55 protein-coding genes (2 of these 55 only partly in view) are annotated in these 56,019 nt (G+C 61.6%); 22 read left to right on the top strand and 33 right to left on the bottom strand.

Going from position 1 to position 56,019, the window contains the following annotated elements; all coding sequences use genetic code 11:
- A protein-coding gene (locus AC1M7R_RS11695) for a hypothetical protein (RefSeq protein ID WP_490610417.1) crosses the window boundary here: on the top strand, window positions 1-557 show its 3' portion. Its footprint begins 64 nt before the window's first position; 557 of the gene's 621 nt are visible here — the last part of the coding sequence; its start codon lies off the left edge, out of view; its stop codon occupies window positions 555-557.
- Between the two features lie 318 nt (window positions 558-875).
- Here AC1M7R_RS11695 and AC1M7R_RS11690 read toward each other — a convergent pair whose 3' ends face one another.
- A complete protein-coding gene (locus tag AC1M7R_RS11690) occupies window positions 876-1,715 on the bottom strand; it encodes an SDR family oxidoreductase (protein ID WP_490610416.1) in 840 nt (279 codons plus the stop codon).
- A gap of 86 nt (window positions 1,716-1,801) precedes the next feature.
- Between AC1M7R_RS11690 and AC1M7R_RS11685 the strand changes: the two genes are divergently transcribed.
- Window positions 1,802-2,212 (top strand): winged helix-turn-helix transcriptional regulator, encoded by a 411-nt coding sequence (locus AC1M7R_RS11685; RefSeq protein ID WP_490610415.1) that lies wholly within the window; start codon window positions 1,802-1,804, stop codon window positions 2,210-2,212.
- Between the two features lie 30 nt (window positions 2,213-2,242).
- Here the strand turns inward: AC1M7R_RS11685 and AC1M7R_RS11680 are convergent, their stop codons facing one another.
- The 5 genes from AC1M7R_RS11680 to AC1M7R_RS11660 all read right to left on the bottom strand — a co-directional run bounded on the left by AC1M7R_RS11680 (window position 2,243) and on the right by AC1M7R_RS11660 (window position 6,260).
- Complete coding sequence (locus AC1M7R_RS11680) at window positions 2,243-2,851, bottom strand: alpha/beta fold hydrolase (RefSeq protein WP_490610414.1); 609 nt, start codon at window positions 2,849-2,851, stop codon at window positions 2,243-2,245.
- A 32-nt stretch (window positions 2,852-2,883) separates the two neighbouring features.
- A complete protein-coding gene (locus tag AC1M7R_RS11675; protein ID WP_103894777.1) occupies window positions 2,884-4,047 on the bottom strand; it encodes an ATP-binding protein in 1,164 nt (387 codons plus the stop codon).
- Window positions 4,048-4,244: 197 nt separating this feature from the next.
- Window positions 4,245-4,487, bottom strand: a complete 243-nt coding sequence (locus AC1M7R_RS11670; protein ID WP_092180543.1) for a hypothetical protein — start codon at window positions 4,485-4,487, stop codon at window positions 4,245-4,247.
- Between the two features lie 12 nt (window positions 4,488-4,499).
- Complete coding sequence (locus AC1M7R_RS11665; protein ID WP_092180541.1) at window positions 4,500-4,979, bottom strand: hypothetical protein; 480 nt, start codon at window positions 4,977-4,979, stop codon at window positions 4,500-4,502.
- Window positions 4,980-5,093: 114 nt separating this feature from the next.
- Entirely contained in the window at window positions 5,094-6,260 is a 1,167-nt protein-coding gene (locus AC1M7R_RS11660) for an MFS transporter (protein WP_123595550.1), read from the bottom strand.
- 94 nt (window positions 6,261-6,354) lie between these two features.
- On the opposite strand from AC1M7R_RS11660, the gene AC1M7R_RS11655 reads away from it, so the two are divergent.
- Window positions 6,355-7,248: a LysR family transcriptional regulator gene (locus tag AC1M7R_RS11655; RefSeq protein WP_072432253.1), complete on the top strand. Its 894-nt coding sequence runs from the start codon at window positions 6,355-6,357 to the stop codon at window positions 7,246-7,248.
- Between the two features lie 7 nt (window positions 7,249-7,255).
- Here AC1M7R_RS11655 and AC1M7R_RS11650 read toward each other — a convergent pair whose 3' ends face one another.
- The 6 genes from AC1M7R_RS11650 to AC1M7R_RS11625 form a co-directional block, all read right to left on the bottom strand.
- Window positions 7,256-8,131: a hypothetical protein gene (locus AC1M7R_RS11650; RefSeq protein WP_072398143.1), complete on the bottom strand. Its 876-nt coding sequence runs from the start codon at window positions 8,129-8,131 to the stop codon at window positions 7,256-7,258.
- 284 nt (window positions 8,132-8,415) lie between these two features.
- Window positions 8,416-9,225: an alpha/beta fold hydrolase gene (locus AC1M7R_RS11645; protein WP_072398145.1), complete on the bottom strand. Its 810-nt coding sequence runs from the start codon at window positions 9,223-9,225 to the stop codon at window positions 8,416-8,418.
- Window positions 9,226-9,290: 65 nt separating this feature from the next.
- Entirely contained in the window at window positions 9,291-10,157 is an 867-nt protein-coding gene (locus AC1M7R_RS11640; protein WP_072398150.1) for an alpha/beta fold hydrolase, read from the bottom strand.
- 109 nt (window positions 10,158-10,266) lie between these two features.
- A complete protein-coding gene (locus AC1M7R_RS11635; protein WP_072398151.1) occupies window positions 10,267-10,914 on the bottom strand; it encodes a ferric reductase-like transmembrane domain-containing protein in 648 nt (215 codons plus the stop codon).
- Window positions 10,915-11,124: 210 nt separating this feature from the next.
- On the bottom strand, window positions 11,125-12,438 hold the full coding sequence (locus tag AC1M7R_RS11630; protein ID WP_103894773.1) for an ATP-binding protein: 1,314 nt from the start codon (window positions 12,436-12,438) through the stop codon (window positions 11,125-11,127).
- A complete protein-coding gene (locus tag AC1M7R_RS11625; protein ID WP_072398154.1) occupies window positions 12,435-13,175 on the bottom strand; it encodes a response regulator in 741 nt (246 codons plus the stop codon). The genes AC1M7R_RS11630 and AC1M7R_RS11625 overlap by 4 nt, the downstream gene beginning before the upstream one ends.
- Before the next feature lie 275 nt (window positions 13,176-13,450).
- On the opposite strand from AC1M7R_RS11625, the gene AC1M7R_RS11620 reads away from it, so the two are divergent.
- Complete coding sequence (locus tag AC1M7R_RS11620) at window positions 13,451-13,717, top strand: DUF2790 domain-containing protein (protein ID WP_072398155.1); 267 nt, start codon at window positions 13,451-13,453, stop codon at window positions 13,715-13,717.
- Between the two features lie 9 nt (window positions 13,718-13,726).
- Here the strand turns inward: AC1M7R_RS11620 and AC1M7R_RS11615 are convergent, their stop codons facing one another.
- From AC1M7R_RS11615 to def, 5 genes are all read right to left on the bottom strand, one after another.
- Window positions 13,727-14,038, bottom strand: a complete 312-nt coding sequence (locus AC1M7R_RS11615; protein ID WP_072398157.1) for a tetratricopeptide repeat protein — start codon at window positions 14,036-14,038, stop codon at window positions 13,727-13,729.
- 175 nt (window positions 14,039-14,213) lie between these two features.
- Entirely contained in the window at window positions 14,214-15,587 is a 1,374-nt protein-coding gene (gene trkA, locus AC1M7R_RS11610; RefSeq protein ID WP_072398176.1) for a Trk system potassium transporter TrkA, read from the bottom strand.
- 24 nt (window positions 15,588-15,611) lie between these two features.
- On the bottom strand, window positions 15,612-16,922 hold the full coding sequence (rsmB, locus tag AC1M7R_RS11605; protein ID WP_072459515.1) for a 16S rRNA (cytosine(967)-C(5))-methyltransferase RsmB: 1,311 nt from the start codon (window positions 16,920-16,922) through the stop codon (window positions 15,612-15,614).
- Window positions 16,919-17,878 (bottom strand): methionyl-tRNA formyltransferase, encoded by a 960-nt coding sequence (gene fmt, locus AC1M7R_RS11600; protein WP_165888018.1) that lies wholly within the window; start codon window positions 17,876-17,878, stop codon window positions 16,919-16,921. Before fmt ends, rsmB begins: the two co-directional genes overlap by 4 nt.
- Window positions 17,879-17,949: 71 nt before the next feature.
- Window positions 17,950-18,456, bottom strand: a complete 507-nt coding sequence (def, locus tag AC1M7R_RS11595; protein WP_072398190.1) for a peptide deformylase — start codon at window positions 18,454-18,456, stop codon at window positions 17,950-17,952.
- 178 nt (window positions 18,457-18,634) lie between these two features.
- Here def and AC1M7R_RS11590 point away from each other — a divergent pair, with 178 nt between their 5' ends.
- The 3 genes from AC1M7R_RS11590 (at window position 18,635) to tsaC (ending at window position 21,473) form a co-directional block, all read left to right on the top strand.
- Window positions 18,635-19,660 carry a LysM peptidoglycan-binding domain-containing protein gene (locus tag AC1M7R_RS11590; RefSeq protein ID WP_072398192.1) on the top strand — a complete coding sequence of 342 codons (1,026 nt, stop codon included), beginning with the start codon at window positions 18,635-18,637 and terminating at the stop codon, window positions 19,658-19,660.
- 80 nt (window positions 19,661-19,740) lie between these two features.
- Window positions 19,741-20,841 (top strand): DNA-processing protein DprA, encoded by a 1,101-nt coding sequence (dprA, locus tag AC1M7R_RS11585; RefSeq protein ID WP_165888019.1) that lies wholly within the window; start codon window positions 19,741-19,743, stop codon window positions 20,839-20,841.
- A 74-nt stretch (window positions 20,842-20,915) separates the two neighbouring features.
- Window positions 20,916-21,473: an L-threonylcarbamoyladenylate synthase type 1 TsaC gene (gene tsaC, locus AC1M7R_RS11580; protein WP_014335849.1), complete on the top strand. Its 558-nt coding sequence runs from the start codon at window positions 20,916-20,918 to the stop codon at window positions 21,471-21,473.
- 156 nt (window positions 21,474-21,629) lie between these two features.
- Here tsaC and AC1M7R_RS11575 read toward each other — a convergent pair whose 3' ends face one another.
- Entirely contained in the window at window positions 21,630-22,607 is a 978-nt protein-coding gene (locus tag AC1M7R_RS11575; protein WP_072398196.1) for an NADPH:quinone reductase, read from the bottom strand.
- 164 nt (window positions 22,608-22,771) lie between these two features.
- On the opposite strand from AC1M7R_RS11575, the gene hemF reads away from it, so the two are divergent.
- Both hemF and aroE read left to right on the top strand, forming a co-directional pair.
- Entirely contained in the window at window positions 22,772-23,686 is a 915-nt protein-coding gene (gene hemF, locus AC1M7R_RS11570) for an oxygen-dependent coproporphyrinogen oxidase (protein ID WP_072398198.1), read from the top strand.
- A gap of 13 nt (window positions 23,687-23,699) precedes the next feature.
- The gene (aroE, locus tag AC1M7R_RS11565; protein ID WP_076405844.1) at window positions 23,700-24,521 is read left to right on the top strand and encodes a shikimate dehydrogenase; all 822 of its coding nucleotides are present in this window, start codon (window positions 23,700-23,702) and stop codon (window positions 24,519-24,521) included.
- Window positions 24,522-24,649: 128 nt separating this feature from the next.
- On the opposite strand, the gene AC1M7R_RS11560 is transcribed toward aroE, so the two are convergent.
- The 3 genes from AC1M7R_RS11560 to betC all read right to left on the bottom strand — a co-directional run bounded on the left by AC1M7R_RS11560 (window position 24,650) and on the right by betC (window position 28,869).
- Window positions 24,650-26,218: a SulP family inorganic anion transporter gene (locus tag AC1M7R_RS11560; protein WP_490610413.1), complete on the bottom strand. Its 1,569-nt coding sequence runs from the start codon at window positions 26,216-26,218 to the stop codon at window positions 24,650-24,652.
- Window positions 26,219-26,418: 200 nt separating this feature from the next.
- Window positions 26,419-27,339, bottom strand: coding sequence for a choline ABC transporter substrate-binding protein (gene choX, locus AC1M7R_RS11555; RefSeq protein WP_072398204.1), 921 nt, complete (start codon window positions 27,337-27,339; stop codon window positions 26,419-26,421).
- Between the two features lie 15 nt (window positions 27,340-27,354).
- The gene (betC, locus tag AC1M7R_RS11550; RefSeq protein WP_072398229.1) at window positions 27,355-28,869 is read right to left on the bottom strand and encodes a choline-sulfatase; all 1,515 of its coding nucleotides are present in this window, start codon (window positions 28,867-28,869) and stop codon (window positions 27,355-27,357) included.
- Between the two features lie 114 nt (window positions 28,870-28,983).
- On the opposite strand from betC, the gene AC1M7R_RS11545 reads away from it, so the two are divergent.
- On the top strand, window positions 28,984-29,934 hold the full coding sequence (locus AC1M7R_RS11545; RefSeq protein WP_072431298.1) for a choline sulfate utilization transcriptional regulator: 951 nt from the start codon (window positions 28,984-28,986) through the stop codon (window positions 29,932-29,934).
- Window positions 29,935-29,967: 33 nt separating this feature from the next.
- Here the strand turns inward: AC1M7R_RS11545 and AC1M7R_RS11540 are convergent, their stop codons facing one another.
- The gene (locus AC1M7R_RS11540; protein ID WP_072398232.1) at window positions 29,968-30,627 is read right to left on the bottom strand and encodes an NAD(P)-dependent oxidoreductase; all 660 of its coding nucleotides are present in this window, start codon (window positions 30,625-30,627) and stop codon (window positions 29,968-29,970) included.
- Between the two features lie 84 nt (window positions 30,628-30,711).
- On the opposite strand from AC1M7R_RS11540, the gene AC1M7R_RS11535 reads away from it, so the two are divergent.
- From AC1M7R_RS11535 to AC1M7R_RS11525, 3 genes are all read left to right on the top strand, one after another.
- A complete protein-coding gene (locus AC1M7R_RS11535) occupies window positions 30,712-31,050 on the top strand; it encodes a DOPA 4,5-dioxygenase family protein (RefSeq protein WP_072398234.1) in 339 nt (112 codons plus the stop codon).
- 427 nt (window positions 31,051-31,477) lie between these two features.
- The gene (locus AC1M7R_RS11530; protein WP_072398236.1) at window positions 31,478-32,785 is read left to right on the top strand and encodes a CitMHS family transporter; all 1,308 of its coding nucleotides are present in this window, start codon (window positions 31,478-31,480) and stop codon (window positions 32,783-32,785) included.
- A gap of 75 nt (window positions 32,786-32,860) precedes the next feature.
- Complete coding sequence (locus tag AC1M7R_RS11525) at window positions 32,861-33,628, top strand: TerC family protein (RefSeq protein WP_072398238.1); 768 nt, start codon at window positions 32,861-32,863, stop codon at window positions 33,626-33,628.
- 115 nt (window positions 33,629-33,743) lie between these two features.
- Here the strand turns inward: AC1M7R_RS11525 and AC1M7R_RS11520 are convergent, their stop codons facing one another.
- Both AC1M7R_RS11520 and AC1M7R_RS11515 read right to left on the bottom strand, forming a co-directional pair.
- A complete protein-coding gene (locus AC1M7R_RS11520; RefSeq protein ID WP_076405277.1) occupies window positions 33,744-34,580 on the bottom strand; it encodes an IS3 family transposase in 837 nt (278 codons plus the stop codon).
- Window positions 34,577-34,879 (bottom strand): transposase, encoded by a 303-nt coding sequence (locus tag AC1M7R_RS11515; RefSeq protein ID WP_076405275.1) that lies wholly within the window; start codon window positions 34,877-34,879, stop codon window positions 34,577-34,579. The genes AC1M7R_RS11520 and AC1M7R_RS11515 overlap by 4 nt, the downstream gene beginning before the upstream one ends.
- Before the next feature lie 307 nt (window positions 34,880-35,186).
- Between AC1M7R_RS11515 and AC1M7R_RS11510 the strand changes: the two genes are divergently transcribed.
- The 7 genes from AC1M7R_RS11510 (at window position 35,187) to AC1M7R_RS11480 (ending at window position 43,036) form a co-directional block, all read left to right on the top strand.
- Window positions 35,187-36,845, top strand: coding sequence for a Na/Pi cotransporter family protein (locus AC1M7R_RS11510; protein ID WP_490610412.1), 1,659 nt, complete (start codon window positions 35,187-35,189; stop codon window positions 36,843-36,845).
- Between the two features lie 60 nt (window positions 36,846-36,905).
- On the top strand, window positions 36,906-38,282 hold the full coding sequence (locus AC1M7R_RS11505) for a M16 family metallopeptidase (protein WP_076405848.1): 1,377 nt from the start codon (window positions 36,906-36,908) through the stop codon (window positions 38,280-38,282).
- A 158-nt stretch (window positions 38,283-38,440) separates the two neighbouring features.
- Window positions 38,441-39,466: a DUF5924 family protein gene (locus AC1M7R_RS11500; RefSeq protein WP_072398260.1), complete on the top strand. Its 1,026-nt coding sequence runs from the start codon at window positions 38,441-38,443 to the stop codon at window positions 39,464-39,466.
- A 52-nt stretch (window positions 39,467-39,518) separates the two neighbouring features.
- Window positions 39,519-40,667, top strand: coding sequence for an ABC transporter permease (locus AC1M7R_RS11495; RefSeq protein ID WP_490610411.1), 1,149 nt, complete (start codon window positions 39,519-39,521; stop codon window positions 40,665-40,667).
- Window positions 40,664-41,467, top strand: coding sequence for an ABC transporter ATP-binding protein (locus AC1M7R_RS11490; protein WP_072398264.1), 804 nt, complete (start codon window positions 40,664-40,666; stop codon window positions 41,465-41,467). The genes AC1M7R_RS11495 and AC1M7R_RS11490 overlap by 4 nt, the downstream gene beginning before the upstream one ends.
- A gap of 1 nt (window position 41,468) precedes the next feature.
- Complete coding sequence (locus AC1M7R_RS11485; protein WP_123595156.1) at window positions 41,469-42,407, top strand: MlaD family protein; 939 nt, start codon at window positions 41,469-41,471, stop codon at window positions 42,405-42,407.
- Window positions 42,404-43,036, top strand: coding sequence for an ABC-type transport auxiliary lipoprotein family protein (locus AC1M7R_RS11480; RefSeq protein ID WP_072431300.1), 633 nt, complete (start codon window positions 42,404-42,406; stop codon window positions 43,034-43,036). The genes AC1M7R_RS11485 and AC1M7R_RS11480 overlap by 4 nt, the downstream gene beginning before the upstream one ends.
- Before the next feature lie 3 nt (window positions 43,037-43,039).
- Here the strand turns inward: AC1M7R_RS11480 and AC1M7R_RS11475 are convergent, their stop codons facing one another.
- From AC1M7R_RS11475 to AC1M7R_RS11455, 5 genes are all read right to left on the bottom strand, one after another.
- Window positions 43,040-44,269, bottom strand: a complete 1,230-nt coding sequence (locus AC1M7R_RS11475; protein ID WP_165888022.1) for a nucleoside recognition domain-containing protein — start codon at window positions 44,267-44,269, stop codon at window positions 43,040-43,042.
- A 285-nt stretch (window positions 44,270-44,554) separates the two neighbouring features.
- Window positions 44,555-45,886, bottom strand: a complete 1,332-nt coding sequence (gene gltP / locus AC1M7R_RS11470) for a glutamate/aspartate:proton symporter GltP (protein WP_072398271.1) — start codon at window positions 45,884-45,886, stop codon at window positions 44,555-44,557.
- 704 nt (window positions 45,887-46,590) lie between these two features.
- Complete coding sequence (locus tag AC1M7R_RS11465) at window positions 46,591-47,055, bottom strand: inhibitor of vertebrate lysozyme family protein (protein WP_165888023.1); 465 nt, start codon at window positions 47,053-47,055, stop codon at window positions 46,591-46,593.
- Window positions 47,056-47,057: 2 nt separating this feature from the next.
- A complete protein-coding gene (locus AC1M7R_RS11460) occupies window positions 47,058-47,222 on the bottom strand; it encodes a DUF1328 domain-containing protein (RefSeq protein WP_003177151.1) in 165 nt (54 codons plus the stop codon).
- 81 nt (window positions 47,223-47,303) lie between these two features.
- Complete coding sequence (locus AC1M7R_RS11455) at window positions 47,304-47,591, bottom strand: hypothetical protein (protein ID WP_165888024.1); 288 nt, start codon at window positions 47,589-47,591, stop codon at window positions 47,304-47,306.
- Between the two features lie 471 nt (window positions 47,592-48,062).
- Between AC1M7R_RS11455 and algB the strand changes: the two genes are divergently transcribed.
- Both algB and AC1M7R_RS11445 read left to right on the top strand, forming a co-directional pair.
- On the top strand, window positions 48,063-49,409 hold the full coding sequence (algB, locus tag AC1M7R_RS11450) for a sigma-54-dependent response regulator transcription factor AlgB (RefSeq protein ID WP_072398276.1): 1,347 nt from the start codon (window positions 48,063-48,065) through the stop codon (window positions 49,407-49,409).
- Between the two features lie 10 nt (window positions 49,410-49,419).
- Window positions 49,420-51,210 carry an ATP-binding protein gene (locus AC1M7R_RS11445; RefSeq protein WP_092180527.1) on the top strand — a complete coding sequence of 597 codons (1,791 nt, stop codon included), beginning with the start codon at window positions 49,420-49,422 and terminating at the stop codon, window positions 51,208-51,210.
- A 38-nt stretch (window positions 51,211-51,248) separates the two neighbouring features.
- Here the strand turns inward: AC1M7R_RS11445 and AC1M7R_RS11440 are convergent, their stop codons facing one another.
- The 4 genes from AC1M7R_RS11440 to AC1M7R_RS11425 form a co-directional block, all read right to left on the bottom strand.
- On the bottom strand, window positions 51,249-52,862 hold the full coding sequence (locus tag AC1M7R_RS11440; protein WP_072398311.1) for an EAL domain-containing protein: 1,614 nt from the start codon (window positions 52,860-52,862) through the stop codon (window positions 51,249-51,251).
- A gap of 75 nt (window positions 52,863-52,937) precedes the next feature.
- Window positions 52,938-53,717 (bottom strand): N-acetylmuramoyl-L-alanine amidase, encoded by a 780-nt coding sequence (locus tag AC1M7R_RS11435; protein WP_072459525.1) that lies wholly within the window; start codon window positions 53,715-53,717, stop codon window positions 52,938-52,940.
- A 102-nt stretch (window positions 53,718-53,819) separates the two neighbouring features.
- On the bottom strand, window positions 53,820-55,823 hold the full coding sequence (locus tag AC1M7R_RS11430) for a diguanylate cyclase (RefSeq protein WP_490610410.1): 2,004 nt from the start codon (window positions 55,821-55,823) through the stop codon (window positions 53,820-53,822).
- A protein-coding gene (locus tag AC1M7R_RS11425) for an endonuclease/exonuclease/phosphatase family protein (protein ID WP_072398286.1) crosses the window boundary here: on the bottom strand, window positions 55,820-56,019 show its 3' end. It continues 679 nt past the right edge of the window; 200 of the gene's 879 nt are visible here — the last part of the coding sequence; the start codon falls outside the window, past its right edge; it ends in the stop codon at window positions 55,820-55,822. Before AC1M7R_RS11425 ends, AC1M7R_RS11430 begins: the two co-directional genes overlap by 4 nt.

Genomic DNA, 56,019 nt, shown 5'->3' with positions numbered 1-56,019 from the left:
AGCTTCTCGACAATGCTATTTTTGAAAGAATCCAAAAGTGGCGAATGTTTCCTGCGCTATGGGAGCTAGAAACAGAAGATTTCTATGGAAAGAAAATATCGTACAGAGGTATAAAATATTCCGGCTCTCCTGAAATGGTATTCTGGGGTTATTTTCAGCCATTTTTTAACCATGAAATACCAAAGATACTTTCCGAGATAGAGAAAGAGTGTGCTAATAAAAACCTTCCCCCTGAAGAATTTTTAACGGAAGCCGCTGACCTTCTAAAAATTATGGTTAGCCGTTTATGGAAAGAAATAGCTATAACGCATCAAGTTCTAAAAGGGGACGGACTCCCTAAAGATGAAGATTTACGTGACATGTCTGACATGATCAGCGCAGCTAAAGAAAAAATTGACTCTGAGGTAGCAGCGCTACTCCTCAGAGGTACACCAGCACATCAAGAAAAACACTCAGCTCCAGATGACATACTAGAAATAAAACCTAACTTTATGGGCGTCGGCATTAATTTTAATGCGTTAGCTCGCTGGGCAAGACGTAAGTGGAGAGGAATATAACAAATTGGTTCAAGTCGCTCGCTTCGCTCAATCGGGACCGGTTAATGCCGGCCCCTTAACCAAACCTTAGATTTAATCATGGGTACGAAGAAAGGAATACGACAAGAATAAGGAGACGGATTTAATTTCGGCTTTCGGGCCGCAGCGGGCCTCTTTATGAGTGCTTCGCACTCAAGCGGGAGCAAGCTCCCTCGCCACGGGAGTTCGAGCTGCTGTCGGGGGCTCAGGCCGTTTGTGTCCGGGGGTCTCATCACCCGCTGCGTGCCGGTTTATCTCTACCGGCACGCAAGTCCATTTTCCTGCCCTTGGTTCGGCTACTTAACCCAAAGACTCCGCAACCGACGTAGTCCCCCGCCCAATCAACCGCCCCAACACCCCACTCTCATCAAACAACGCCCCTTTTGCCGCTGCCGCATCAGAATCCGCCAGCAACGCCGCCAACCCCGCCGGCAACCCGACACTGACCAACACCGCCTCAAACTCAGCCTGCGGCAAATTCTGATAAACCACCGGCTTACCGGTTTTCTGACTGATCAACGCAGCCAGCTCGGTCAGTGTGTAGCTGCTATCCCCCGCCAGTTCATAGACCTTGCCCGCCTGCCCTTCAGTGGTCAGCACCACCGCTGCGGCTTGGGCGTAGTCGGCACGGGGCGCGGAGCTGATGCGGCCCTCGCCGGCGCTGCCGAGCAGGACGCCATGTTCCACGGCGCTCGGTACGTTCGCCAGGTAGTTTTCGCTGTACCAGCCGTTGCGCAGCAATACGTAGGGTACGCCCGAGGCTTTCAAGGCGGCTTCGGTATCGCGGTGTTCAGCGGCCAAGCCCAGGGTGGAGGTGTCGGCGTGCAGGACGCTGGTGTAGGCCAGGAGCGAGACACCCGCGGCCTTGGCGGCATCGATCACGGCGCGGTGTTGGGCGGCGCGGTTGCCCAGTTCATTGGAGGAGATCAACAGCAGTTTATCGACGCCGTTGAGCGCGGCAGTCAATGTGGCCGGCTGGTTGTAGTCGGCGGTGCGGACCACCACGCCCCGTGCGGCCAGGTCCTGGACTTTGCCGGGGTCTCGGACCAGGGCGACGATTTGCTCGGCGGGCACGCGTTCAAGCAGGGACTGGATAACGAGACGGCCCAGTTGGCCGGAGGCTCCGGTGATGGCGATCATGACAAATACCTTGATGGGGAAAGGACGAAAAGCCATCCTAGGGACCAAGGTAACTTTTTGTAAGTACGTACATAAAGGTAAGTATCGTGGACACAGCCACCGAAAATTCCGAGTCGTTCAGCGCCGCTGTTCGACGCGGCGATGTACTGAGCGCCGACTGCCCTTCTCGGGAGGTCCTCAAGCACATGACCAGCCGCTGGGGCGTGCTGGTGCTGGTCATTTTGCTGGGCGGAATGCACCGCTTCAGCGAGCTGCGCCGCAAGATTGGCGGGGTCAGTGAGAAGATGCTGTCGCAGACGTTGCAGGAGCTTGAGGCGGATGGGTTGGTCAACCGCAAGTCGCTGCCGGTGGTGCCACCGCATGTGGAGTACCGCTTGACGCCGTTGGGGCGGGAGGCGGCGGAGCATCTTGAGGTGATGGTGAATTGGATCGAGGAGAAGATTCCGCAGATTATGGCGGTGCGGCGGGGTCGGTTGGAGGGTGGAGCGCGGGAGTGATTGGGCTGCTCGACGGGGCCCCGTTCACTCTCAGGCCAGATGCCTGTCGATCAGCCTCGCCACTTCATCGGCGTGGGTAAAGCCCAGGCTGTGATCGGCGCCAGGGAACACATGCAGCTCCGCGTGGGGCAGCAGTCGAGCAAGGCGCTTGCCGACGCGAACGGGGCTGATCGAGTCCGCATCGCCCCACAGGAGCAGAACCGGCATGCGCAACTCGGCCAACCGCAGCGTGAGGTCGGTGCGGTCGTCGAGAAACCACCTCGGCAGCGTGGGGTTGGCGGCGGCAAATTCCGAGCGCCAGTCCTGCGCGTCCAGGTCGGACATATCCACACCGCCGGAGGTAACGGTCAGCGTCAGATGTGTGATCAGCTCCGGGCGTTCAAGCGCTGCCAGCACCGCGACGATACCGCCCATGGATTGCGCCACCAACGCGGTGGGCTGGTCGATTTCGGTCAGCACGCGGGTCGCCAGGTCTTGCATGCCGGCGATGTCAGGCGAGGGTGGCGTGTCGCCAAAGCCGGGCCAGCCGATATGGCGTTGCTGTGCTGGGTGGGTCAGGCGTTGGGCGACTGGATGCCAGAATTGGGTGTTGCCTGAGGCTCCGGGGAGGAAGAGGAGTTTGGTGGGGGAAGGGGGCATGGGCTGGCGCTTGCTCGGGAACATTGCAGGTTTCACACCTGACGCCGCATATATTCCGCGAAAAGTGGAACCGTGAAATTCAGGTAACCGTGATCGGTGCTGTAGATCATACCCTTGGAAATGATGTTGGCCCGAGTCGGTCCAAGTGATGATTGGGAACGTCCCATCGCCTTCGCAATATCAGCGATGGCATAAGGGCCGTCACCCAGCTCGGACATGGTCTTCACAAACTGCACTTCCGAAGGTGTAAGCCGATCAATGCGGACCCTGAAGAAACCCGCGTCAAGAGAGGCCAATGTCTCGGCATAAGAGTGCTCGACATCGTCAACAGTAATTTCAGGCCCCTCGGCGTTGTTCCATGCCGTGGAAGCCCACTCTTGAAGGAAGAAAGGATAGCCCTGCGTCCGATCAACGATACTGTCCAGAGCTGCAGTGTCTATAGAGGCTTCCTCCTCCACGATCGGCTTTTGAACAGCTTGAACAGCAGACGCTTGATCAAGCGCCCCCACCTCCGGATAAAGGAAAAGCCGCTCGGCATATGACTTCGCTTCACCCGCCAGCCGGGCGACTTGCGGAAGACCAGCACCGACCAGCAATACCGGAAGCCCTTCTTGCGACATGTGATGGACAGAGACAATCAGCGCCGATAGATCTGCTTCGGTGAGGTATTGCACTTCATCGATGAGCAGAATCCAGCCTTTGCCGGCGGCCTGTGCCGCTTCACCTATTACAGTAAAAAGATCTGGAAGATCGTATTGAAGATTTCCGCTATCCGCGAGGCCGGGCTCAGGCTCGACACCGATCTCGATGCCGCCGATATCAATCTTGAAAATGGATGCAAAACTGCGAAGCCCTTTCAGCCCACGATTGGCGATTTGCTTGGCAGCCTCAACGCTGGATAGCGCGCGCATGACCTTTCGCATTTCAGGGTAAAGAAGACGCGCAAGGCTTTCACGTTCTGGCGACTCGACCTTGGAGACGAGAAGGCCTTCTTGCTTTGCAATTTTTCCTATCTCATTCAACAGGACTGTCTTACCCGTGCCCCTCAACCCAAGGAGCATGATGGAACGCGCACTTCGCCCATTGATGGCCCGTCCACAGGCAATTCTTGCTGCCTCAAGAATCTGGTCGCGCCCCGCCAATTCAGGGGGCCTGCTGCCCGCGCCGGGCGCAAACGGATTACGGTAGGGATCCATGTCGACCTCACAAAATAGCAAAATCTATAGAAAGATAGCCAAAGCTAGCCTAACAAGCTAGCTTTGGCTATACATTGCTAGCATCCAATAGATGTGAATTTATTTCTGATGTTTTCCATGCGTGCTGCGCACTGGAACGCCAGTCCGGTCAAGCGGGAGCAAACTCCCTCGCCACAGGGCAAATCTGCCCCCTTGTTTCAGCCAACCTGCTCAAACCGCCGCCGCCTCATGAACAACCCCATCCCAATCGCCACGGCAAAAGCCGCCCACAACCCCAGATCAAACCCCAACAAGCGGCTCTGACCTGCGCCAAAGGAACCAACCGCACCCGCCGCCACCAACGCCACTCCCAGCCACTTGCGCAGCAGATACGGCTTGAGAAACCGATCGAGCAGAAAGGACACCAGCAAGGCAATGACCAATTGAGTAATGTCGGACATGTACGTCTCCAGTCAGGTCTTGATGATTAACGTCGAAAGGGTGCGTTGCGGGCCGATACCGCCGTTGACCTGCGCCTCGATGCTGACCAGCACATCGCCCGCATGGTAGGTGGGTAGGGTTTCATTGACATACCTGCGCACACCGGCCCCTACAGTTGCCGCCACGGAGGAGGGGGCCACAGCCTTGGCGGCGGCAGCGAAAGCAGTGGTGGCAAGATTGGCGATCGTGGTGCGTTGGGCATTGAGGGCATCGCCCTGTTGCCGGGTCAACGGCTTGGAGATGCCGATCATCATCAAGCACGGCAGGTTCTTGGCCTGCATCTTGTCGTATACCTCGACGACCTTGCTGTTGACGTCATAGTGGGCGCTTTTCGCTTCGCCAAAATGCAGCTCGCGCAGACGTCCGCGTTCACTGTCGGTGAGGGTGATCTGCGAGACGTTGAAGACGATCCCGTGATTGCCCATGTATTGGAAAGTCCCTTCGAACTTCATCGCCCGTATCCTTTCGAGACAAAAGGGGGCGATTTTCTATAAGGTGCAGATTGGATTCAAATCATTTCATCAAAGGGACAGATTTGCCTTCAAGCAAACCCATCCCCCTCCCTATCACACCACCGAAGCCTCAACCCCTCTGGAACGCCAGGCAAAACCCAGCACCATCAGCAGCCCCACCCCCGCCATCGCCGCGCCGGCCAGGGGGATCGCCGGGTAGCCCAGCCCGGCGTTGATCACCGCGCCACCCAGGGCCGCGCCGATGGCGTTGCCGAAATTGAAGGCCCCGATATTCACCGCCGAGGCCAGGTTGGGAGCGTCCTTGGCGGCTTCCATCACGCGCATCTGCAAGGGCGGTACCAGGGCGAAGCTGGCGATGCCCCAGACCAGGATGGCCACGCTGGTCGGCAGCGACCAGCGCATCAGCACCGTGAACGCCAGCAAGACGACGATGAGCACGCTCAGGGAAACGATCAGGGTGCGGTCTATCGAACGATCGGCCGCCCTGCCGCCCCACATGTTGCCCAGTGTCAGCCCCACGCCAAACAGCACCAGCATGACGGTGATGAAGGGGGTGGATGCGTGGGTTTCGCTGCTCAGGATCGGCGCAATGTAAGTGAAGACGGTGAACATCGCCCCCGAGCCGACCACGGTGAGGGCCAGCGCGGCCAGTACCGGGCCACGGCCAAGCACGCGGATTTCCGCCGCTGCGCCGCCGCTTTTCGGCAAGGGTACATCGGGCAGGGCGAACCACAATGCGACCATGGCCAGCACGCCGAGACCGGTGATGCCCCAGAAGGCCGTGCGCCAGCCGAACAGATCGCCAAACCAGGCGGCCAGCGGCACGCCGCCGATGGTCGCCAGGGTCAGACCCATGAACATGGCAGCGACCGCTCCTGCGCGTTTTTCCGGGGCGACCACGCTGGCGGCGACGATGGAGCCGACGCCAAAGAACGCGCCGTGGTTCAGCGAGGTCACCACCCTGGCCGCCAGCAGGCTGTAGTAGTCGGTCGCCAGCGCCGACATCAGGTTGCCCAAGGTGAATATGGCCATCAACCCGATCAGCAGATAGCGCCGGGGGACCCTGCCGGTGGTCAGGGTCATCAGCGGCGCGCCCAGCAGCACGCCCATGGCGTAAGCACTGACGAGCAAGCCTGCCGCCGGAATGGAAACGCCGAGGTCCGCCGCGATGCCGGGCAACATGCCCATAGGGGCGAACTCGGTGACGCCGATGCCAAAGGCACCGATAGCGAGTGCGACGAGTGGAGGATTGATCTGCATGGAAGACTCCTTATCTGTGCCGCAGATGCTACGATCCTGGATTTCCTGGCGGTAGATCGCTTTTTCTACAAACACTTATGCGCAAGGAGCACAAATGGACATTCAGGGCCGGTCAGGTGAAATGACGGTGTTCGCCACGGTGGCCCAGGAAGGCAGCCTCTCGGCGGCCGCGCGAGCGCTGGGGCTGACCCCCTCGGCGGTCAGCCGGATCATCGCGCGCACCGAGCAACGGCTTGGCACTCGCCTGCTGTTGCGCACGACCCGGGCGATCACGTTCACCATCGAGGGCGAGGCTTACCTGCGCGCCGCCCGGCGGATCCTGGCCGACATGGCCGAGGTCGAAGAAGCCATTGCCGACCAGGGCGTACCCAAGGGCCGTCTGCGGGTCAGTGCGGCCCTCGGCCACGGGCGGCAGACCATCGTTCCACTGGTGGCGGCGTTCAGTGCCCGCTATCCGAATATCGTCATCGATCTCAACCTGGGGGACGAAGTGGTGGATATTCTCGCCGGTCAGGCCGACGTGGCGGTGCGCTTCGGCCATCTGCCCGACAGCCCGCTGACGGCACGCAAGATCGGTGAAACCGGCCAGGTGGTGGTGGCCTCGCCGCAGTACCTGGAGCGCCATGGCACACCTCAGGAGCCGGAAGAGTTGTTGAGCCACAACTGCCTGCGCTTCAACTTCCGCCGCGCCGAACCCAACTGGCCATTCATCCGCAACGGGAAAGCGTTTTCTCTGAAGGTCAGCGGCAACATCGAATGCAGCAGTGGCGAGGCGCTCGCCCGACTGGCACGGGTAGGCGCCGGCATTGCTCGTATCGGCGAGTTCAGCGTGGCCGAGGATCTGCGGCGCGGCGATCTGGTACCGCTGCTGGAGCCTTGGAACCCCGGCGATAGGGAACCGATCCATGCCGTGTTCGTGGGCGGTGCGGCGATGCCGGCGCGGGTGCGGGTGTTCGTGGATTTCCTGGTGGAGCATCATCGGATGTGATGCTGAACTAGACGCCCCCAGGGTCATCCCCGGCTTGGCGCTTGCGTTTGACACCCCTTTTCGGCGGCTCCTCAGGTGCCCTTGTGTAGTGATATTTGACCCAGTCCCTCGCCCTCAATGCCCAGGGGTACTCCTGCCCCACAATGTCTTCACGATGTGACACTTCGGAATAGTTCTTTGCATATTTTCCCGTAATGGAGCCAAGGTTCGGTTTGAGGTTCTCTTCAAAATACTCAAATCTACTTGATCGGGTGTGCTCCAGTGCGTCGGTGCCTTTCCCCTTCCCCTGGGCGATGATGTACCACTGGAAGTCCGCCAGCTCCGGGTACAAAAAATAATGAACAAAGCGACAAACCCGAGGCTTGAGTGGCCAGGCATCCACCACAACCCACTCATCGGGTTTTTGTGTGCCCCCCACGCCAATCTTATCCGTGCTGGACATCGGGCCGATGATCGCGAAGGTATGTTCCACGGTCGTTGGAGACACCCATGCGGCGAAATATCGATCAGACAATATTTCCCTGGAGAGGGCGTAGGCAATTGCGCCCAACTGATCACAATTGCCTCCCCCCGTGATGCGTACTACATCCAGCGCACGTTTCGGTCGGGTGGTGGGATGGTCGTAACGTTTAAAACCTATTTCGCTCGGGACGTGCTCACGGCCTTGGTATTTTTCGTTATCGAGCTCGGCCAGCCAACGCGGTTCGTGTTTTTTGCGCTCCAGGTACTCATAAGTCGCTTGTGTTCGCACATGAGCTTCCCGAGTCAATGTCTGATTACCGGACCCATATTTGCGCAGTTCCAGAATGTGTCGCATGACCTTGTAAGACACACACATCAAATACCAGCGTGATCGGGAGTGGACTACCTCTTCAATGATCATAAATGCTCCATGGTCAACCCATCGTCATCCTTGCATGGAGCATAGGAGGATCGAAACGATTCGCCACTCAGGCGACCATGGGATGCAGTGCATCCACGTCCAACCAGACCAAAGCACTCTGACGCCGGACCAGGCCTGTAAGGTTTGTAAGGGACCAACCGTATTCGCGCTACCAGTACCGTCCCGAGTCAATTGCGCAGCAGATCCAAGTTTTGGGTGCTTCTCGAAACAACAGACGGATAAGCGAACCGGGCCTTTGGCGCCCAAGACCCGGTTCAGTGGAGTCAGCCCTTGGAACTGGCTTGGGCCGCTTCGATGATCAGCTCCGCGACTTTATCCGGGTTGGACGTCATCACCACGTGGGAGGCGCCCTGGACGGTGACGGTCTTTTTCGAGCCCGCACGGTCGGCCATGAACTTAAGGGCCGCTTCGGGGATGTTTTTATCCGCCGAACCGTAGATGAACCAGGACGGCGTTTTTTTCCAGGCCGGTTCGCCAGACGCTTCCTTCAAGGCCGCCTCGCTGATGGGCCGTTGGGTGGCGGCCATCAATGCGGACTCGGCCACCGGCACGTCGGCGGCAAACTGTTGGCCGAATTTGTCCTGCTGGATGTAGAGATCCTTGTTGCCGTCGTCCAACTGCACCGGAGCGGCCAGGGTCGGTCCGAGGGTACCGCCAGGGTAGCGGCCGGACAGCTCGATGGCGGTTTCGCCTTTGTCCGGCGCGAAAGCCGCGACATAGACAAGCGCCTTGACCCGTGGGTTGCCGTGCACCGCGTTGGTGATCACGGCGCCACCGTAGGAGTGACCCACCAGGATTACCGGGCCGGGGGTCTGCTCGACGATGTCGGCGACGTAGTCGGCGTCCTGCTTCACACCACGCAGCGGGTTGGCGGCGGCCACCACCGGGTAACCCTGGTTCAGCAACCGGGCGGCGACGCCATTCCAGCTGGACGACTCGGCGAACGCGCCATGCACCAGCACGACGGTAGGCTTGGTGGCATCGGGTTGCGCGGCGGTGCTGTGGAGCGATGTCAGAGCCAATGCGGCGGTGACGGTGACGGCCAAGAGCGATTTGAGCTTGAACATGATCATTCCTTTTCTGTTATGGCTATTGTTGTGCTCATGTCCCGGGCGGCACATGAGCGGATGCGATGGGCTTACTTGCCCAGGAAGTCCAGCAGATCCTGGTTGAGGCGGTCCTTGTGGGTGTCGGTCAGGCCGTGCGGCGCGCCCGGATAGACGATCAACTCGGCGTTGCGCACCAGCCTGGCGGCGGCATGGGCGGAGGCGTCGATCGGGACGATCTGATCATCGTCGCCGTGCACGATCAGTGTCGGGACGTCGAACGTGGCCAGGTCGGCGCGAAAGTCCGTCGCCGAGAACGCCGCGATGCAGTCATAGGTGTTTTTGTGGCCCGCTTGCATGCCCTGCACCCAGAACGAATCGATCAGCCCCTGGGAGACTTTCGCCCCGTCGCGGTTGAAGCCGAAGAACGGACCCGACGCGATGTCGCGATACAGCTGCGAGCGGTTGTCCAGCGAGGCCTGGCGCAGGCCGTCGAACACTTCGATCGGCAGGCCGCCTGGGTAGTCTTCGGTCTTGAGCATCATCGGCGGAACGGCGCTGATCAGTGCGGCCTTCTTCACTCGGTCGGTACCGTGGCGGCCGATATAGCGGGTGATTTCGCCGCCACCGGTGGAGAACCCCACCAGGGTGATGTCGTTGAGGTCCAGGGTGTCGATCACGGTGGCCAGGTCATCGGCGTAGTGATCCATGTCGTTACCTTCCCACGGCTGGCTGGAGCGGCCATGGCCGCGACGGTCGTGGGCGATCACCCGATAGCCTTTGTCAGCCAGGAACAGCATCTGGGATTCCCAGCTGTCGGAATTCAGCGGCCAGCCGTGGCTGAAGGTGACGACTGGCCCATCTTTCGGGCCCCAGTCTTTGTAGTAGAGCTGTACGCCGTCCTGAGTGGTGATATAGCTGCCGGCCTGGGCCTGAGGAGTCTGGGTGCGAGTGCTCATTTTTGTTTCCTTGTTTTTAGGCAGTCGGAATGACTGCTTCCGAGAAATCTATCGAAGCGATATGTCGTGTCTGAGAAGGCGGCTTCGTTTGCTGTGGATCGCAGGTCTATCAGGAGGCGACCGCCCCTCGGCGCATCGACGCCTGCCTGGCTTGGCTGCGTTTGTTGGCCATGGCCAGCTTGCCCACCAGGCGGATCGCCACGGCGGCGCAGGTGATGCCGAAGGGCAGCACGTACCAGTCGCTCATCGGGATGCGTTTGAAGTTGGAGAAGGCAAACACAGCGGCGATGATCCACATGCCGGTGACGTGCAATGTCTTCCATGCCTTGGGTCCCAGCAGTCGGGCTGGCCCTTTGAATGACGTCAGTGCCATCAGCAGGATGAAGGCGTAGGCGGTGCCGCCCGGGATGTTGTTGGCAACGGTGCGGGCCGGCCAGAACTCGGTGTTGAGCTGCCCATACCCGTAGATCAGTACGGCATGTATCAGGTGGGAGAAGGCAAAGGCGAGGCCGATGAAGCGCCTCTCACGAACCAGTGCCTTGGAAAGTGGTGAAGGCACCAGTACGGCGAAGGCCGATGCGGTGAACGCGATCAGGAACAGTACGAAGGAAGAACGGGCGGTGGCGCGGATGGCGCTGCGCAGTCCCTCCACCAGGTCAGGTTGCACCGCCACGGTCGCGATGCTCATCGCCACCACCAGGGCGGCGATCAGGCCGAACAGTTGCCAGCCCTGGGGGCGGTAGGATTGGGTATTCATCGCAAGTTCTCCTGTCGTGAGGGCTCGCCATTCGGGGATCCGGTGGCGAGTCGATGGGGAGAATTCTTGCAGCGGCATGTATACCGGCTATGTTCGACAACCGGCGGTTATACGTTCTTATGAGTATGTGAATGGGCTGGATACAGTGGCTTACAAATGGCCCCTGGATCCGGCCGGTAGAGGCTGCACACAAGGTGCAGCCAGCACGGCCTACCGATCGACGCTGAAGTCGAGGGTCACGCAAAGACCACCGCCGTCGCGGTTGCGCAGGCTCAGCGAGCCGCCAATCGCGTTGGCCAACTGCTGAGCGATGGCAAGGCCCAGGCCGGTGCCGCCAGTGCTGCGGTTGCGTGAGCTTTCCACCCGGTAGAACGGCTTGACCACCTCGGCCAGGATCTCCTCGGGAATCCCCGGCCCTCGGTCAAGCACCTTGATGGAAACGCCTGTGCTGGCGTTGCCGCAGATTTCCACTTCGGCGGTGCCGGCGTACTTCAGCGCGTTATCCACCAGGTTCACCAGGATACGACGCAGGGCATGGGGTCTTGTCTCGATGACCGCGCCGTTCTTGCCGATCAGGCTGACCTCTCGACCGGTGTCCTGGTAGTCGCACACCAGGCTGTCGAGAAAGGAGTCCAGGCTGATACGGCAACTGGTTTCAGTCGCGCCATGGACGCTGCGCGCATAAGCGACACCTTCACGCACCAGGTGCTCGATTTCGTCCAGGTCGTTGCCCAGTTTGTCTTTCTCGACCGAGTCATCCATGAACTCGGCGCGCAGCTTCATGCGCGTAATGGGCGTCTGCAGGTCATGGGAAATGGCCGCGAGCAATTGCATGCGTTCTTTCAGGTACGCGGCGATACGCGCCTGCATGCTGTTGAAGGCCCGGGCGGCATACGCCACTTCCCGGGGGCCGTTTTCATCCAACTGCACCGGGTGTGCGTTCGGGTCGAGGTTCTCGACCGCCTCGGCGAGGCGGCTGAGGGGGCGGATCGCGATCCGCACGGCAAGCCAGGTGCAGCCGATCATCAACACCAACTGACCGAACAGGACAAAGGGCAACCAGGGCGACAACGGCCTGACCGAAGGGCGCACATCGATGGTGACCGGACTGCCGTCAGCCAGTCGCACCTGGGCCTGGAAATGCTGGCGAGGGCCGGGGATCTCGACGAAGGTCAGGTCATAGTTGCGGCCCAGGGAGGCCTGCAGTGACTGCGCCGCAGTCGCAGCGAGATCGTTCGAAGCAAGTGGAATGCCAGGGTCGTGCTCGCGCAGCAGATAGTCATAGTTGCGACGCTGCAGGCGTTTGGTCCACTCCAGGCGCTCGGCGGCCGGCAGACGGTCGAGAATGGCGATGGACGTCGCTGTGTCGTGTTCGAAGTTGCCCAGCATCGCCGTCTTGGTGCTCTGGTAGCGTTCGTAGTACTGGGCTGCGAACGTCAGGGATTGGGCGAGGATCAGACCGACAAGGAACACCAGCCACAGCCGCGAGGCCAGCGTGCGGGGCCATTGCAAGGCGAGCTTCATGCCTGTTCCCCAAGCACTTCCACCGCAAAGGTAAAGACGTAGCCTTCGTTGCGCACAGTCTTGAGGTAGAGGGGTTCGCGCGCGTCATCCATCAAACGCTGCCGCACGCGGCTGACCAGCAGGTCAATGGAGCGATCGAAGATGTCCGCGTCACGGCCCTGGGTCAGGTTGAGCAGTTGGTCGCGACTCAGTACCCGCTGGGGATGATCGAGAAATACCCGCAGCAGCCTGTACTCGGCGCCGCTCAGGGAGACGAGCGTGTCGTCTTCATCGAGCAGATGGCGGGCGGTGGTGTCCAGGCGCCACCGGCCGAACTTGAGCAGGCGGCCGCTTTCGGTGACGACGAAGTTGGGCGGCAGCATGCGGGTACGCCGAAGCACGGCATTGATCCGCGCCAGCAGCTCCCGGGCAGCGAAGGGTTTGGCCAGGTAGTCGTCGGCCCCCATCTCCAGGCCAATGATGCGGTCGGTCTCGTCGGTGCGAGCCGTCAGCATCAGCACGGGGGTCGCCTTGTGTTTTCCGGCGCGCAGTTCGCGACACAGCAGCAGCCCGTCATCCCCCGGCATCATGATGTCGAGCACGATCAGATCCACCTGGTTGGTTTCGAGAAAGGCCCGCATCTGGCGCCCATCGGCAACCACGGTGGTGCGCAGACCGTTTTTCTTCAGGTAGTTGCCGACCAGCTCCCTGATTTCCCGATCATCATCCACGATCAATACGTGATCGACATGTTCCATGCCCTGCTCTCCGAAATGCGCGCATCAGTTGCGCAGTATGGCGATGCTTTGCTGCCGGATGGCAGGGCACCGCAGTTCAGCCTGTCCAGACCGAGGCCAAGCAAAAACAGTGGCGATTGTATCGCTCTGTATCGCAACCCACCTCAGATACGTAACCCATCCAACCGAGGTATTTCTCGACACAGCCGAGATACCTCCCAGGCCTTTAATGAGCTCCATCGAGACAACATGAATCGCCTCGATGACGCCATCGAACTCATTGAAGGAAAACGACCATGAACCTGAAAACCATTGCCACTGCTTGCCTGATGACCGCCCTGAGCGCCGGCGCATTACCCGCCATGGCCCAAGCCAACGCAGCAAGCGAAACCTACTCCTACGGCACCCACCTGGACATTGCGAAAGTGGTTTCGCTGACCGAAGACGCTGGCCAGACCTGCGGGTTGGTGAATGCGCACATCACCTACCTCGACTCCATGGGCGAACAGCGAGCCCTGACATACCTCAAGCAGGCAGCCGATTGCAACAATCAAGGGGGCTGAGGTGGGAGCTCAGGGATGGCGATCCAGTTTCCTGAGGAACACCGCCATCTCTTTTTCCGCCTGTTTGTCGCCATGGGCGCGGGCGGCCTCAAGGCCTTGTTCCCAGGCACGACGTGCTGCCGCCAGGTCGCCTTGCCCTTGATGAGCCTTGCCCAGCAGTTTCCATGCGGCTGAATATTTGGGATCGAATTCGACGCAGCGCTGCAGGTGTTCGGCGGCGCGGGTGAATTCGCCGAGGTCCAGGTACCCCTTGCCCAGGCCGAAGCGCAGCAGTGCGTTATCCACGCCCTTGGCGAGCATTTTTTCCAGGGAGTCGAGCATGGCGGCGTCCTTATCGGTTGTGTCAGGGTTGATCCGTTGGCTGCTAGATAGCTATCGCAAGCAGTCTCGCTCCCACAGGGGTCGGCGTTGTTCACAACATTTGTGAGCAATGAAGATCCTCTGTGGGAGCGAGCCTGCTCGCGATGAGGCCCTTTGCGTCACTGCGCATCCCGGATCAGAAGAAACTCAACCCCACGTGGAACAGCTTCTCGACGTCGCGAATGTGCTTCTTGTCCACCAGGAACAGGATCACATGGTCGCCGGCCTGGATCATGGTGTCGTCATGGGCGATCAGCACTTCTTCATCGCGGATGATCGCGCCGATGGTGGTGCCCGGTGGCAGGCCGATGTCGCGGATGGCCTTGCCGATGACCTTGCTGGACTTGGCGTCGCCGTGGGCGATCGCCTCGATGGCCTCGGCCGCGCCACGACGCAGGGAGTGCACACTGACAATGTCGCCACGCCGCACGTGGGCCAGCAGGGTGCCGATGGTTGCCAGCTGCGGGCTGATGGCGATGTCGATCTCGCCGCCCTGGATCAGGTCGACATAGGCCGGGTTGTTGATGATGGTCATCACCTTCCGCGCCCCCAGGCGCTTGGCCAGCAGCGACGACATGATGTTGGCTTCGTCGTCGTTGGTCAGGGCCAGGAAGATGTCGGCGTCGGCGATGTTTTCTTCCAGCAGCAGGTCACGGTCCGAGGCGCTGCCTTGCAATACCACGGTGCTGTCGAGGGTGTCCGAGAGATAACGGCAGCGCGCCGGGTTCATCTCGATGATCTTCACCTGGTAACGGCTTTCGATGGCTTCGGCCAGACGCTCGCCGATTTGCCCGCCACCGGCGATCACGATGCGCTTGTTTTTCTCGTCGAGGCGACGCATCTCACTCATTACCGCACGGATATTGGCCTTGGCGGCGATGAAGAACACTTCGTCGTCGGCTTCGATCACCGTGTCGCCCTGGGGCAGGATCGGCCGGTCACGTCGGAAAATCGCCGCGACCCGCGTTTCCACATTGGGCATGTGCTGGCGCAGCTGGCGCAACTGCTGCCCTACCAACGGGCCGCCGTAGTAGGCCTTGACCGCCACCAGTTGCGCCTTGCCTTCGGCAAAGTCGATTACCTGCAAGGCGCCGGGGTGCTCGATCAGGCGCTTGATGTAGTTGGTCACCACCTGCTCGGGGCTGATCAACACATCCACCGGAATCGCTTCGTTGTCGAACAGGTCGGCGCGGGTCAGGTAGGCCGCTTCCCGCACCCGGGCGATCTTGGTCGGGGTGTGGAACAGGGTGTGGGCCACCTGGCAGGCCACCATGTTGGTTTCATCGCTGTTGGTCACGGCCACCAGCATGTCGGCATCGTCGGCGCCGGCCTGGCGCAGCACTGTCGGCAGGGAACCGCGTCCTTGCACGGTACGGATATCGAGACGATCGCCCAGGTCCCGCAGGCGCTCGCCGTTCGTGTCGACCACGGTGATGTCATTGGCCTCGCTGGCCAGATGCTCAGCCAGCGAACCCCCCACCTGCCCTGCACCGAGGATGATGATTTTCATCCGGTCACTCCTATCGAATCGGTCTTAACCGCGTGTGGCGGCGATCTTGATCAGCTTGGCGTAATAAAACCCATCATGGCCGCCCTCCTGGGCCAGCAACTGGCGGCCGTGTGGCTGCTTCAGGCCGGCCTGGCTGGCGATGTCCAGCTCCCGGGCGCCCGGAGTCCGGGCGAGGAAGGCGTCGATCACCTCGGTGTTCTCGGTCGGCAACGTCGAACAGGTGGCATAGAGCAGGATGCCGCCCACCTCGAGGGTCAACCACAGGGCATCGAGCAATTCGCCCTGCAGAACCGCCAACGCGGCGATGTCGTCCGACTGGCGGGTGAGCTTGATGTCAGGGTGGCGACGGATCACGCCGGTGGCCGAACACGGTGCATCCAGCAAGATCCGCTGGAACGGCTTGCCGTCCCACCAAGAAGCGGTGTCGCGGCCATCGGCAGTGATCAGCTCGGCTGCCAGGCCCAGGCGTTCTAGGTTCTCCTTCACCCGCACCAGGCGCTTGGCTTCCAGGTCCACGGCCACCACACCGGCCAACCCAGGCTCGGCTTCGAGGATGTGGCAGGTCTTGCCCCCCGGGGCGCAGCAGGCGTCCAGCACCCGGTGGCCTGGCGCCAGGTCCAGCAGGTCGGCGGCCAGTTGCGCGGCTTCGTCCTGGACGCTGATCCAGCCCTCGGCGAACCCCGGCAGCGTGCGTACGTCCCCCGGAGTTTCCAGCAGGATGCCGTCGCGGCTATAGACGCAGGGCCTGGCCGGGATGCCCGCCTCGCCCAGCAAAGCCAGGTAGGCATCGCGGGTGTGATGGCGGCGGTTGACCCGCAGGATCATCGGCGGATGGGCATTGTTGGCGGCGCAGATGGCCTCCCATTGCTCGGGCCAGAAGGCCTTCAGGGACTTCTGCAGCCACCGCGGATGGGCGGTGCGCACCACCGGGTCATGTTCCAGCTCGGCCAGCAGGCTTTCGCTTTCGCGCTGGGCGCGGCGCAGCACGGCATTGAGCAGGGCCTTGGCCCACGGCTTCTTCAACTTGTCGGCGCAGCCTACGGTCTCGCCGATGGCGGCGTGGGCCGGAACGCGGGTGTAGAGCAACTGATAGAGCCCCACCAGCAGCAGGGCTTCGACGTCGGCATCGGCAGCCTTGAACGGTTTCTGCAAGAGCCTGGCGGCCAGCGCTGACAACCTCGGCTGCCAGCGGGCGGTGCCGAAGGCCAGGTCCTGGGTGAAACCGCGGTCGCGGTCTTCGACCTTGTCCAGCTGGGTCGGCAGGGAACTGTTGAGCGAGGCTTTGCCACTGAGGACCGCGGCAAGCGCCCTGGCGGCGGCCAGACGCGGGTTCATGAGGCGTCCGCCACGTGGCCCAGCACGGTGCCGACGGCAAATTTCTCACGGCGACTGTTGTACAAATCGCTGAAATTCAGCGCCTTGCCGCCGGGCAATTGCAGACGCGTCAGACACAAGGCCTGCTCGCCGCACGCGACAACCAGACCGTCCTTGCTGGCATCGAGGATCTGCCCGGGGGAGCCCGCACCTTCGGCGAGGCGGGCGGCCAGCACCTTCAGCGTCTCGCCGCCCAGCGTGCTGTGGCAGATCGGCCAGGGATTGAAGGCGCGCACCAATCGCTCCAGCTCGATGGCCGGACGGCTCCAGTCGATGCGGGCCTCATCCTTGTTCAACTTGTGGGCGTAGGTGGCAAGGCTGTCATCCTGCACTTCGCCGGCCAGCGTACCGGCAGCCAGGCCGGCGATGGCCTGGACCACGGCCGGCGGGCCGATGAGCGCGAGACGGTCATGCAGGCTGCCGCCGGTATCGTCGGCGCCGATGGGGGTCGTCACCTTGAGCAGCATCGGCCCGGTGTCCAGGCCGGCTTCCATGCGCATCACGGTCACGCCACTCTCGGCATCGCCCGCTTCCACGGCGCGCTGGATCGGCGCCGCACCGCGCCAGCGCGGCAACAGTGAAGCGTGGCTGTTGATGCAACCCAGGCGCGGAATGTCCAGCACCACCTGAGGCAGGATCAGGCCATAGGCGACCACCACCATCAGGTCCGGCTTCAGCGCGGCCAGTTCAGCCTGGGCCTGTGGGTCACGCAGGGTCGGCGGCTGCAAGACGGGCAGGCCATTTTCCAGGGCCAGTTGCTTGACCGGGCTGGTCATCAGTTTCTGCCCGCGACCGGCGGGCCGATCCGGCTGGGTGTAGACCGCAACGATGTCATGGGGGCTGGCCAGCAGGGCCTTGAGGTGTTCGGCGGCGAACTCGGGCGTGCCGGCAAAGACGATGCGCAGTGGCTCAGTCATGGGAAGCTCTCGATTACAAAGCGGTCGCATAAAGAAAAAGGCTTGCCGCGGCAAGCCTTTGAAGGGGGGCATCAAGCATTCTGGCGATGGATCTTTTCCAGTTTTTTCTTGATCCGGTCACGCTTGAGCGTAGACAGATAATCCACGAACAGCTTGCCGTTGAGATGGTCGCATTCGTGCTGGATGCACACCGCCAGCAAGCCTTCGGCGATCAGTTCGTACGGCTTGCCGTCACGGTCCAGGGCCTTGATCCTGACCTTCTGCGGGCGGTCGACGTTTTCGTAGAAGCCTGGGACCGAGAGGCAACCTTCCTGGTACTGCTCCATCTCGTCGGTGAGGGTTTCGAACTCCGGATTGATGAACACCCGCGGCTCGCTGCGGTCTTCGGAGAGGTCCATCACCACGATACGCTTGTGTACGTTGACCTGGGTCGCGGCGAGGCCGATGCCTGGCGCTTCATACATTGTTTCAAACATGTCATCGACCAACTGGCGCACTTCGTCGTCCACTACGGCCACCGGTTTGGCGATAGTGCGCAGGCGCGGATCGGGAAACTCGAGAATGTTCAAAATGGCCATAAGCTTGATAAATGCACGTGTGAGGTAAAGTCGGGTGGCTGGCCTGGCGTGTCTTGGGATGCAGGCTACCGTTGTAAAACGTCGCTCTTGGAGCTGCCCTGAAACGCAGCAGCCCACGGAGCGAGCCATGGGGGCTCTGGCGTTTTACGCGAACGCACATGATAAAGGGATTCACCGCATGAGGAAATCACTACTCGCCCTGCTCCTTCTGGCCTCGGCCGGCATCGCGCACGGGCAAGTGCAACTTAGGGAAGGTTTTCCGCAGCAATACACAGTGGTGCCGGGGGACACGCTGTGGGACATTTCCGGCAAATACCTGCGCGAGCCCTGGAAATGGCCCGAGCTCTGGCAGGCCAACCCGCAGGTCGAAAACCCGAACCTGATCTACCCCGGCGACACCCTGTCGCTGGTCTACGTCAACGGCCAGCCCCGATTGACCCTCAGCCGCGGCGCCTCGCGGGGCACCATCAAGCTGTCGCCGCGCGTGCGCAGCTCGCCGGTGGCCGATGCCATCCCCAGCATACCGCTGCAAGCCATCAACAGCTTCCTGCTGAGCAACCGCATCGTCGACAGCGCCGAGGACTTCGACAAGGCCCCCTACGTGGTCGCCGGCGACGCCGAACGGGTCCTCAGCGGCATGGGCGACCGGATCTTCGCCCGCGGCACGTTCGATGCAAACCAGTCGGCGTACGGCATCTTCCGTCAGGGCAAGGTCTACACCGATCCCGAAACCAAGGAATTCCTGGGCATCAATGCCGACGACATCGGCGGCGGTGAAGTGGTCGCCACCGAAGGCGACGTCACCACCCTGGCCCTGCAACGCACCACCCAGGAAGTTCGTCTCGGCGATCGTCTGTTCAGCGGCGAAGAACGGGCCATCAACTCCACCTTCATGCCCAGCGCACCGAAGTCGCAGATCGACGGACTGATCCTCGACGTGCCCCGGGGCGTGACCCAGATCGGCGCCCTGGATGTGGTGACCCTGAACAAGGGTCGCCGCGACGGCCTGGCCGAAGGCAACGTCCTGGCGGTGATGAAGACCGGGGAAACCGTACGCGACCGCATCACCGGCGAACCGGTGAAGATCCCCGACGAAAGGGCCGGCCTGCTGATGGTTTTCCGCACCTACGACAAGCTCAGCTATGGCCTGGTGCTGTATGCCTCGCGGTCGCTGGCGATCCTCGACAAGGTGCGCAATCCATAACGGGTCTCACAAGTTACCAACAGAGTTATCCACAGCTTGTTCCCGTTTGTTCGGGGCTAATAACGATCAAGGATGATCCGATGTCATTGCCTGAATTCGCTTCGGTTTCCCCGGCGGAACTGGAAGCTCGCCTACGCCTGCACCGCTTGCCGGAGCTTGGGCCCAGACGTTTCATGACCCTGATGGAGGCCTTCGGTTCGGCCTCCAGCGCCGTCAGCGCGCCGGCCAGCGCGTGGCGTGCGCTGGGGTTGCCCATGGCCTGTGCCGAGGCGCGCCGCAACCCGGATGTACGCGATGGCGCCGCCCATGCATTGGCCTGGCTGGAGCGCGCGGGCCAGCATTTATTGATGTGGGACCAGCCTGAGTACCCGGCAATGCTGGCGCAGATCAGCGATGCGCCACCGCTGCTCTTCGCCGCCGGCGACCCCGGGATCCTGGAAAAACCGCAACTGGCCATGGTCGGCAGTCGTCGCGCCTCGCGGCCGGGCATGGATACCGCGGCGGCCTTTTCCCGGAGCCTGGCCAGCGCCGGCTTCGTCATTACCAGCGGGCTGGCCCTGGGTATCGATGCGGCGGCCCATCAAGCGGCGCTGGACGTCGGAGGGCAGACCGTCGGCGTGCTGGGCACCGGGCTGGAAAATTTTTATCCACAGCGCAATCGTCGGCTGGCCGACGCCATGATTGCCCAAGGCAGCGCAGTGCTTTCGGAATTCCCACTGGACGCGCCACCCCATGCCGGCAACTTTCCACGTCGCAACCGGATCATCAGCGGCCTGTCCCTCGGGGTACTGGTGGTGGAGGCCAGTGTCGCCAGCGGTTCACTGATCACCGCACGGCTCGCCGCGGAACAGGGCCGCGAGGTCTACGCCATTCCGGGGTCGATCCATCACCCGGGCGCGCGGGGCTGTCACCAATTGATCCGCGACGGAGCGGCGCTGGTGGAAACCGTCGAGCATATCCTCGAAGCGTTGCGGGGCTGGCAGCGTCTCCCGTCGACCTGGGAGCCGGTCGCCTCGGCGCACCCGCTGTTGCGCCTGCTCCACGCCGCGCCGCTTACCAGCGAGGCCCTGGCCGATGCCAGCGGCTGGGCATTGCCCAAAGTGCTGGCGGCACTGACCGAACTGGAGATGCAAGGGCTGGCCGTGTGTGACAACGGACGCTGGCTTGCGCGGGCCGGTTAGGTTTACCTGCTGGGTTTTATGGGGAAGATCGGTAAACTGCACGCAGCCTTAATTGTGTGTTGCGGAGAACTTTCATGGTCAACAGTTGGCGTGTGCAACAAGCCGCGCGAGAAATTCGCGCCGGGGCGGTGATTGCCTATCCAACCGAAGCGGTCTGGGGCCTGGGCTGCGATCCGTGGAACGAGGAGGCGGTGGAGCGCCTGCTGGCGATCAAGTCGCGGCTGCCCGACAAGGGCCTGATCCTGGTGGCCGATAACATCCACCAGTTCGATTTCCTGTTCGAAGACTTCCCCGAAACCTGGATGGACCGCATGGCCAGCACCTGGCCGGGGCCCAATACGTGGCTAGTACCTCACCAGAACCTGCTGCCGGAATGGATTACCGGCGTGCACGACACGGTTGCCCTGCGGGTCAGCGATCACCCCACCGTACGAGACCTGTGCTCGCTGGTCGGGCCGCTGGTGTCCACCTCGGCCAACCCTCAGGGTCGCCCGGCGGCGCGCACGCGGATTCGTGTCGAGCAGTACTTCCGTGGGCAGATCGACCTGGTACTCGGCGGCAACCTGGGCGGGCGCAAGAACCCCAGCGTGATTCGCGACCTGGCGACAGGGAAGGTCGTGCGCCCGGACTGAGGCGGGATACAAATTCTGCATCCTGCACAGAACCCCTTTGGGAGCGAGCTTGCACGCAATAGCGTCAGGCCAGCCAGCATTGATGTCGACTGACACACCGCCATCGCGAGCAGGCTCGCTCCCACAGGTTCTGCAGGACACCTTCGTCCGTGTAGCTCAAGGCAGGAGGATGGTCGACCCCGTCGTCCGCCGCGCCGACAGTTCGGTCTGGGCCTTGGCCGCTTCCGCCAGCGGATACCGCTGGTTGATATCCACCGTGAGCTTGCCGCTGCTGATCATCCCGAACAGTTCGTCGGCCATGCGCTGCAGGTTTTCGGCGTTGTTGGCGTAGGTTGCCAGGGTCGGGCGGGTGACATACAGCGAGCCTTTGGCCGAGAGGATCCCCAGGTTCACACCGTCCACCGCACCCGAAGCGTTGCCGAAGCTCACCACCAGGCCACGGGGAGCGACGCAGTCCAGGGAGGTCAGCCAGGTGTCCTTGCCCACCCCGTCGTACACCACCGGGACTTTCTTGCCGTCAGTCAATTCCAGCACACGCTGTACGACGTTTTCCTTGCTGTAGTCGATGGTTTCCCAGGCGCCATGGGCCTTGGCGACAGCGGCTTTTTCCGGCGAGCTGACGGTACCGATCAACTTCACGCCCAGGGCCTTGGCCCATTGGCAGGCCAGGGACCCCACGCCCCCGGCGGCGGCATGGAACAGGATGGTTTCGCCCGCCTTGATTTCATAGGTCTGGCGCAGCAGGTACTGCACGGTCAGGCCCTTGAGCATCACGCCGGCGGCCTGTTCGAAACCGATGGATTCGGGCAGATGCACCAGGTTGGCTTCGGGCAATACATGCACATCGCTGTAGGCGCCCAGCGGACCGCTGCCATAGGCCACCCGGTCGCCCACCTTGAATCGCGTGACAGCACTGCCGACCGCTTCCACCACACCCGCCCCTTCGGAACCCAACCCCGAAGGCAACGCCGGTGGTGGGTAGAGGCCGCTGCGGTAGTAGGTGTCGATGAAATTCAGGCCGATCGCCCGATTGCTGACGCGCACCTGCTGCGGCCCCGGCTCGGCAGGCTGGTAGTCCACGTACTCGAGTACCTCGGGACCGCCGTGGGAACTGAACTGGATACGTTTGGCCATCTTCACTTTCTCCTTGTCGCGGGCTTTTTACCAAGCCTGCTATCGGACTCCTAAGCCTGGCCTTCGTCAACTGTGGCGTTGCCGAACGCGATGTTATCCTGTGCGCCCATTTGCCACCCGGCCCGTCGTACGCCGCGTAGCCCAGCCCTGATCAAGGTGATGTCATGACCACTCGCACCGAGGCCGTGAAAGCCTATCTGCTCGACCTGCAAGACCGTATCTGTGCCGCCCTGGAGACCGAGGACGGCGGCACTCGTTTCGTCGAAGACGCCTGGGCCCGGCCTGCCGGTGGTGGCGGTCGTACGCGGGTGATTGAAAACGGTACGGTGATCGAAAAGGGCGGCGTCAACTTTTCCCACGTCTTTGGCAGCGGCCTCCCACCGTCGGCCAGCGCCCACCGGCCGGAACTGGCCGGGCGCGGTTTCGAGGCACTGGGGGTGTCGCTGGTCATCCACCCCCACAACCCCCATGTACCGACCTCCCACGCCAACGTGCGTTTCTTCATCGCCGAAAAGGAAGGCGAAGAGCCGGTCTGGTGGTTCGGCGGCGGCTTCGACCTGACGCCTTACTACGGTGTGGAAGAAGACTGCGTGCATTGGCACCGTGTGGCCGAGCAAGCCTGCGCCCCGTTCGGCCCGGAGGTCTATCCGCGCTACAAGGCCTGGTGCGATAGCTATTTCCACCTCAAGCACCGGAACGAACCCCGGGGCATCGGCGGCCTGTTCTTCGACGACCTCAACGAGTGGGATTTCGACACCTGCTTCGCGTTCATCCGCGCCATCGGCGACGCCTACATCGATGCCTACCTGCCCATCGTGCGCCGCCGCAAACATGATCCCTTCACTGCCAAGCAGCGCGAATTTCAGGAGTTCCGCCGTGGACGCTACGTGGAATTCAACCTGGTCTACGACCGCGGCACCCTGTTCGGGCTGCAATCGGGCGGCCGGACCGAATCGATCCTGATGTCCCTGCCACCACAGGTGCGCTGGGGCTACGACTGGAAAGCCGAACCGGGCAGCGAAGAGGCGCGGCTGACCGAGTACTTCCTGCAGGATCGTGATTGGCTGGCGACAGCCTGAACGGGGAACGACCATGGACCGCTACGTTGTAATGGGTAACCCGATCGGCCACAGCAAGTCGCCGTTGATCCATCGCCTGTTTGCCGAGCAGACCGGACAGACGCTGGACTACAGCACCCTTCTGGCCCCCCTGGACGATTTTGCCGGTTGCGCACGGGAATTTTTTCGCGAAGGTCGCGGGGCGAATGTCACGGTACCGTTCAAGGAAGACGCCTTCCGACTGGCCGACAGCCTGACCGAGCGGGCGCAGCGGGCCGGGGCGGTCAACACCCTGAGCAAGCTGGACGACGGCCGCCTGCTGGGCGACAACACCGATGGTGCCGGGCTGGTGCGGGACCTCACCGTCAACGCCGGCTTCAGCCTCAAGGGCAAGCGCATCCTGTTGCTGGGCGCGGGCGGGGCCGTGCGTGGTGCCCTGGAACCGCTGCTGGCCGAAGCGCCGGCCTCGGTGATCATCGCCAACCGCACGGTGGAAAAAGCCGAATTGCTGGCGGAGCTGTTCGCTGACCTGGGCCCCGTCTCGGCCAGTGGCTTCGATTGGCTGCGAGAGCCGGTGGACCTGATCATCAATGCGACGTCTGCAAGCCTGTCCGGAGACGTACCGCCGATTGCCGCAAGCCTGATCGAACCCGGCAAGACCTTCTGCTACGACATGATGTATGGCAAGGAGCCGACTTCGTTCTGCCGTTGGGCCCGTGAGCAAGGCGCGGCGGTGGCGATGGATGGCCTGGGGATGCTGGCCGAACAGGCCGGCGAAGCGTTTTTTCTGTGGCGCGGGATACGCCCGGACACGGCGCCGGTACTGGCGGAGCTGCGCCGCCAGTTGGCCCTGTAGGCTTTTGGCTTGTGGCGAGGGGATTTATCCCCGTTGGAGTGCGAAACAGTCCAAAAAAAGCGGAGCGATGCGACGTTCCGCTAAATCCCCTTCCACAGGCGTATGGGCCTTGAGCTCTCTGCGCGCCTTCAGTCTTCGAAGAGAATCGGGCAGTGCTGCGGCCCCTCCAGCTTCATCAACTCCTCCACCACATGGGGCCTGGCCTTGCGCAAGGTCAGGCGGCGTCCCTGGGTGCGCAGCCGGCGGGCTTCCTGATGGAGCATTTCCACCCCGGAATAATCGATGAAGTTGATCTGCTGGGCATCGATCACCACCTGTTGCGCCTGCAAACGTTGCAGGCGTACCTGCAGGTAATGGCTGGCCCCGAAAAAGATCGAACCACCGACCCGCAGGATATCGGCGTCCCCTTCGCGGGAATGCTGCACTCGGGGCTGCGAGGTGCGCTTGAGGTAAAAAAACAGCGAGGCCAACACACCGGCATAGATGGCGGTCTGCAGCTCCAGCAGCAAGGTGGCCAGGCACGTCAGGCCCATCACCATGAATTCGGAGCGGCTTACCCGGTACAACGCCCGGATGCCACGATGGTCCACCAATCCCCAGGCAATCAGCAGAATGCTGCCGGCCATGGCCGGAATAGGGATGTGCGAGATCAGCTTCGCACCGGCCACCGCGAACAAGGCCACCCACAATGCCGAGAACACCCCGGCCAGGGGCGAACAGGCCCCCGTTTCATAACTGAGGCCGGAGCGAGTGAAGGAACCGGCCGACAACGAGCCGGAAAAGAAACCTCCCACGATATTGGAAAGGCCCTGGGCCCTGACTTCCTGGTTCGCATCGAGCAATTGCCCGGAGCGTACCGACAGCGAACGGGCAATGGACAAACTGGTCACCAACCCCAGCATGCCCACCGCAACGGCCCCGGGTAGCAGACGCAGTATCAGCTCCAGGTCCAGCGGCAGCGGCGTGAAGGGCGGCAGGCGCCCGACAAAGGCACTGACCAGCGCCACATGCCCGAACATCGTCGGCCACAGCCAGACCACCAGACTGCTGATGACCAGGGTTATCAACAGGCTCGGCCAGCGCGGCAGCAGCCGCTTGAGCACCACACCCAGCACCAGTGTTCCCAAGCCCAGCAGCAAGGAAGGTTTATCCACAGCCTGGATATGGCTGAGCAACATCAACAGGCCCTTCAGCGCCGTGGCTTCGTTCGGCAGGTCCAGGCCCAGCAGGTTGGGCAATTGCCCAAGGGCGATGACCACCGCCGCGCCCAGGGTGAAACCCAGCACCACCGAGTGCGAAACGAAATTCACCAGGGCGCCGAAACGCAACAGCCCCAGCAACCATTGGAAAATGCCCGCCAGTACCGTCAGCAGCAGGATCAGGGTGATGTAGTCCTGGGAAGCCGGCACGGCCAGAGGGCTGACGCTGGCGTACAAGACGATGGAGATCGCCGCCGTAGGCCCGCAGATCAGGTGCCACGACGATCCCCACAGGCAGGCGATCAGCACCGGCACGATGGCCGCGTACAAACCGTACTCCGGGGGCAAGCCGGCAATCAGGGCGTAGGCGATGGATTGCGGCAACGCGAGAATCGCACCGCTCAGGCCGACGATCAGGTCGCGGCCGACACTCTGGCGGGTCTGCCGGGGCAGCCAGCTCAGGAAGGGAAAGAGTGAATGGCGCGTGGGGATTGCCATGGGGCCTCAGGGATGGGGTTTGGCGAAAGAGTAACAGGACAGCGCGCCGCTCTCTCTGTGAAGGTCATATCTGTGGCGAGAGGATTTAACCCGCTGGGTTGCGAAACCTCCCCGATCGGTTGGCGCCATCCCTGGCACGCTGGGGGGCTTCAGGGCTGCTTCGCAGTCCAACGGTGATAAACCCCCGCCACAGGCCGGCCTTACAGCTTGGCTTTCACCGCCGCCAGCGCATCCTTGCCATCCAGGGTCTTCACGCCGTCCAGCCATTTGTCCAGCACCGCCGGGTTGGCCTTGATCCAGGCCTTGGCCGCTTCGGCGTTGCTGACCTTGTTGTTCACCACGTCGGCCATGATGCTGTTTTCCATTTCCTGGGTGAAACTCAGGTTGGTCAACAGCTTGCCAACGTTCGGGCAGGCCTGTGCATAACCCTTGCGGGTCAGGGTATAGACACTGCCTGTCTCGCCGAAATATTTCTCGCCACCCTTGAGGTAATGCATCTTGAGCTGCACGTTCATGGGGTGCGGCGTCCAGCCGAGGAAAGTCACGAATTTCTGTTTCTTCACGGCCCGGGACACTTCCGCCAGCATCGCCTGTTCGCTGGACTCCACCAGTTTCCACTCGCCCATGCCGAAATCATTGGTCTTGATGATTTCCTTCAAGGACAGGTTGGCCGGGGCGCCAGAACCGATGCCGTAGATTTTTTTGTCGAACTTGTCGGCAAATTTGTTCAGGTCGGCAAAGTTATGCACACCTGCATCCCACACGTAATCCGGAACCGCCAGGGTGAACTCGGTGCCGTCCAGGTTCTTGGCCAACTGCGTGACATCGCCCGTGGCCACGAACTTGTCATAGAAGCCCTGCTGCGCCGGCATCCAGTTACCCAGGAAGACGTCGACCTGACCGTCCTTGAGGCCGCCGAAGGTGATCGGCACCGCCAGGGTATCCACTCTGGGCTTGTATCCCATGCCGTCCAGCAGCAAACCGGTAATGGCGTTGGTCGCCGCAATATCGCTCCAGCCCGGGTCGGCCATCTTCACCGTTTCGCAGCTCTGCTCGGCCCACGCCGAAGCACTGCTCAACGCCAACAGCCCGGCGGTCAGTACTGTGGATAACTTTTGCATGTGCTTCCCCTTACGTTATTGGTTTTGGCAGGGTTGTGGATAACGGGCCTTGCGCTCCAGATCGTCGAGGTCGATGTGATTGCGCATGTACTGCTGGCTGGCGTCCACCAGCGGCTGGTGATCCCAGCTCTTGAGTTTGCCCAGGGTCAGCGCCTGGGCGACGAAACGACGGCGCCGCTGACTGGCGAGCACCTGTCGATGAATGCCTGGGATGTCCCACTTGGCTCGCGCTTCGGCGAGAAAATCGGCGAATAGCTGCTGGTGATCCGGCGATTGGCTGAGATCCTCCAGTTCCCTGGGATCGTTTCGAACATTGAACAGCAGGCACGGGTCGTCTTCGCTGTAGATGAATTTCCACGGACCACGACGGATCATCATCAAGGGACTGATGGTGCCTTCGGCCATGTATTCACCGAACACTTCATCGTGCCCGCCCTGCCCTTGCAGGTGCGGCACCAGCGACCGGCCATCCAGGGGCAGGCCCGGCTCCAGGGTGCCGCCGGCCAGTTCCACCAGGGTCGGCAGCAGATCGGCAGTGGACACCGCCGCGCCGACGCGGCCGCTGGCGAATTGGCCAGGCGCACTGATCAGCAGCGGCACACGAGCGGCCATCTCGAACCAGTGCATTTTGTACCAGAGGCCTTTCTCACCGAGCATGTCCCCGTGATCGCCGGAGAAGATGATGATGGTGTCGTCCATCAGGCCGGTATCCTCCAGGGTCTGCAGCAGCTTGCCGATGTTGCTGTCGATGTAGCTGCACGCACCGAAGTAGGCACGACGGGCATCGCGAATCTTATCCACAGGCAGGGGCTTGTCCCACAGATCATAGACTTTCAACAGGCGCTGGGAATGCGGGTCGAGCTCGCTTTGCGCCGGCGTGTGGGGCAGCGGGATGTCCTTGTCTTCATACAGGTCCCAGAAGGTCTTGGGAATCGTGTACGGGTCATGGGGGTGGGTCATCGACACGGTCAGGCAGAACGGCTGGTCGCCGTCCTCGCGGATGTGGTCGAACAGATACTGCTGGGCCTTGAAGACCACCTCTTCATCGAAGTCCAGCTGATTGGTTCGTACGCAAGGCCCGGCCTGCAACACCGAAGACATGTTGTGGTACCAGCTCGGCCGCACGTCCGGTTCGTCCCAGTTCACGGCCCAGCCGTAGTCGGCGGGGTAGATATCACTGGTCAGGCGTTCTTCGTAGCCGTGCAACTGGTCGGGTCCGCAAAAGTGCATCTTGCCGGACAGCGCCGTGCGATAGCCCAGGCGTCGCAGGTAATGGGCATAAGTCGGGACATCAGCGGGAAAATCCGCCGCGTTGTCGTAGGCGCCGATCTTGCTGGGTAACTGGCCGCTCACCAGGGTAAAGCGCGACGGTGCACACAGCGGGCTGTTGCAATACGCGGCGTCGAATACCACGCCCTGGTCGGCCAGGCGTGACAGGTTTGGCAGCTTGATCGGCGAAGAGCCATAGATCGGCAACATTGGCGCGGCCATCTGATCGGCCATGATGAAAAGAATGTTCTTGCGCTTCATGTGTTCGCGGCATTCCATAGTGAGCGGTTATGGGAAATTGCTGCGATCGAGCATGTGCCCCGTGTCTGTTGCGGTAAAGCCCATGCAGAACAATAACTAGGATAAGCACAGCTTATGTATGACGCCTTGGGTGACCTGTCCCTGGACCTGTTCCGTGCCTTTGAAGCCGCGGCTCGCCAACGCAGCTTCACGGCGGCGGCCGTCGAGCTGGGGACCACGCAGCCGGCCATCAGCCAGCAGATCAAGCGCCTTGAAGAACAACTGGGCACGCGCCTGTTCGACCGGATCTATCGCGGGATCGAGCTGACCGAGGCCGGCACGATCCTGTTCGAACAAGTGCAGGCGGGGCTGCAGAACATCGACGAGGGACTCAACGCCATCACCGCTCAACGCCAGCACGAAGTGTTGCAGGTGGCCACGGACTTCGCTTTCGCGGCCTATTGGCTGATGCCGCGCCTGCACCGTTTCCATGCGGCCAACCCACAGGTGGATGTCAGCCTGGTGACCAGCGAGCGTAACCACAACATGCTGCGTACCGATATCGACGTTGCTGTGCTGTTTGGCGACGGTCGCTTCAAACAAGGCGAAAGTCGCTGGTTGTTCAGCGAAGAAGTATTTCCGGTGTGCAGCCCGCTGCTGCTCAAGGAACGTCCCCTGCCCTTGTCCGCCCAGGCGTTGTCCGAGCTGCCCTTGCTGCATTTGCGAGGCAGTAACAGCAGCAACTGGTTCGACTGGAGCGGCGTGTTCCGGGAACTGGGCATCACCTCGCCACCGGCCCCCGGGCAACTGCGTTTCGACAACTACACCCTGCTGATCCAGGCGGCGATTGGCGGCCAGGGCGTCGCCATTGGCTGGCGGCACCTTGTGGATAACTTATTGGCCCAAGGCCTGCTCTGTCGTCCGATTACCGAGACGGTGCTGTCGCGGCTGGGGTACTACGTCGTCTTGCCCCAGCGCAAAAGACGCGGCGTCCTGATCAAGCAGTTCGTGGACTGGCTGATGGAAGAACAGGCCAACAGTGGCGAGTCGCTTACCGGCTTGCCATTACCGTCGATTGCCGTCTGAGTGGCCAGGGCGCTCGCTCGTCGGGGCTGGGGATCAGGTGGCAGCCACGAAATTCACATGTTCGCCCACATGCAGGTTCAGGCGCAGCTCATCGGCAATGCCGACCGCCACACGGTTGAGCCTTTCGAGGGACTCGGCCACGCCGGGTTCCAGGCTGGTGCTGACCTGGCTGAAATGCTCGATACTCAACCCGGCGGCGGCATAGGGTGAGTTGACGAGGGTCCATTGCAGCGAGCTGTGTCGCAGGGCATCGAGGATCTCCTCGGCGGCATGACGCTGCAGGTCGTCTTCGACCTGTTCCTCGTCCAGCACAGCGAAATCCCCCACCAGGAACAACCGGGAAACCTTGACCGCCTGCATCCCGGCAATCAAGGCATCCACCGCCAGCACCTGTTCCACCGGGCCCGGAATGAGCGTGCGCTCCACCTGTTCGCTGTTCATCGGCAAACCCGGAGCGTTCAGCAGACACACCACCGCGTCGGTACCGGCGACGCTCTGCTTGACCCGTTCGGGATCATAGAGATCCCCCGTCTTGGCCCGCAGGCCCGGACGCGGCGCCAGCGCCGTGAGATCATCGAGAATGGCAATGACTTCATGCTGGCGCCGCAGCATCTCAGCCATCAACGCACTGCCGAGGCTGCTCATGGCACCATAGAGCACCACTTTGATGACCGGGGTTTCGGCGTTCTTCATGGCTGTTTTCCTTTTTTACCGCATGTAAGCCTCTGACCCGTGGAAAACCCGGAGGGTTCGGCCTTGCAGGACAAGGAGTGAAAGATGCAACGGATCAAGGGCTATCATGCCCACGTCTATTTCGATGCCAGCACCCTGGACCAGGCCCGGGCACTGTGTGAGGAAGCGGCGCAGCTGTTTGCGCTGAAGATGGGCCGGGTCCACCAGCGTCCGGTCGGCCCTCATCCGGACTGGAGTTGCCAGCTGGCGTTCGACCCGCAGTACATCGGCGTAGTCCTGCCGTGGCTCGCGCTCAATCGCAATGGCCTGGTGATCTTCCTGCACCCGGACACCGGCGATGACCTGAAGGACCACACCGACCATGCGATCTGGATGGGCGCGATGCGGCCGTTGAATCTTTCGGTGTTTGCCGCAAGAACTTGATTGCTACTGTGGCGAGGGGATTTATCCCCGCTGGACTGCGCAGCAGGCCCAAAAGGGCAGAGTGCATTCTCCGGGTATTACACGATGACAGGTTTCAGGGCCGCTTCGCGCCCCAGCGGGGATAAATCCCCTCGCCACAGCAGTGCTGCCTAACAAGGTCATCATCTGCGGCTCGTCCCCATTTACCCTGCGAAAGCTTGATGAAAGCTAGCGCGATTAGGATCGCCCCCACTCCCGGCAAAAGACCGGCGGCCCGAGACGCAGCTCGAATGCGCGTCTGGCCTTTTTAACAACAACAATGGTGACCCTGATGTCCTCTGCTATTCATCCCGTCGTACCCACTCCATCCGTCCGTTCCGTGCCTCTCGTTCTGCGCTGACCTCTGCGGTTCGCCTTTACCCGCCACGCCACGCCTGGAGTATTCCCCATGCTGACTTTCCTTGGCTTCGCCATGGTCATCACCTTCATGTTCCTGATCATGACCAAGCGCCTGTCCGCGCTGATCGCCCTGATCATCATTCCGATCCTGTTCGCCCTGTTCGGTGGTTTTGCGCCGAAAATCGGCCCGATGATGCTCGAAGGCATCACCAAGCTCGCCCCGACCGGGGTGATGCTGATGTTCGCGATTCTGTATTTTGCGCTGATGATCGATTCCGGCCTGTTCGACCCGGCCGTGCGCAAGATTCTCAAGCTGGTCAAGGGCGACCCGCTGAAAGTTTCGGTCGGTACCGCCGTTCTGGCGCTCGTCGTCTCCCTCGATGGCGACGGCGCGACCACTTATATGATCTGCGTGGCCGCGATGCTGCCGCTCTACAGCCGCATCGGCATGAGCCCACGGATCATGGCCGGCCTGATCATCCTCGCCGGCGGCGTGATGAACATGACCCCTTGGGGCGGCCCGACGGCGCGTGCGGCCAGTGCGTTGCATGTCGACCCGTCCGACATCTTCGTTCCGATGATCCCGGCGATGGCCTTCGGTGTCGTGGCGATCCTGGTGATTGCCTATATGTACGGCAAGCGCGAGCGTGCGCGCCTGGGTGAACTGCACCTGGTGGGCGAGGAAATGGATCACAGCGAGATCAGCGTTTCCCAGTTCCCGGACGCCCGCCGTCCGAAGCTGATCTGGTTCAACGGCGCGCTGACCCTGGGCCTGATGTGCACCTTGATCGCTGGCCTGCTGCCGCTGCCGGTGCTGTTCATGGTGGCCTTCAGCATCGCGATGATCGTCAACTACCCTTGCCTGCAGCAGCAGAAAGACCGAGTTGCGGCGCATGCCGGTAGCGTACTAGCGGTGGTCGGGCTGATTTTCGCGGCGGGTATCTTCACCGGCATCCTGTCCGGTACCGGTATGGTCGACGCCATGTCCAAGAGCCTGTTGGCCGTGATCCCGGATTTCCTCGGCCCGTACCTGGCCGTGATTACCGCGCTGGCCAGCATGCCGTTCACTTTCTTCATGTCCAACGACGCATTTTATTACGGGGTGTTACCGGTGCTGGCCGAAGCAGCTAGTCATTACGGTATCTCGCCGGTTGAAATGGCACGTGCCTCCATCGTTGGCCAGCCCGTGCACCTGCTGAGCCCGCTGGTTCCGTCCACCTACCTGCTGGTAGCCTTGGCCGGGATCGAGTTCGGCGACCACCAGCGCTTCACGCTGAAGTGGGCAGTACTGGTTTGCCTGTGCATAATGTTCGCCGCCTTGCTGATGGGGATTTTTCCGCTGTTCAGCACTCTATAAAAGCAACATATGACGCTGCGTCGCTCTCCTACGAACCGAAGCGACGCGGCCTAACAAACGCTCAAAGGAACTCACATGGAATGGCTGACCAACCCGGAAATCTGGGTTGCCTTCTTTACCCTGACGGCCCTGGAAATTGTCCTGGGCATCGATAACATCATCATGATTTCGATCCTGGTCAGCCGCATGCCCAAGCACATGCAGGCGCGCACCCGGATTTTCGGTCTGGCCCTGGCCATGATCACGCGGATCCTGCTGCTGTTGTCCATCACCTGGGTCATGCGCCTGACCACCGATTTGTTCGAAGTGTTCGGCAAGGGTATCTCCGGTCGTGACCTGATCCTGTTCTTCGGTGGCCTGTTCCTGCTGTGGAAAAGCTCCCAGGAGATGTACCACGCCCTGGAAGGTGAAGACGAAAGCAACGAGGCGCCTGCGGGCAAGGGCGGCAGCTTCATCTACACCATCATCCAGATCGCGATCATCGACATCGTGTTCTCCCTGGACTCGGTCATCACCGCCGTGGGCATGGTCTCCCATGTACCGGTCATGGTGGCGGCGATCATCGTGGCGGTCCTGGTGATGATGCTGGCCTCGGGCACCATCAGCCAGTTCATCGACAAGCACCCGTCGCTGAAAATGCTGGCGCTGTCGTTCCTGCTGGTGGTCGGTACCGTGCTGATCGCCGAGTCCCTCGATGTGCATGTACCTAAGGGCTACGTCTACTTCGCCATGGCGTTCTCCCTGGCGGTGGAAGCCATCAACATCAAGATGCGCACCGCGATGGCCCGCAAGCGCAAGCAGCAGGATCCAGTGAAACTGCGCAAGGATGTTCCCGGTCAGTAACGATACGGGGCAATGAACGAAGGGGCTCTCTGGAGCCCCTTTTTCATGCCCGGAGAAAGGCCCCTGTGGGAGCGAGCTTGAACTGGTCAAGTAATTCTGGACACCAGTTAAGGTTTCACGCCGCCAGTTTCTCCATAGCTACCGGCGACCGGTAGTCGTTGTAGCTATGGAGCCTGACGTTGTTGTAACGCATCACATAACGTTGTATATCCACACGAGCTTCGTGCTCCGAGTTGTAACCATTCTCTGGCACCCACTCCGACTTCAAGCTTCCAAAAAAACGCTCCATTGGGGCGTTGTCCCAGCATTCACCTTTACGACTCATGCTGTGCACAAGCCCGTGCCTATTTATTTCATTCCTGAATTTATGGCTGGTGTACTGGCAGCCTTGATCAGAATGAAACAGCACTCCCTTTGGGCGGCCTCGCAACTCGACCGCCATCCGCAGTGCCTCGCAAGTCAGCGCGGCGTCAGAAATCAACGAGAAAGACCAGCCCACGATCCGGCGAGCGTACAAATCCAGAACAGCCGCAAAATACAGCCACCGATTGCCGACCTTGATGTACGTCACATCGCCACACCACACCTGGTTGATCGCCGTGACATCAAACTTGCGTTTGAGCAGGTGCGGCGTCACCAGGGCTTCCACACCGGAAGATTTGTACTTGTGCCGTCGACGCTGCCGACTCGCAACACCGGCTTCACGCATCAAACTGCGAGCCATATGTCGCCCGACACGATGCCCCTTTGCTTGCAGCTCCTTGGAAAGGGTGCGAGCCCCCGCGGATGCTCTGGATTCCTTGTGATGCTCGACCAGCACGGCTTTAAGTTTCTCCCGCTCAGGCTTCACCTTGCCTTGGCGCTGCCGCCAAGCGTAAAAGCTGCTGCGGTTGACTCCAAACGCCCGACAGCAATTGTTAACGCCGTACTGCTCGTCCAGCTCATCGATCAACGAGAATGATCTTTGGAGTCCAAAAGCAGGAGAGCACTGGCCTTTTTTAGGATTTCAATGTCCAGGTCTTTTTGCCTGAGCAACGCTTTGAGCTGCTGAATCTCTCGCTGATCGGCGGTAATCGCCTTGGCCCCTTGCGGGGTTGAGCCCAAGCGTTCTTGACGCACCTGATCGACCCAACGGCGCAAGGCCGTTGGGCCAATATCCAAACTGGCACAGACCTCTGGGACCGACTGGCCCTCGTCCAGCACCAAGCTGGCAGCCTTGAGCTTGAATTCCCTGGAATAAGATTTACGCATAGCCAAACACCTCAGATTTGAGCGCCATCATAGCGCCCGATTGAAGTGTCCAAAATCATTAGGCCAGTTCAGCTTGCTCGCGATAGCGGTCTGTGGGCAATGAAGAGGTTGAATGTCGGGGCCCCATCGCGAGCACGCTCGCTCTCACTGGAGCTGAGGGGGTATTTTTATGACAGTTTTGTTTCAAACGATTCTTTAGCTGTGCAATGCTGGCGTCCGAACCGTTCGCCAACTACAGCTTAAATACAAGAACGAAGAATGTGGCACCGTCAATTTGTCCCTTTGGGACGCTAACAGGGGGCTTCTCATGCTGACCCTGCTCAACTTGCTCTCCGCCGTGGCCCTGCTGATCTGGGGCACGCACATTGTCCGTACCGGCATCCTGCGGGTCTACGGCTCGAACCTGCGGCACGTCATCAGCCAGAACATGTCCAGGCGCTGGCTGGCTTTCATCGCCGGTATCATGGTCACGGCCATGGTCCAGAGCAGCAATGCCACCGCCATGCTGGTCACCTCCTTCGTCGGCCAGGGCCTGATGGCATTGACTCCTGCCCTGGCGACCATGCTGGGCGCCGACGTCGGCACGGCACTGATGGCCCGGGTGCTGACCCTGGACCTGTCCTGGCTGTCGCCCTTGCTGATTTTCCTCGGGGTGATTTTCTTCCTGTCGCGCAAGCAGACGCGCGTCGGGCAGATGGGGCGGGTGGGCATCGGCCTGGGCCTGATCATCCTGGCGCTGCAATTGATCGTCGAGGCCGCCGCGCCCATCACCCACGCCCAGGGCGTGAAAGTGATCTTCGCTTCGTTGACCGGTGACATCCTCCTCGACGCCCTGGTCGGTGCGGTCTTTGCCATGGTGTCCTACTCCAGCCTGGCCGCCGTGCTGTTGACCGCCACCCTGGCCGGCGCGGCGGTGATCAGCCTGCCGGTCGCCATTGGTCTGGTGATCGGCGCCAACATCGGCAGCGGTGTGCTGGCCTTCCTGGGTACCAGCATGCAGAACGCCGCCGGCCGCCAGGTGGCACTGGGCAGCTTGCTGTACAAGCTGATCGGGCTGTTGCTGATCATCCCGGTGCTCGATCCGCTGGTAGGCTGGCTCGACAGCCTGGACTTCAGCCCCCAGGAAACGGTCATCGGCTTCCATCTGCTCTACAACGCCGTTCGTTGCCTGGTCCTGCTGCCCAGCGTCGCCCCCATGGCGAAACTCTGCGCCTGGCTGCTGCCAGACCGTCCAGACACCAATGGCACGGCCAAGCCACGCCACCTGGACCCGGCCGCCCTCGCCACCCCAAGCCTGGCCCTGGCGAACGCGGCCAGGGAAACCTTGCGCATCGGCGACCAGATCGAAAACATGCTCGAAGCCATGCTCGACGTGCTGCGCGGCCAGCAGACGACCGTCACCCAGGAGGTCCGGCGTGTCAGCGACGACGTCGAAGCCTTGTGCAGCGCCATCAAGCTGTACATGGCCCAGATGCCCCGCGAGGACCTCAGTGAACAGGACAGCCGCCGCTGGGCGGAGATCATCGAGCTGGCCATCAACCTGAAGCTGGCCAGCGACCTTATCGAACGCATGCTGCGCAAGGTCCAGCAGCAGAAGACCTCGCAGCGGCGGTCCTTTTCCGAGGTGGGCCTGGAGGAGTTGGCGGGGCTGCACAGCCATCTGATCGCCAACCTGCGCCTGGGGCTGTCGGTGTTTCTCAGTGGCGACCGGGAAAGCGCCCGTCAATTGCTGCGTGAGAAACGGCGTTTTCGCGCCCAGGAAAGGCGCATGGCCCATGCTCACGTCAGTCGTTTGCAGCGCAAGGTCATACAAAGCCTGGAGACCAGTTCCCTGCACCTGGATCTGATTGCCGACATGAGGCGTCTCAACTCGCTGTTCTGCGGCAGTGCCTATGTGGTGCTGGAAAGTGCCGAGATCGGCGCCCTGGCGGCCGATGAAATCTCGGACATCACCCATTCGCCTTGAACATCTGGCGCGTTGTCCAGTCAACAAGGTTGGACTGTCAGTCGCCAGGATGCTCATTTTATGCGTGGTCTGTTACTCGCCCTCCTCTTGCTAGGCTCGTTGCCCGTGGCGGCCCTGGATCGGTTCCAGGTCGAAGGGTATACGCTGCCCAACGGCATGCAGCTATTGCTCAAGCCCGGCAGCGAACGCGGGCATGTCGCGATCCGGCTGGTGATTGGCGTGGGCCTGGACGATTTCAGTTGCGCCGACAAGGAGCTGCCGCACCTGCTCGAGCATGCGCTGTTCAGCGGGATCGACGAGGGTGGCGAGGGCGCGCTGGAAGAGCGCATGCAGGCATTGGGCGGCGAGTGGAACGCCTTCACCAGTAACGCCGACACCACTTTTGTCATCGAAGCGCCGGCGAGCAACCAGCGCAAGGTGCTGGACCTGCTGCTGGCGGTGCTGACCCGCACCCGCATCGACGACAAGGCCCTGGAAGCGGCCAAGCGGGTGGTCGAACGCGAGGATGGCGGCCACTACACCCACCTGCAACGCTGGCTCGACCGTCAGGACCTGGGCCACAGGGCCAGCAATCAGCTGGCGGTGGAACTGGGCCTGCGCTGCGCGGAGCGGGCCGAGGTGGGGCAACACTCCCTCGCCCGCCTCGAACAGGTTCGCAAAAGCTGGTACGCACCGAACAACATGACGCTGATTGTCGTCGGCGATCTCGACCGGGTGCTGCCGGCCTATCTGGAACGCACCTTTGGCGCGCTCGAACCGGTCGAGCCCAGCGCCCACAAACCGCTGCCGCAGATTCGCTACAGCGCGGTCACCAAGCGCAACCTGATCCGCGGCCTGTCAGGGGATGGCGCCAAGCTGCACTGGCTGTTCCCGGAGCCGGTGCTGGACCAGCAGCACGACGAAACCTTCGATCTGCTCAAGGACTACCTGGACTGGGCGCTCTATCGCCAACTGCGCCTGGCCAGTGGCCTGTCCTACGGCCCCTGGGTGGAGCGGGAAGTGTTTGGTGGCGTCGGTTTCTTCAGCCTGAACGCAGACCTGGCCCGCGAGGACCTGCCAGAAGCCGAGGCGGCGCTCGAGGCGCTGCGCAACACGTTGCTCAAGGACGGACTGGATCCCGACACGTTCATGCGCATCAAGCGCGCGGCCATCGCCCATCAGTCCTGGGCGGTACAAGGCAACAGCGCACTGGCCGATTACTACTGGGGCGCCCTGGGCGACTACGAGGACGGTCGCTTCGCCAACCCCGCCGTGCGCCTGCAGGCGGTGAGCCTGGAACAGGCCAACCAGGCCCTGGACGAACTGCTCAAGGATCCGGGTTACCTGCGCATCGAAAAGCCGCTGCTCAGCGACGATGAACTGGTATGGACCCTGGTCGCCTTGATGGGGCTGCTGCTGGCCTGGGTGGCGTGGCGCCTGCGCCGACGCAGGGCCTGACCCGCCCGGCCGGTATCATGGGTAGCGAACGGGTTTATCCCGATCGGCTGCCGGGCGGAACACTTCCCGCGTCACAAGTGATCACGAGCCTCGCCATGCCGATGCCCGGACGATACTCTATCGGGGATATTTCCTACGTCTTGATGTGAAACCGCCGAATGCAAAACCTGACTCACTATATCCAGCGCCTTCTTGAACTGATGAAGCGCTACCCGGGGGTCATCGCGCTGGGCGGTTTCGTGTCCGGGATCGGCAGTTTCATGCTGGTGGACCGCCAGCAGGGCCTGGCGAGCTGGATCGCCATCGTGATGTTGGTGAGTTGGCTCTGGCTGATGCTGGAAAACAGCCTGACCCGCCTGTTCACGCGGGTTTTCAAACGGGAAATTCCCCAGCCGCTGTTGCGTTACGCCACGCAGATGATCCACCAGGAAAGCCTGTTCTTCGTCCTGCCGTTTTTCTTCGTCACCACCACCTGGAACAGCAGCCAACTGCTTTTCACCGGCCTGCTCACCGCGGCAGCACTGATTTCCATCATCGACCCGCTGTACTACAAATGGCTGGCGCCCCGGCGCTGGGCCTTCCTGGCGTTGCACACCCTGACGCTGTTCGCCGCCCTGCTCACCGCATTGCCGGTCATCTTGCACCTGACCACCGACCAGAGCTTCAAGCTGGCCCTGGGCACGGCCATGCTGCTGTCGTTTCCCAGCCTCGCTTCGATCTTCCCGATCCGCACCGTGCGCAACGCCCTGGCGATCCTGTGCATCACCCTGGGCATTGGCGCTGCCGGCTGGGTGCTGCGTTCCTGGGTACCGCCCGCGACATTGTGGATGACCGAAGTGGCGATCAGCACTCAGCTGGAAGACCGCACACCCGGCGCCAGCCTCAAGGAAGTCAGCGCCGCCCAGATCCGTGGCAACGGCCTGTACGCCTACACGGCGATCAACGCACCACGCGGGCTCGACGAGCGGATCTATCACGTCTGGCAATTCAACGGCAAGGAAGTCGATCGCATCGCCCTGGACATCCACGGTGGGCGCAAGGAAGGCTATCGCGCCTGGACCCACAAGCAGAACTTCCCGGATGACCCGGCAGGCAAATGGCAGGTGCGGGTGCTCACGGAAAATGGCCAGGTGATCGGTGTGCTGCGTTTCAATGTGAGCGCCGCTGCGCCCGCAGCAAAATAATGACAGTCATGCTATTAGGTAGCGCTGTTCAAACCGAACGAGCATGGAGCTTATGACCCCCAGCCCCTCTATGGGCAGTGCCCGACTCGACACGTCCGGCTCGCCGGCGCAACTGTGGATCAGTGGCGACTGGACCCTGGCCCATTACGCCCAGCTCAAGCGCTTGAGCGAATCGCTGCGCGGCCAGTACGACGAAAACGCCTGGATCGATCTCAACGGCCTCGGCGCCCTCGACACCGCCGGAGCCTCGCTATTGGTGGAGCTGCTGGGTTCGGAAAGGCTGGGCAAGACCGCCGAACACCCGGACTGCAGCCTGCCGGCAGCCGAGCGCGCCCTGCTGCAGACCGTGTATTGCTCGCTGACGGATTTCTGCGTACCGGACAAAGAGCCGAAAGTCAGCGTCGTGACCCAATTGCTGACACGCATCGGACGGGCCGTGGAGAAGGTCTGGCAGGACACCCTGCAGTTGCTCGGCTTTGTCGGCCTGATCCTGGAAACCCTGGCCCGCGGCCTGTTCCACCCACGGCGCTGGCGGATTACCCCAATGGTGGTTCACATCGAGCAGACCGGCCTGGACGCGGCCCCCATCGTGGCCTTGCTGACGTTCCTGGTGGGAGCGGTGGTGGCCTTCCTCGGGGCGACGGTGCTGGCGGATTTCGGCGCCAGTATCTTCACCGTGGACCTGGTGGCGTTCTCGTTTCTGCGTGAATTCGGCGTGTTGCTGACGGCGATCCTCATGGCCGGTCGTACCGCCAGCGCATTCACCGCGCAGATCGGCTCGATGAAGGCCAACGAGGAAATCGACGCCATCAGGACCCTCGGCCTCGATCCTGTCGAGTTGCTGGTGCTGCCCAGGGTGCTGGCCCTCCTGGTGGCGCTGCCCATGCTGACATTCGTGGCCATGCTCGCGGGCATCATTGGCGGCGGCGTGGTGTGCGCCCTGTCCCTGGGCATCTCTCCGGCCATGTTCCTGTCGCTGCTGCAATCGGACATCGGCGTGCAGCACTTCGTGGTGGGCATGGTCAAGGCGCCGATCTTCGCGTTTCTGATCGCTGCCATCGGCTGCCTGGAAGGCTTCAAGGTCAGCGGCAGTGCCGAATCGGTCGGGGCCCACACCACCTCCAGCGTAGTGCAGTCGATTTTCGTGGTGATCGTGCTGGATGCCGTGGCCGCGCTGTTTTTCATGGAGATGAGCTGGTGAGTCGACCTCGTGCTACACCCGCCGACGCGGTGATCCAGGTGCGCGGCCTGTGCAATCGCTTTGGCCGCCAGAGCGTGCATGAAAACCTCGACCTGGACGTCTACAAAGGCGAGATCCTCGCCGTGGTGGGCGGCTCCGGCAGTGGCAAGTCGGTGCTGCTGCGCAGCATCGTCGGCCTGAACCAGCCCAGCGAGGGTTCGGTGCGGGTGTTCGGCCAGGACTTGCCAAGCCTGCCCCCGGCACAACGCTCACGGGTGGAACGACGCTTTGGCGTGCTGTTCCAGAAGGGCGCGCTGTTTTCGTCCCTGACGGTGACAGAGAACGTCGCCCTGCCGCTGATCGAACATGCCGGCCTCAGCCGGGCCGACGCCGAACACTTGGCGGCGGTGAAACTCGCCCTGGCCGGACTGCCGCTCTCGGCCGCGGACAAGTACCCCGCGTCGCTGTCCGGCGGCATGATCAAGCGGGCCGCCCTGGCCCGTGCGCTGGCCCTGGACCCGGACATCCTGTTTCTCGACGAACCCACCGCCGGACTCGACCCCATCGGCGCGGCGGCTTTCGACCAGTTGATCCTGACGCTGCGCGACGCCCTAGGCCTGAGCGTGTTCCTGGTCACCCACGACCTGGACACCCTCTACACCATCACGGATCGAGTAGCGGTGCTGGCCCAGAAAAAAGTCCTGGTGGCTGATGTCATCGACAAGGTGTCGGAAACCGACGATGCCTGGATTCATGAATACTTTCATGGCCCTCGCGGCCGCGCGGCGCTGTCGGCCGCTACACAGTCCAACGAGGTTTGACATGGAAACCCGAGCCCATCATGTGCTGATCGGCCTGTTCACCGTCATTGTGGTGGTCAGCGCCCTGCTGTTCGGCCTCTGGCTGGCCAAGTCCAGCGTGGACAGCGAGTTCAAGGATTACGAAGTGGTGTTCAACGAGGCTGTCAGCGGCTTGTCCCGAGGCAGCTCGGTGGAATACAGCGGCATCAAGGTCGGGGACGTGGTGAACCTGCGCCTGGATCCGAACGATCCGCGCCGGGTGCTGGCGCGAGTGCGCTTGAGCGGTGAAACGCCGATCAAGCAGGACACCCAGGCCAAGCTGGCACTGACGGGCATCACCGGCACCTCGATCATCCAGCTCAGTGGCGGCACGCCCCAGAGCCCGCCATTGACCGGGCACGACGGCGAACCGCCGGTGATCGTCGCCGCGCCCTCACCCATCGCCCGCCTGCTCAATAACAGCGACGACGTGATGACCAACATCAACCTGCTGCTGCACAACGCCAACGAGGTGTTTTCCTCCGACAACGTCCAGCGCCTGAGCAATACCCTGGATCATCTGGAACAAACCACCGGGGTCATTGCCGATCAGCGTGGCGACATTCGCCAGGCCATGCAGCAACTGGCGTCCATCGGCAAACAGGCCAGCGCCACGCTGGAGCAGACCACCGCGCTGATGCGCAACGCCAATGGGCTGCTCAACGACCAGGGCAAACAGGCGTTCGGCAATGCCGGCCAGGCCATGGAGTCCCTGGCTCGCAGCACGGCGACCCTCGACAGACTGCTGGGCGACAACCGCGACGCGCTGAACAACGGCATGCAAGGCCTCAACGCCCTGGCGCCGGCCGTGCGCGAGCTGCGGGAAACCCTGAGTGCCCTGCGCGGTATATCCCGGCGCCTGGACGCCAACCCCAGCGGCTATCTGCTGGGCAATGACAAGGATAAGGAGTTCACGCCATGAAGCCGTTCAATCGATTCGTCTGTCCGGCGCTGGTGCTGACAGCGTTTATCCTGCTGACCGGGTGTTCGATCCTGCCCAAGGCCGAGCCGTCGGACATCTATCGGCTGCCCGCCAGCCAGGCGTCGGCCTCGGCCGGCACGCCGGTGAGCTGGTCGTTGCGCCTGGCCAGCCCGCAGGCCAGCGAAGTGCTCAACAGCCCGAAAATCGCGGTCATTCCCCAGGGCAACCTGTTCAGCAGCTACGCCGCCTCGCGCTGGAGCGATCCCGCCCCGGTGTTGCTGCGCAATCGCTTGCTCGACGGCTTTGCCCAGGACGGACGGGTCAGGCTGCTGAGTGTCGCCGACAGCAACCTGCAGGCAGACCTGGAACTGGGCGGGCAATTGCAGGCGTTCCAGACCGAATACCAGGGCTCGGCCGCCAGCGTGGTGGTTCGCCTGGATGCACTGCTGGTGCGTGGTTTCGACCAGCGCATCCTGGCCAGCCGCCGCTTCGAAGTGCGCCAGCCCTTGAGCGATGTTAAGGTACCGGCGGTGGTGGATGGCTTTGGCCGGGCCAGTGACCGGCTGACCGCCGAGGTGGTGAACTGGACGCTGGAGCAGGGCCAGCGCTTCGCGACCCCGGCGCCCTGAACCTCAGCCAAAGAACCAGTAGCACACGCCGATCGCCCCCAGCACGCCGGCCAGCTCCGCCAGCAGCGCGCACCCCACCGCATGCCGCGCCCGCTGGATGCCCACGGCGCCGAAGTACACCGCCAGCACATAGAAGGTGGTTTCCGTGCTGCCCTGGATGGTGGCTGCCACCAGGGCCGGGAAGCTGTCCACCCCGGAAGTCTTCATGGTTTCGATCAGCATCGCCCGGGCGGCGCTGCCGGAGAAGGGCTTGACCATGGCCGTGGGCAAGGCGTCGACGAAACGCGTGTCCCAACCCGCCCACTGCACCAGGTGCCGGATGCCATCCAGGCCGAAATCCAGCGCGCCCGAAGCCCGCAGCACGCCCACGGCGCAGAGCATGGCCACCAGGTAGGGCAGCAGGCCCTTGGCAACGTCGAACCCTTCCTCGGCACCTTCGACGAACGCTTCGTAGACCTTGACCTTGCGCAGCGCGCCGATCACCAGGAACAGGATGATCAGGCCGAACAACGTCAGGTTACCCAGGATCGATGACAACCCCGCCAAGGCCGTGGCCGAGAGCGTCGCCAGCATGGCCATGAAACCGCCCAGCACCAACGCACCGGGCACCAGGTACGCCAGCACCACCGGGTCCCACAGACGAAGACGCTGCATGAACGCCACCGACAGCAGCCCCACCAGGGTCGAGCAACTGGTGGCGAGCAGGATCGGCAGGAACACCAGGGTCGGGTCCGGCGCGCCTTGCTGGGCGCGGTACATGAAAATCGTCACCGGCAGCAGCGTCAGCGACGACGCGTTGAGCACCAGGAACAGGATCTGGGCATTGCTGGCGATGGTCGGGCTGGGATTGAGGTCCTGCAGGGCACGCATGGCCTTGAGGCCGATGGGGGTGGCGGCGTTATCCAGTCCCAGCCCGTTGGCGGCGAAGTTGAGGGTGATCAGGCCGATCGCCGGATGGCCCGGCGGCACTTCCGGCATCAGGCGCAGGAACAGCGGGCCGAGGGCCTTGGCCAGCCAGTCGACGATGCCGGCCTTTTCGGCGATGCGCAGGAACCCCAGCCAGAGGGTCAGGGTGCCGAACAGCAGGACCATGACCTCCACCGACAGCTTGGCCATGGCAAAGATGCTTTCCACCATGGCCGCGAAGATCCCGGCGTTGCCGCCGACCAGCCACTGCACCAGCGCCGATACGGCCGCCACGATAAAGAAGCCAAGCCACAGGCCATTGAGCATCGGTTAAATCCCCCGGAAGATGCGGCGAATGATAGCGGGGCTGGCAGAAACGACAAACCCCGGATTTTTCCGGGGTTTGCCTGGATGTTGAATGTGCCGTCGCCATCGCGGGCCTTGAAGCCTGATGCCGATCAGTCAACTGGCACACAACCCGCTGGGCTGCGGAGCAGGCCTGAAACCGGACGACGCGCTAGGTCTGGTCAATGACATCGGCAATGGTGGGGCCGCTTGGCGGCCCAGCGGGGGATAAATCCCCTCGTCACAATCCTGGCCTCAAGGCAGGCATCAATGGCTGGAAGGTTCCCCCGCCGGCAGCGGCTCCTTGCTGCGCCAGTGTGGCAGGGAGTTCCAGTAGCGCTGGCCCTTGGCATCGTCGTACATGCCTTCCCAACGAGCGATCACCAACACCGCCAGGGCGTTGCCGATCACGTTCAGCGCGGTACGGGCCATATCCATGATGCGGTCGACACCGGCGATGAAGGCCAGGCCTTCCAACGGTATACCGACACTGCCGAGGGTGGCGAGCAGCACCACGAAGGATACGCCCGGCACACCGGCGATGCCCTTGGAAGTGACCATCAGGGTCAGGACCAATAGCAGTTGCTGGCTGATGGACAGGTCGATGCCATACAGCTGGGCGATGAAGATCGCCGCGATGCTCTGGTAGAGGGTCGAACCATCGAGGTTGAACGAATAACCGGTGGGCACCACGAAGCTGCAGATGGCTTTCGGTGCGCCGTAGGCTTCCATCTTCTCGATCACCCGCGGCAATACCGTTTCGGAGCTGGCGGTGGAGTAGGCCAGCACCAGTTCGTCCTTGAAAATGCGCATCAGCTTGAGCACCGAGAAGCCGAACAGGCGCGCAACCAGGCCCAGTACCACGAAGGCGAAGAAGGCGATGGCGACGTAAACCAGGATCACCAGTTTTGCCAGTGGCAGCAGGGAAGCGAAGCCGAAGTTGGCGACGGTCACCGCGATCAGTGCGAAAACGCCGATCGGCGCGTAGTTCATGATCATGTGGGTGACCTTGAACATGCTTTCCGACACGCCCTGGAACATTTTCACCAGCGGGTCGCGCAGGTCCGGCTGCAGGCTGGAAAGACCGAGGCCGAACAGAACGGAGAAGAAAATGATCGGCAGCATCTCGCCGCGAGCGGCCGCTGCGAAGATGTTCGACGGGATCAGGTTGAGGATGGTCTGGATAAAGGCATGTTCATGCTGGACTTCGGCGGCCGTGGCCTGGTACTTGGAAATGTCCACGGTACCCAGGGTGCTCATGTCGATGCCGCTGCCTGGATGGAAGAAGTTGGCCAGCAGCAGGCCGACAACAATAGCGATGGTGGTGACGACTTCGAAATAGACGATGGTCTTGAAGCCGATACGCCCGAGTTTCTTGGCGTCACCGACCCCGGCAATGCCGACGATCAGGGAGGAAATCACGATCGGGATCACGATCATCTTGATCAGGCGAATGAAGATATCGCCTGCCGGTTGCAACACGTTGCTGATCCACCAGGCCTTTTCGCCACTGAAATGGTTGAGCAGCGCGCCGAGTGCAATCCCGAGCACCAGGCCGATGAGAATCTGCCAGGCGAGGCTTAGTTTTGCCTTCTTCATATCATTACCCTTACTTCGATTGGACACGGACAAAAGCATGGAAGGGACCGCTCATGGCGACACGAATTCGCGCTTTTGCCCCCGTATAAGGTCACCCCGAGCACGCGCTGGCGGCTGACTGGCGGGCGAAAAAAGGCGCAACTATTGCGAGGCGAGGGGGGATCGTCTAATGCCGTAACCGCCTACCCCATGCCGAATCGGCATGAGTTTTTCCAAACAAAACGCGCGTCCCAACCGGTTCGAATGTGCCAATTAGGCAGGCAAAAGCGCCGTGAACCGGCCATTTCAGCGTAGCCTGCGCCTTTTTTAGCGCCAGGAAAACCGCCAGGGCTCAGGCAAATTGTCGCAACGTCATTTAATGAAATAGCGCGAACCTTCTCCGATTAACGGTCAGGTCCGGAAGGGAAAGAGCGCTGGAAGGGCAAAAAACCGCAGGGGATGGGGCACGGCTGGGATAAAAATGACCAGGCGCTCTGGCTCAAGCCTCTTGCGTTGAAAAGCTCTCCGCAGGTTCGCCCAGCCCCAGGGACTTTGCGAACCTGCGTCGCAGCTTTTACCTGACCCGGCCCTTTCGCAGGCACCCCTTGTGCCCGTAGGTCACTCCGACCCTCAATGGTCAGAACGTCCCAGCCCCCTGGTCATGCAACAGCCCTCTTCAGGCTGTGCAGAGGGAAAAGCAAGACTGCTGTTCCCGTTGTCGAAACTCAGTACCAGTTAGGATCCTTCTTGAGTTGCTCCATTAACATTTCCTGCATACCTTCGTCCGGGTTACCCAGGAAACGATAGTCGGCGTGGCGGGTCGGCGATTTGTCGGCAGGCAGTCCGGCGGGTACCTCGACCAGCAAGGCGTAGGCCTCGTCCTTATCGAAACTGAAGGCCACGAACAGGCGCTTGCTGCGACAGGTGGCCTGGGTCTCGCACAGCGGACCGACCAGATACTTGTCGCCGTCTTCTTCGACAGCGTTCATCTGTTCCGAATCGCCGGACAGGTTCATGACCCATTCCGGCAAGCGTTCTTCTTTCTTGACGACCTGCTGCCAGGTCTCGCGGTATTGCGGGTCTGACTCGAGCAACTGGTTGACCCGCATCTGTCCGTCATTGGCAGCCGTTGCCAGGGTGCTGCCGCCCAGGAGCAGGGCGGCTACCCATCCTTTCAACGAGACGCTCATGGTCAGCCTCGACCGCGACGGCCAAAGAAGAAGGAAGCGATGAACATCACCAGGAATACGACAAAGAGAATCTTGGCGATGCCCGTGGCGGTGCCTGCGATACCACCGAAGCCCAGGACGGCGGCGATGATGGCAATGATCAGGAATGTAATAGCCCAGCTCAACATGGTGATTCTCCTTACGCTTTTCTATTTAGTTTGGGTCTGGCGGAGATGGTTCCATGCGCCAAGGACGCAGGGATCATCGAGTTAAAACACCCAGCGTTCCTGGCGCGGCATGTCGGCCACAGGCTGTGCCTGATCGACGTCCATCATGCGCATCGAAGCGGAAGCCTGGGCGACGTTGCCCACGGGGCTGAAATGGGTTTGGGGAACTCTTTGAACCGACACCAGAGGGGCTTCGGGCTGCTGGCTGTAATGCCAGAGAAGCAATTGCTGACCCACCACGAGGGTCACAAGCAAAGCCAGAACAGCCCACAACCCCTGCTGTACGCGCAGGGAAGTGATTGAAAATCGGGCGGCACGTTGACGATTCATCCTGGAATTCCTCCCCACCCCGGGTGGTGATCTGGTTGGGCGTTTGCACGCTACGTTGATCAGACCATTGCAGGCGGCATGCCAGATTTTTTTATAGAAAAAACTCTTTTAAATCATAGAGTTATATTAGTCGCAAAAAGACTGGAGAACGCATCCTGCACGATGCTCCAATCTGCGGTCGTGCGTATTGCACGAATGCCCGCGCCCCTGCCTCTGATATGCAGGCCTTCGTATGCAAGGAAAGTGTCGATCCGGATTCTTTTTGAATTGCCGCTCGCCAATCGATGTCGGAATGGCGTGCCAGACCATTCGACACAGGCACAGGGCAAGAAAGGAGATAAATCAGGCTTTTATAATCCCGCCATCCACAGCGAGGCTGCCGATAGGTAGTATTCGCTCAGAATCGACCATGCAACTTGCCCGATTTTTCTGACACTAACCAACATCATTCATTAAAGGAGCGTAGGAAAAATGGAATCCGCCACTGAGCATCAAGGCCGCATTCTGCTGGTAGACGATGAGTCTGCCATCCTGCGTACCTTCCGCTATTGCCTGGAAGACGAAGGCTATACCGTCGCCACCGCCAGCAGCGCCGCCCAGGCCGACGCCTTGCTGCAACGCCAGGTATTCGACCTGTGCTTTCTCGATCTTCGCCTGGGGGAAGACAATGGACTGGATGTACTGGCCCAGATGCGCATCCAGGCCCCCTGGATGCGGGTGGTGATCGTCACCGCCCACTCGGCGGTCGATACGGCGGTCGATGCGATCCAGGCCGGCGCCGCCGATTATCTCGTCAAGCCCTGCAGCCCGGATCAGTTGCGCCTGGCGACTGCCAAACAGCTGGAAGTACGTCAATTGTCAGCCAGGCTGGAAGCCCTGGAAGGCGAGATGCGCAAGCCCAATGACGGCCTGGACTCCCATAGCCCGGCGATGAAGGTTGTCCTGGAAACCGCCCGCCAGGTCGCCAGCACCGACGCCAACATCCTGATCCTGGGTGAGTCGGGCACTGGTAAGGGCGAGTTGGCCCGGGCCATCCACGGCTGGAGCAAACGTGCGAAGAAGTCCTGCGTCACCATCAACTGCCCTTCGCTGACGGCAGAGCTGATGGAGAGCGAACTGTTCGGCCACAGCCGGGGGGCGTTCACCGGGGCCAGCGAGAGCACCCTGGGACGGGTCAACCAGGCGGATGGAGGCACGCTGTTTCTCGACGAGATCGGCGATTTTCCCCTGACATTGCAGCCCAAGCTGCTGCGTTTCATCCAGGACAAGGAATACGAACGGGTCGGCGATCCGGTGACCCGCCGGGCCGATGTCCGGATACTCGCGGCCACCAACCTCAACCTCGAAGACATGGTGCGCGACGGCCGTTTTCGCGAAGACCTGCTGTATCGCCTGAACGTCATCACGCTGCATCTGCCACCGCTGCGCGAGCGCGCCGAAGATATCCTCACCCTGGCCGATCGTTTTCTGGCGCGCTTCGTCAAGGAGTATGCCCGCCCGGCCCGTGCGTTCAGCGACGAGGCCCGCGAAGCGCTGCTAGGCTATCGCTGGCCTGGCAATATCCGCGAGCTGCGCAACGTGGTGGAACGCGCCAGCATCATTTGCGCCCAGGAAAAGGTGGAAATCAGTCATCTGGGCATGGCCGAACAGCCCGTCAACAACGCGCCGCGCATTGGCGCCGCGCTGAGCCTCGATGAGCTGGAAAAAGCCCACATAGGGGCGGTACTGGCCACGGCCGATACCCTCGACCAAGCGGCCAAGACCCTGGGCATCGACGCGTCAACGCTGTATCGAAAACGCAAGCAGTACAACCTTTGAACGGTAGCTTATGAAACTGGCGATGAAGCTGCGCACCCGACTGTTTCTCAGTATCTCGGCCCTGATCACCGTGGCATTGCTGGGGCTGTTGCTTGGCCTGGTGAGCGTGATGCAAATGGCCAGTACCCAGGAGCGAGCGGTTCGCGACAACTTCGTTCTGCTGGACCTGGGCCTCAAGTTGCGCCAGACCCTCGGTGACCAGTTCATGATCATGCTGGACGAAAAGCCTGATCTGGCAGCGCTGGAAGATTCCAAGCGACATTACTTCGAGCTGCTTGAAGAGGGTATCGCCCACGAACAGAGCCTGGACGATCCGGCGGGCAGCTTCAGCCAGGCCAAGACCGATTATCAGCGTTTTCTCGACTCATTCGCCGCTTTTCGCCAACAATCGGCCCCACTTGTAGGTATCCAGGACCTCACGGACAAGTTCAATGTGCTACGCAACGGCCTCATCGAGGATTATCGACGCGCGCTGAACAATATCGGCAAAGCCCAGGCCGAAGCCCAGGATCGGGCACTGCTCATTGCCGGCCTGCTGGGGCTGGTAGGGCTGGCGGTCCTGATCATCGGCTTCGTTACTGCCCATGGCCTCGCCCGACGTTTCGGCGCGCCGATCGAAGCACTAGCGGCAGCGGCGGATGACATCGGCCAGGGCAACTTCGAGGTAACGCTGCCGGTTTCCTCCGCAGCCGAGTTGAACCTGCTGACGCGACGCTTCGGGATCATGGCCCAGGCACTGCGCGAGCACCAGGCGATGAACGTCGACGAGTTGCTCGCCGGCCAGCAGCGCTTGCAAGCGGTACTGGACAGTATCGATGACGGTTTGCTGATGATTGATCGCCAAGGCCAGTTGGAGCACCTCAATCCGGTGGCCCAACGTCAACTGGGCTGGGATGAGGAACGTCTGGGCCTGGGTCTGGGCGAAGCCCTTGGGCGTCAGGAGCTGGACGAAGAACTGCAGTTGGTCCTGCGGGGCGGAACCCTGGAAAGGGCGCCGGAAGACCTGAGTATCGAAGTGGATGGCGAGTCCCGGCTGCTGACTTACAGCCTTACCCCCGTCAGCCATACCCAGGGGCATATCCTTGGCGCCGTCATGGTGCTGCACGACGTCACCGAACAGCGCGCCTTCGAACGGGTACGCAGCGAATTCGTGCTGCGGGCCTCCCACGAACTGCGCACACCGGTGACAGGCATGCACATGGCGTTTGGCTTGTTACAGGAGCGCGTGCATTTCCCGGAGGACTCCCGCGAAGCGGACTTGCTCAACACCGTCAACGAAGAAATGCAGCGGTTGATGCAACTCATCAATGACTTGCTGAATTTCTCCCGCTACCAGAACGGCCTGCAGAAACTGACATTGGCGCCTTGTTCCATCGAAGACCTGCTGGAAGCGGCGAGGCTGCGGTTTGCCGTCCAGGCCCAGGCCAAGGGCATCGAATTGCTCGTGGCGATCCAGGGTCCGCTACCGCGCCTGCACGCCGATGCCGCGCAACTGGACCGGGTGCTGGATAACCTGATCGACAATGCCATGCGCCATACCGGCGACCATGGCCAGATCCGCCTCCAAGCACGGCGCCACGGCGAGCGGGTGATCATCAGTGTCGAAGACAACGGTGAAGGCATCGCCTACGGCCAGCAAGGCCGGATCTTCGAACCTTTCGTCCAGGTCGGCCGCAAGAAAGGCGGCGCCGGCCTCGGCCTGGCACTGTGCAAGGAGATCGTTCAGCTCCATGGCGGACGCATGGGGGTTTATTCAAGACCCGGGCAGGGCACCCAGTTCTATATGGCGCTGACGGTCTGAAGCCTGGGCTCTGCGCGCCGACAAGTTTCAGACGGGGCCTAGGCCTCATCGTCCAGGCGCCGCCCCAACCGTCGTCGTCCTCGTGTGATCAGCTCGATGAGCTGCACCGCACTGAGGGCATGGGCAAACAGCCAACCCTGGCCGAACGTGACCCCTTCGCTGCTCAGGTAGGAAACCTGGGCCTCATGCTCGATGCCTTCGGCAATCACCTTGAGCTCCAACGCATGGGCCATACGGATGATATGCGGTGCGACACCACTGCTGGCGGCGTCGTGACCGAGTGCATCGATGAACGCCTTGTCGATTTTCAGGCAGTCCACCGGCAGGGTCTGCAAGTAGGCCAGGCTGGAATAACCGGTGCCGAAATCGTCGATCAATACCTGATGGCCCAGATCACGCAGCGATTGCAGGTTATCCCGGGCTACCAGCACATCGATCAGCCCGCGCTCGGTCACCTCGAAGGCAATCTGATGCGCCGACACCCGATGCCGCTCCAACAGGCGTGCGATCACTTCACCGATACGCGGCACCATCACGTCACAGGCCGCCAGGTTCACGGATATATAGAGGTGCGGGTTGGCCCGTAACAGTTGACCCAACTGATCGAACAGTCTTTGCAGCACAAAATCGGTGATTTGCCGGATCTGCCCCGTATCTTCCGCCATCGGAATAAACAGGTCCGGGCTGGTCAAGGTACCGTCGGGTCGGCGCCAACGCAGCAATGCCTCGGCGCCGACACAGTTGCGACTGCGCAGATCGAAAATCGGCTGGTACAGCACCTGCAATTCACCACGCCGGATGGCACCGTGCAGCTCGGCGTCCATGGATTGGCGATGACGAGCCAGGAGAAGGACCTGGAAACCGATCCCCAGACCCAGTACCAGGCTGATGGGCAGCATCCACCAGGCATTGGCCGGTATCTGGAAACCGTCGCGTGGGGCGATCAGTACCAATTGGTATTCAGGGTTGTCGGTCTGCATTCGATAGATCAGCCGGGTGGTCGTCACTTGCAAGGCATTGCGACTTTTTGCGGGCCAGGGCTCCGTCGGTGGCCAGTATTGTTCGGAGCCCAATACGGGAATGGCTCGCTTGCCATTGTCCAGGACCACCAGCAGGCTACTGCCGGACGGCAGGTCGACCACATCGGTCAGATGTCCGCGAGAGGTGGCGACCCGGAAGTTGCCACGACCAAGCATCAACGCAGCGCGGTTCTCGTCGGGTTCGGTGGTGGTGTTGAGCCAATAACTGTAGGTGGGCCCCCAGATATCAGGCGGGCGAGTCACGGACAGGCCGGTTTGACGCGGGCGATTGGAGCAGACGCCGCGATTGTCGATATAAGCCGCCTCATAGACGAAGCGGTAGTTGAAGCTGACCTGCTGCAGCGTCGCGATCATGTCATCATCGCAACCACGCAAGGGCTGCGTCTGCAGATCGTCGAGGCCTTCGCGCAACTGGCCGAACAGCTGTTCCAGTCGCTGCAGGAAGCGCTCGCCTTGAGCATTCATCTGGTCACTTTCACGCTGCTTGACCTGCTGTACCACCACAAACAGGCTTGCGGCCAATAGCAGGGCCGTACTCAGGGCAGCCGCCACCATCGCCAGAAAAAGAGGGCGATGGAGCCAGCTCTGCAGGGCTTCGCGGGTAGCCGTCATCATGGGTAATCCGAAAGTTACCAATGAGTTATAGCTTCTGATTTGACTTTGGGTGTTATCGGCAGACCAGCGTCATTATTTTGTCTGGTTGAGCACCTGCAAAATCGCCGCGCTTTGCGCATCCGGCGTGCCGTCGAACCGGGCTGGTCGATACCGCATCTGGAACGCCGCCAATACATGGCGGGTGGCCACGTCCCATTCACCGGTCTGGGGCGTTGGGTAGCCGAGCCGAGCCAGCTCGGCCTGGAACCAACTGGCACTGGGCAGCTGGGCTGCGAAAAGCACCTGCTGGCGCGCCACGGCCCGTTCATCCGGCCATACTCCCAAGCCTGCCTGGGCCAGGCGCTTCCAGGGAAACAGCGGCCCGGGATCGAGCTTGCGCAGGGGGGCGATGTCACTGTGGCCGATGATGTTGCTCGGGTTGATCGCGTTGCGTCGGGTGATGTCCTTCAGCAGAACGATCAAGGATTGCACCTGGGCTTCGCTGTAGGGGTACCAGAGGCGGCCAGTGGGTGTGTCGACGAAACCCGGATTGACGATCTCGATGCCGATTGAGCTGGAATTGAGCCAGGTCCGCCCCTGCCATTCGCTTTCCCCGGCATGCCAGGCGCGCCGGCTTTCATCCACCAGTTTGTAGATGGTCGCGTTCCTGTCGTCGCCGATCAGGTAATGGGCACTGACCTCGCCATGGGTCAACAGGGCCAGGGAGCGCTCCAGGGAAGCCGAGGTGTAGTGGACCACCACGAACTGCACCCGGTTGTCCTGGTTGGCCGAAGGATGGCTGGTATCCAGCCTCGGGCCGCTGGTGCAACCGCCCAGGGCCAGTAGAAAAGCAATAAGAGGGAAGAATTTCATGGCACAGGGCGTTTACGGGTGGAAAATAATGCAACAGTGTAACGTATCGCCTGGTGATGATCCGATCCGCCTCCGGATATTAAACAAATTGGAACAATTGACTCAGCCCAGCTCCACCCGGTTACGCCCGGCAGTTTTTGCTCGGTAAAGCGCCTGATCGGCTCTTTTGAGCACCTGATCACTGCTTTCTCCCGCCCTGAATGCGGTCAGGCCCATGGAGACCGTAATCGTGACCGGCTCGCCCTTGAAATGGAACGGGCAGGCTTCGATGGCGGCCCGCAGTTTCTCGGCCAGCTTCGCGCCAGCCGCCAACGGTGTGTCCGGCACCATCAGGACGAACTCTTCGCCGCCGAAACGGGCAATGAAGTCGCTGCCACGCAGGCGTTTACGCAACACCGTAGCGATGATTTTCAACACCCTGTCGCCCGCCAGATGGCCATAGTTGTCATTGATGCGCTTGAAGTGATCGAGATCGAGCATGGCCAGCAGCAGGCTGTTGCCTTGCCGTTGCCATTTGGCGACTTCATGCTCGAGACGTTCGCTCCACGCGGCGCGATTGGGCAGCCCGGTGAGGGGATCGATCAGGGCCTTTTGCCGCTGCTCTTCAAGATTCTCGCGGACGACCTGGGCTTCCTGCTCCATGATCGCGACCCGCTCGGCCAGGCTCTTGAGGCGCTCGGAAACTTCCTGCTCGCGCAGGTCCCGTTGCATGCGGTGCTGGTCCATCGTACCGAGCAAGCCTTCGAGATGGTTCTCCAGCACTTGCTTGAGGCCCTCCAGGTCATCGGCTTCCTGCATGCTGCTTTGCAAGCCATCGACCTGCTCGCGAATCTGGGTGTCCATTTCCCTGGAAGCGCAAAGATTGTCGGCATGGCCTTCACTGGCGGCTCGCAGGCTGCTCTGGAATGATTCCAATCGATCATTGAGGCGCTGCAGATAGGCTTCGAATTCATGCTGCCCGCTGTCGGTGATGGCCAGCATGAGCGTGGCGAAATCATCGAGGATCGGTAGCAACTCATACCAGTTCAGGCCATTTCGCAGCCGCTCTCCCATCGCCTCGGCCTGCGGGCGATGACGTTCGGGCAGGGTCAGGTCACCCAGCAGGCCCAACAGTGTGTCTTCGATATGCTTGGCCACTGAGCTGTAGGAAGGCTCCGGCGAATCGGGCAAGGCATAGTGGGAATCTTCCGGATCGACGGGCAACGACTCGACGATTTCCGGCTCATCGGCTCCCGCGGCTGATGGCTGCTGCCCGGCTTCCAGAGGCACCTCGCAGACCAGCTCATCGGGGTTCGACGACGCCGGGGCGGGCACCGGATCTTGCGTCTGGACCGGAGCCGGCGCGACCGGCTCGGTCATCGGATGCGAAACGTCGGCTACAGGGACCGGAGTGGACTCAGGCATCGGCGGGATGAAAGCGGCCGGTTCCACGGTTTCGTCGACGGGCCGTACCGGCTGCGCCGCCAGAGGGACGGGCACGGGCTCCACGGGCGGCGACACCAGCGTCGCTGGCGCAGCCTCGGAGGCGGGTTCGGCGGCGCTCGTGGCAGGCTCATGGGCCTGGGGTGGGGCGTCTTCCTGGCCGTGGCCACCAAACAACCGCTGCAACAGCCCAGGGCGATGAGCTTCAGCGGGAGTCTCCAGCACGCTCAAGGCCTTGCCCTGCAAACCACTCAGTTCACTGAGCAGCAGCGGAATCTCCCGAGCCTGGCCGACTCGTGCCTCCAGGTGTTTGGAAAACTTCTTCAGCGGCCGACTGACTTCCTTCGGCAACGGCAGGCTCTGCAGCTGAGCGACCAGGGCCGTCAGGGCCGTGCTCATCTGTTCGATCCGGGTCTCGCGGCGCTGCTCGGATTCCAGCACGGCCTTTTCCAGGCGCGGCAACAGAGCGGCAAGGGCAGCATCCATCTCATCGGTGCGTACCACTTCGCGCATTTCTTTCATGCATTGATCGACAGCCCTGTCCGTGCCCTCAGCGGCCAGGGTGCTGCGCACCAGGCCACGACGCAAGAGGTCGAGCCGGGCATTCCAGCGTCGTTCGAGCTTCTCCTGCTGTTCGATGCTCCTGAGGTACTTCTCTCTCCAGCGTTCGGCGTCGTCGCTCATTCATCGGATCCGCAAGGGGCAGGACTCAGCGCAGGGAAGGCATCGGCCGTGAGCGAACCCGGCAGACGAATTTCAACCGCGACCGGCAGGTGATCGGAAATGGGTTGAGCCAACACTTCGAACCGTTCGAGGGCCAACGTGGGGCTCAGCAGGATATGGTCCAGGCAGCGCTGAGGGCGCCAACTGGGGAACGTGG

The organism is Pseudomonas sp. MS01C9 (genome assembly GCF_058202755.1).
This window is presented reverse-complemented; position numbering and strand designations above follow the sequence as displayed.

Coding starts and splice junctions, on each gene's coding strand:
- AC1M7R_RS11690 (WP_490610416.1), bottom strand. CDS start 1,715: ATGATCGCCATCACCGGAGCCTCCGGCCAACTGGGCCGTCTCGTTATC.
- AC1M7R_RS11680 (WP_490610414.1), bottom strand. CDS start 2,851: ATGCCCCCTTCCCCCACCAAACTCCTCTTCCTCCCCGGAGCCTCAGGC.
- AC1M7R_RS11675 (WP_103894777.1), bottom strand. CDS start 4,047: ATGGATCCCTACCGTAATCCGTTTGCGCCCGGCGCGGGCAGCAGGCCC.
- AC1M7R_RS11670 (WP_092180543.1), bottom strand. CDS start 4,487: ATGTCCGACATTACTCAATTGGTCATTGCCTTGCTGGTGTCCTTTCTG.
- AC1M7R_RS11665 (WP_092180541.1), bottom strand. CDS start 4,979: ATGAAGTTCGAAGGGACTTTCCAATACATGGGCAATCACGGGATCGTC.
- AC1M7R_RS11660 (WP_123595550.1), bottom strand. CDS start 6,260: ATGCAGATCAATCCTCCACTCGTCGCACTCGCTATCGGTGCCTTTGGC.
- AC1M7R_RS11655 (WP_072432253.1), top strand. CDS start 6,355: ATGGACATTCAGGGCCGGTCAGGTGAAATGACGGTGTTCGCCACGGTG.
- AC1M7R_RS11650 (WP_072398143.1), bottom strand. CDS start 8,131: ATGATCATTGAAGAGGTAGTCCACTCCCGATCACGCTGGTATTTGATG.
- AC1M7R_RS11645 (WP_072398145.1), bottom strand. CDS start 9,225: ATGATCATGTTCAAGCTCAAATCGCTCTTGGCCGTCACCGTCACCGCC.
- AC1M7R_RS11640 (WP_072398150.1), bottom strand. CDS start 10,157: ATGAGCACTCGCACCCAGACTCCTCAGGCCCAGGCCGGCAGCTATATC.
- AC1M7R_RS11635 (WP_072398151.1), bottom strand. CDS start 10,914: ATGAATACCCAATCCTACCGCCCCCAGGGCTGGCAACTGTTCGGCCTG.
- AC1M7R_RS11630 (WP_103894773.1), bottom strand. CDS start 12,438: ATGAAGCTCGCCTTGCAATGGCCCCGCACGCTGGCCTCGCGGCTGTGG.
- AC1M7R_RS11625 (WP_072398154.1), bottom strand. CDS start 13,175: ATGGAACATGTCGATCACGTATTGATCGTGGATGATGATCGGGAAATC.
- AC1M7R_RS11620 (WP_072398155.1), top strand. CDS start 13,451: ATGAACCTGAAAACCATTGCCACTGCTTGCCTGATGACCGCCCTGAGC.
- AC1M7R_RS11615 (WP_072398157.1), bottom strand. CDS start 14,038: ATGCTCGACTCCCTGGAAAAAATGCTCGCCAAGGGCGTGGATAACGCA.
- trkA (WP_072398176.1), bottom strand. CDS start 15,587: ATGAAAATCATCATCCTCGGTGCAGGGCAGGTGGGGGGTTCGCTGGCT.
- rsmB (WP_072459515.1), bottom strand. CDS start 16,922: ATGAACCCGCGTCTGGCCGCCGCCAGGGCGCTTGCCGCGGTCCTCAGT.
- fmt (WP_165888018.1), bottom strand. CDS start 17,878: ATGACTGAGCCACTGCGCATCGTCTTTGCCGGCACGCCCGAGTTCGCC.
- def (WP_072398190.1), bottom strand. CDS start 18,456: ATGGCCATTTTGAACATTCTCGAGTTTCCCGATCCGCGCCTGCGCACT.
- AC1M7R_RS11590 (WP_072398192.1), top strand. CDS start 18,635: ATGAGGAAATCACTACTCGCCCTGCTCCTTCTGGCCTCGGCCGGCATC.
- dprA (WP_165888019.1), top strand. CDS start 19,741: ATGTCATTGCCTGAATTCGCTTCGGTTTCCCCGGCGGAACTGGAAGCT.
- tsaC (WP_014335849.1), top strand. CDS start 20,916: ATGGTCAACAGTTGGCGTGTGCAACAAGCCGCGCGAGAAATTCGCGCC.
- AC1M7R_RS11575 (WP_072398196.1), bottom strand. CDS start 22,607: ATGGCCAAACGTATCCAGTTCAGTTCCCACGGCGGTCCCGAGGTACTC.
- hemF (WP_072398198.1), top strand. CDS start 22,772: ATGACCACTCGCACCGAGGCCGTGAAAGCCTATCTGCTCGACCTGCAA.
- aroE (WP_076405844.1), top strand. CDS start 23,700: ATGGACCGCTACGTTGTAATGGGTAACCCGATCGGCCACAGCAAGTCG.
- AC1M7R_RS11560 (WP_490610413.1), bottom strand. CDS start 26,218: ATGGCAATCCCCACGCGCCATTCACTCTTTCCCTTCCTGAGCTGGCTG.
- choX (WP_072398204.1), bottom strand. CDS start 27,339: ATGCAAAAGTTATCCACAGTACTGACCGCCGGGCTGTTGGCGTTGAGC.
- betC (WP_072398229.1), bottom strand. CDS start 28,869: ATGAAGCGCAAGAACATTCTTTTCATCATGGCCGATCAGATGGCCGCG.
- AC1M7R_RS11545 (WP_072431298.1), top strand. CDS start 28,984: ATGTATGACGCCTTGGGTGACCTGTCCCTGGACCTGTTCCGTGCCTTT.
- AC1M7R_RS11540 (WP_072398232.1), bottom strand. CDS start 30,627: ATGAAGAACGCCGAAACCCCGGTCATCAAAGTGGTGCTCTATGGTGCC.
- AC1M7R_RS11535 (WP_072398234.1), top strand. CDS start 30,712: ATGCAACGGATCAAGGGCTATCATGCCCACGTCTATTTCGATGCCAGC.
- AC1M7R_RS11530 (WP_072398236.1), top strand. CDS start 31,478: ATGCTGACTTTCCTTGGCTTCGCCATGGTCATCACCTTCATGTTCCTG.
- AC1M7R_RS11525 (WP_072398238.1), top strand. CDS start 32,861: ATGGAATGGCTGACCAACCCGGAAATCTGGGTTGCCTTCTTTACCCTG.
- AC1M7R_RS11515 (WP_076405275.1), bottom strand. CDS start 34,879: ATGCGTAAATCTTATTCCAGGGAATTCAAGCTCAAGGCTGCCAGCTTG.
- AC1M7R_RS11510 (WP_490610412.1), top strand. CDS start 35,187: ATGCTGACCCTGCTCAACTTGCTCTCCGCCGTGGCCCTGCTGATCTGG.
- AC1M7R_RS11505 (WP_076405848.1), top strand. CDS start 36,906: ATGCGTGGTCTGTTACTCGCCCTCCTCTTGCTAGGCTCGTTGCCCGTG.
- AC1M7R_RS11500 (WP_072398260.1), top strand. CDS start 38,441: ATGCAAAACCTGACTCACTATATCCAGCGCCTTCTTGAACTGATGAAG.
- AC1M7R_RS11495 (WP_490610411.1), top strand. CDS start 39,519: ATGACCCCCAGCCCCTCTATGGGCAGTGCCCGACTCGACACGTCCGGC.
- AC1M7R_RS11485 (WP_123595156.1), top strand. CDS start 41,469: ATGGAAACCCGAGCCCATCATGTGCTGATCGGCCTGTTCACCGTCATT.
- AC1M7R_RS11480 (WP_072431300.1), top strand. CDS start 42,404: ATGAAGCCGTTCAATCGATTCGTCTGTCCGGCGCTGGTGCTGACAGCG.
- AC1M7R_RS11475 (WP_165888022.1), bottom strand. CDS start 44,269: ATGCTCAATGGCCTGTGGCTTGGCTTCTTTATCGTGGCGGCCGTATCG.
- gltP (WP_072398271.1), bottom strand. CDS start 45,886: ATGAAGAAGGCAAAACTAAGCCTCGCCTGGCAGATTCTCATCGGCCTG.
- AC1M7R_RS11465 (WP_165888023.1), bottom strand. CDS start 47,055: ATGAGCGTCTCGTTGAAAGGATGGGTAGCCGCCCTGCTCCTGGGCGGC.
- AC1M7R_RS11460 (WP_003177151.1), bottom strand. CDS start 47,222: ATGTTGAGCTGGGCTATTACATTCCTGATCATTGCCATCATCGCCGCC.
- AC1M7R_RS11455 (WP_165888024.1), bottom strand. CDS start 47,591: ATGAATCGTCAACGTGCCGCCCGATTTTCAATCACTTCCCTGCGCGTA.
- algB (WP_072398276.1), top strand. CDS start 48,063: ATGGAATCCGCCACTGAGCATCAAGGCCGCATTCTGCTGGTAGACGAT.
- AC1M7R_RS11445 (WP_092180527.1), top strand. CDS start 49,420: ATGAAACTGGCGATGAAGCTGCGCACCCGACTGTTTCTCAGTATCTCG.
- AC1M7R_RS11440 (WP_072398311.1), bottom strand. CDS start 52,862: ATGACGGCTACCCGCGAAGCCCTGCAGAGCTGGCTCCATCGCCCTCTT.
- AC1M7R_RS11435 (WP_072459525.1), bottom strand. CDS start 53,717: ATGAAATTCTTCCCTCTTATTGCTTTTCTACTGGCCCTGGGCGGTTGC.
- AC1M7R_RS11430 (WP_490610410.1), bottom strand. CDS start 55,823: ATGAGCGACGACGCCGAACGCTGGAGAGAGAAGTACCTCAGGAGCATC.